Here is a 56,834-nt window from a genome sequence, read left to right on the forward strand (position 1 = left end):
GCCCGTCTCGAAAGAGCGAATCGACGCCCTGCCCGGCACCGTTCGTTCTATGGTCTTGAGAGACTTCAAGGGGGTAGGTGCGCGTGGCTGTGGCGAAGTTCAACATCGAAGCCATGGAACAGTGCCGCACGACCGTGAGCAGCCAAGCCGGACAATTCGGCGCGATCGGTGACGGCTTTTCCAACCAGTACGGCAATCCGGACATCTTCGGGAAACTCGGATCTTCCGGGGCACTGTCCAGCGCGGTGACGGCAATGGACCAGGCGGGCTCGCAGGAGTTCGAGGCGGCCGAGAAGGTGCTGCGCAAGGTCGAAGGCACGATCGACGTGATCCAGACCAATGTGGACGACGTCGAGGAAGCCAACAAGAACTCGTTCAGGGCGGTGTGACGTGAGCGCGATGGACGAGGTCTCCGCACTGCCCGGCGGCGCGGAACTGGCCGCGCTCGCCGACAAGGTCGAGACCGCACAACCCCAGGCCGTGCGCGACATCGCGAACCGCTGGAAGCAGGCAGCGGGCAAGTGCGGTGACCAGACGAACGTCCTGCAGAAGTCCGTCACGCAGCTCGACGGAGCCTGGGAGGGCAAGTCCGCGGACGGCTTCGTCGCCTACATGGGCACCGTGACGAAGTGCGGCACCTCGATGGCCGACGCGCTCAACGGCGCCGCGACCGACCTGGAGGCGGCCGCGAACGCGTTGGAGACGGCCAAGTCCTCGATGAGCCGCATCTGCGAGAACCTCCTGAGCCGCGCCCGCCAGACGCGCCAGCAGCTCCACAACCAGCCGCAGGAGGACGTCGACAGCGTCATCCGCAGCTACGTGGCCGAAGCCGTCGCCGACGCGAACCCCGTTGTCTCGCAAGCAGAATCGGCCCTGAACGCCGCCGCAGGCACTTTGAAGGGCCGCCCAGCCGCGCTGGCGCCGAAGTTCTCGACCCTCGAAGACCCGAACACGCAGTCCTTCACCCCGGCGCCCGGCAAGCCGATCGAGTGGGCCCCGACCCCGCCGCCCGACGACTCGACCAAGCAGTCCACCGCCGCGGACACCCAGCCCAAGCCTTCCGTCACCCCGGCTGAACACGGTGGCGGCGGCGGTGGTGGTGGCGGCAGCGCTTCTGGAGGCGGAGGCGGTGGGGGTGGTGGCGGCGGAGGCATGGGTGGCCTCGGTGCCAGCGGCGGCCCGCCGTCGGGAAGCCCGCCGCCCGGCAACGTCGAGGAGTGGATCCGCGAGGCCATCAAGATCCTCCAAGCCAACGGCATCCCGGTCACCGACGAGAACATCGACGAGATCTGGAAGATCATCGAGAAGGAGTCGAGCGGCAACCCGCACGCCATCAACCTCTGGGACTCGAACGCCCAGCAGGGCACGCCCTCCAAGGGCCTGATGCAATGCATCGACTCGACGTTCAACGCCCACAAGCTGCCAGGCCACGACGACATCTGGAACCCGGTCGACAACATCATCGCCGGTGTCCGCTACACGTTCTCGCGCTACGGCGGCTTCGAAGGCCACCCAGGCCTCAAGGCGATGTCCCAGGGCGGCGGCTACCAAGGGTATTGATATCGCACGATCGGGTGAGCTTTGTCCGGAACCCGGCCTTTCTCCGTCTGGTATCTCGTGACGGAAATGGGCCGGGTTTCGCTTATCCACACCCACACGGGTACTGAATGTCCCATAACACTGTTGCAGTTTCTCCCGCATAGGTGGAAGCGCGGGGGGCGGACGGAGATGACGGGCGAAACGGACCGGAGAGGGTGGGGGGTCGTGGATGGCGAACGAGCCGCCGCGCCAACCGGCCGACCCGCGCTTCGCCGGGGCACGACCGGGCGCACGCGCGTGGGGTTTATTGCGGGAGAAATGGCCTCCGCCCGCGGTGCCGGGAGGTTGGCTTGGGAAGAGGTGTGCGATGCCGGGAGGTTGGCTTGGGAAGAGGTGTGCGGTGCCAGGCGTTGCGCCGGGCTGCAGCGGGGTGGTCGGCGCCGGCCGGACGGGTCGAGGGTGAGTTCGGGGTGAGATGGGCGGCCTGACCCGAGCCGCCTGCGCGGGTTCTGCGTCGAGGGGAAGCGCGGATGTGTTCCGGGTTGTCCCGCGGGTAGGCGTGAGCGGGCTGACGGGGGCCGGTGATCAGACCCGGCGAAGCCGCCTTGGCAAGCGGGGCCTGGCCAGGGCTGGATGTGGGCAGACCGGCAAGTGCAGGCCCGGCAAGCATGGGGACTGGCGATGCCAGGTGTGAGCAGACCGGCAAGGCGCGGCCCGGAAAGCGCGGCCTCGGCGACACGGCGGCGAGTTAGCCTGGCGGCATGCTGACCGTGGCTGCCCGTGCCGACGTCCCGCCCTTCCACGTCATGGACGTGCTGTCCGCCGCCGCGCGCAGGCAGCGGACTCACGGCGACGTGATCTCCCTGGCCGCCGGCCAGCCGTCCAGCCCCGCGCCGCGGCCCGTGCGGGAGGCGGCGGTCCGGGCCCTGGGCGAGCAGGCGTTGGGGTACACCGAGCAACTGGGGATTCCTGAGTTGCGCGGGGCCATCGCCGGTCACTACGAGCGGCAGTACGGGCTGAAGGTCGACGCGGACGACGTGGTGGTGACCACCGGGTCGTCTGGGGCGTTCACGTTGGCGTTCCTGGCGGCGTTCGACGCCGGGGATCGGGTGGCGTTGGCGCGGCCTGGATATCCGGCCTACCGGAACATCCTGAAGGCGTTGGGGTGTGAGGTCGTCGAGTTGCCCTGCGGGCCCGATACGAGGTTCCAGCCCACGGTCGAGATGCTCGATCCCGGGCTCAAGGGTGTGATCGTGGCCAGTCCGGCCAACCCCACCGGGACCGTGGCCCACGTCGAGCCCATCGCGCGGTGGTGTGAGGACAACGGGGTTCAGCTGATCAGCGATGAGATCTACCACGGGATCAGCTACGGCGAGCCTCTCACTTGTGCGTGGGAGACCTCGCGGGAGGCGATCGTCGTCAACTCGTTCTCCAAGGCGTTCGCCATGACCGGGTGGCGGCTGGGGTGGATGCTTCTGCCCGAGAGGCTTCGGAGGGCTGTGGACTGCCTGACGGGCAACTTCACGTTGTGTCCGCCGGCGCTTGCGCAGTACGCCGCGGTGGAGGCGTTCCACGAGGACTCGTACGCGGAGACGGCCGAGCACCTCAAGCGGTACAAGGTGAACCGGGATCTCCTGACGGCCGGGCTGGTGGACCTCGGCATCGACAAGCTCGCGCCGGCGGACGGGGCGTTCTACGTGTACGCGGACGTCCGGCACCTCACGGACGACTCCATGGCGTTCTGCCGCAAGCTGCTCGACGACACCGGTGTGGCGATCGTGCCCGGCATCGACTTCGACCCCGTGGACGGGCACCACTTCGTGCGCATGTCGTTCGCGGGGTCCACTCAGGACGTCGAGGAAGCCCTCCGCCGCCTCAAAGCGTGGCTCTGAGCAACAAGCAACAAGCAACTAGCAACAAAACGCGGACTCGGGACGTTCACGAGGTGGAGAGGGAGGGACCCATGTGGGCGATCATCGGGTGGCTGGTGGCGATCTGGATCGTGCTGGCCGTTGTCGGGGCCGTGGTGAAAGGGCTTTTCTGGCTCGCTGTGATTGGGGTACTACTCCTCGCAGGCACCGCGGCTTACGGGGCGATCAAATCCAGGCGATGACCCTGGATTAATGCGACGACAACGCTCACCATGAGGCGGTGTCGACAGCCGGCGAAGCCCGCCTCGCGCGGTGGGAGCGGAAGGTCGAGTGGCCGTTGACGGTCCTCGCCGTGCTGTTCCTCGCCGCCTACGCGTGGCAGGTGCTGGACGACCACGCGGCGGCGCATCTCCCGTTGGAGATCGTGTTGTGGCTGGTCTGGGCCGTGTTCGCGGCGGACTACGTCATCAGGTTCGCGTTCGCGGTCGACAAGTTCCGGTTTCTCAGGACGCACTTGTTCGAGCTCGCCGCTGTCGTCCTGCCGATGGTGCGGCAGCTGAGGGTGTTGCGGTTGATCACCGTCATCACGTTGCTCAACAAGAAGTTCCAGCACAAGATCAGGCAACGCGTCAGCATTTACGTCGCGGGCGTGACGTTGATCTTCGGATTTTGTGCGAGCCTCGCCGTTCTCGATGCGGAAAGGCACGCGGAGAACGCCAGCATCACCACGTTCGGCGATGCGTTGTGGTGGACGATGACGACCATGTCGACGGTCGGGTACGGCGATCGTTATCCCGTCACGGGCGAGGGGCGGCTCGTCGCGGCGTTGCTCATGGTCGGGGGCATCGCGCTGCTCGGTGTCATCACCGGCACGATCGCCAGCTGGCTCGTGGAGAAGCTGCGCGGTGTCGAGGAAGCGGAGCTCGAGACCGCGCAGGAGCTCCGGAACCTACGGGCCGAGATCGCTGAACTCCGTGCGGAGCTCGGTGCGCGCCGCACGGGCTGACGTCCACAGGCGGGCGTCCCAGCCCGCCGTCAGCGCCGCGTCCACGTTGGACTGGCGGTCGTCGAAGAAGATCACGTCCGACGAGCCGATCACGGACTCCACGTGCTCCCAGATCGCCGCGTCGGGCTTCGCGTAGCCGAGGTCGCCGGAGAACACCAGGTGGCGCAAGTGCCGCGCCCACGGCATCTTCTCGGCCAGCCGCGCGAACGTCGACGGCGCGTTGGACAGCAGTGCGAGCGGCACCCCGGCGGCGTCCAGGTCCTCGATCAGCGCGACCGTCTCCAGCACCGGGTCGTCGAGCCAGCCCGCGTTGTCCATCGCGGTGAGCTCGCGGACCAGGGCGTCGTCCAAGCTCACGCCCAGCGAGGCGCCGATCCGGCCCCAGTACTCGGCGTCGGAACAGCCGCGGTCGTAGGCGTCGCGGTCCCAGTAGGCGGTCTCGAAGACCTCCAGCGTCACCCCGAGCTTCGCCGCCATCGCGGGGCGGGCGGGGTTCCGCTGGCTGATCACCTCGCCGAAGTCGAACACGATCCAGCGCATCTCAGACGTCCTCTCGTAGGCGGCGCAGCACCTCGGCGACGTCGGACGAGCCCACGTCGCCGTGCGTCACGAACCGCACCTTGCCGGACATCGGACTGGCGGCGATCCCGACCTCGCGCAAGGACAACAGCGTCTTCTCCAGGTCCGGCACGCGTGCCAGCACGATGTTCGTGGCGGGCTCGTCCACCTCCCAGCCCAGCGCCCGCAACCCGGAAGCCAATTCATAGGCATTCGAATGATCGTCGGCCAGCCGGTCGATCCGGTCGAGCGCCACTAGACCCGCGGCGGCGAGCACCCCGCCCTGCCGCACCCCTCCGCCGAGCATCTTCCGCACGCGGCGGGCCTCGGCGACGAACGACGCCGACCCGGCGACCACGGACCCGACCGGCGCCCCGAGCCCCTTCGACAGGCACACCTGCACGGTGTCCGCACCCAGGGCCAGTTCGGCGGGCGACACCCCCAGAGCCACCGACGCGTTCCACAGCCGGGCGCCGTCGAGGTGCACCGCCAGTCCGGCCGACCGGGCGGCGGCCACCAGCGCGGCGTGCTCGTCGGCCGTGGTCACGGTGCCGCCGGACGAGTTGTGCGTGTTCTCCAGGCACAACAACGTCGTCCGCAGCCCGTAGTAAGGCGACTCACCACCGCCGGCGGCGACCACGGCCGACGGGGACATGACGGGAAGCGCGTGCGGCATGCCACCGGCCAGCCACGCGGCGGTCCCCAGTTCGGCATCCAGCACGTGCGCACCCAACGGTGCGAGGAACCGGTCACCGCGGTCCAGGTGCAGGAACAGGGCGATCAGGTTGCCCATCGACCCCGAGGGCACCCACAGCGCGGCCTCGACGCCGAGCACCCCGGCGACGCGCTCCTCGAGGGCGGCCATCGTGGGGTCGTGGTCCAGCACGTCGTCGCCCACTTCGGCCGCCGCCATGGCGCGGCGCATCTCCTCGTCGGGGCGGGTCACGGTGTCGGAACGCAGGTCGATCGGGGTCACGACGGCGATCACATCACATCCGGTGAACGACCGAGGGGGTGATGTAGCTCTCCCCGCAGGTTCGTGCAACCGTTGTCGCCTCAGGTTCCGTCCAGTCAGTGCAACTCGAGGAACGAGCGGAGAGCAGTCCGCGTGGATCAGCGCGACGAGCAGGAGTTCGCGGAGTACTTCGTGGCTCGCCGTGAGGCCGTGCGCCGAACGGCATACCTGCTGTGCGGCGACTGGCACCGCGCTGACGACTTCGCGCAGACGGCCTTCGTGGCGGTGCACAGGAGGTGGCGGAAGATCCGGGACAAGCAGGCTCTCGACGCCTACGTCCGCCGCACCGTGGTGCGCGCGGTGATCGACGAGTCGCGCCGCCCCTGGCGGCGGGAGAAGTTCACCGACGAGCTGCCCGAGTCGCCGACGGCGGACAACGAGATCGGCGACACCGTGGCGACGCGCGAGGCGTTGATGAAGGGCCTGCGCAGGGTTCCGCCCCGGCAACGGGCGGTGCTCGTGCTGAGGTTCCTCGAGGGCCTCGACGTGACGGCCACGGCCGAGACGCTGAAGTGCTCGGAAGGAACTGTGAAAAGTCAGACCGCCCGAGGGCTGGCCGCGTTGCGGGAAGCTCTGGGTGACGCCATCGACGACCTGCGACCGGCATCGTGACCAGCGAGAGGAGGACGTAGATGGACGAGCAGAAGCTCGCGGACCTGTTCCGCGACGCCGCGCACGACGCGCCACCGGCGTCCTTCGACGAGGGCGACGTCCGCACGGCCTCGCGCCGCGCCACGCTGCGCAGGCGCAACTCGATCGCCGCCGGCACCACTCTGGTCGTCGTTCTGGGTTTCGGCGGCGTCCTCGCTGCGAACTCCTGGTACGGCCAGGACGAGACGGCGTCGACCAGCGCGTCGCCTGGGCAGCAGAAGGACAACGCGGCAGAATCCCCGATGACGTTGCTGGAAGCGCAGCCTTCCACGAAGAACAAGGACTTCCCTGGCGACGCCCCGTCCACGCAGGGGGACGCGTCGACGCCGGGAAGCACCGGTTTCTCGACCGGTGCACGCGCAGTGCAGGGCTGCGCGGCGGTGGACCGGGAGCTCGCAGACGCCCTCGCCGGCGAGCTTTCGGTCTCACCGGACTTCGCGGAACCGCCGCCGGTGACGTGCTCGCCCGCCTCGCGCTCCGCCGCGTTCACGATCGACGGCCTCACGATCACCGCGATCGTCACGCCGGACGAGTTCCTGCCGCCCGCGGGCGCCGAGAAGGTGAAGACCGTCCAGGGGCAGGACCTCTACGTGTTCACGCAGGGCGACGGCGAGCTGAAAGGCCAGGCCAAGCGGTTCGCCGACGCACTGGCCCCCCGGTTCTGACCCGGCGCGCAGTACCCTGGCTCGACTATGACGGCAGCAACCCCGAAGGGTGAGCGCAGGCGGCAGGCGCTCGTCGAGGCCGCGTCCGCACTGCTCGTGGAGGGCGGGTTCGACGCGGTCAGGCACCGCGCGGTCGCCGAACGCGCAGGTCTGCCGCTCGCGTCGACCACCTACTACTTCGACTCGCTGGACGAGCTCGTCACCGCCGCGGTCGAGCTCCACGGCCGCGGCGAGCTGGAGAGCTGCCGGCACCGCCTGGCCGCGACGCCGTCGGAACAGCTCTCCGACGACGACGTGCTGATCGAGTTCATCCTCGACCTGCTGGTCGGCGAGGCCGTCACGGACACCGAGACGATGCTGCTGCGCTACGAACGCCTCGTCGCGACCGGCCGCCGTCCCTACCTGCGGCCGTTGATGCGCGTGATGTCGAAGGAGCTGCACGAGCTGATCGCCGAGATCTTCGCGCGCTCGGGCCGTGACATCACGCGCGACCGCGTCGAGGAGCTGATCGCGCTCGTGGACGGGTCGGTCGTCAACTCGTTCATCGAGCTCAAGTCGGATCCGCGCGGAGTGGCGGCCAGGATGCTCCGTTCGGCCCTTTCGCGTCACGGGTGATGCAACCCCGCGCCCACCCGGCGCGTTCCCCTGGGTGAGGACGCGAGAGGGGATCGCATGCGCAAGGCCGATGAGCAGGGCTTTCGCGAGTTCGCGGCAGCCAATGCCGCGTCTTTGCGACGCACTGCCTATCTGTTCTGTGGCGACTGGCACACGGCTGAAGACCTGATGCAGTCGAGCCTCATGAAGATGTACGTGGCGTGGAAGCGCATCAAGGACCTCGACAACCTCATCGCGTACGCCCGCAAGGTGCTGCTGCGCACGTGGCTGGACGAGAAGCGCAGGCCGTGGCGCAGAGCGGAGCAGCGCGACGGGGAGCTGCCCGACGCCGCCGACGCCACCGTGGACCCGGACACCACCAGCGCGAAGCTGTGGGCACGTGAGCTCGTGCACACCGCGTTGCTGCAGGTGCCTCCGAGGCAACGAGCGGTGCTCGTGCTGCGTTATTTCGAGGACCTGCCGGTCGCCGAGGTGGCGGTGGCCATGGGGTGCACCGAGGGAACGGTCAAAAGCCAGACGGCGCGCGGTCTCGCGACACTGCGCACCATCGTGGAGAAGCTCGACAACAGTTCGGGGAGGGTCGCGTCGTGAGTGAGCAGGAGATCCGCGAGGGAATGCTGCTGGCCGTCTGGGACGAGCCGCCGCTCGACTTCGACCCGGACAAGTTGATCAGGCGGGTCGAGCAGAAAAAAAGTCGCCGCCGAGCGCTGGTCGCTGTGGGAGTGGCTACGGCGGTGATCGCCGTGGCGTCGCTCTCGCTGCCGGGGCTGCTGCCGCGCGACCGGGACGAGCAGTTCGCCTCCGAGGGCCAGGTCACCACGACCGCTCCGCCGAGCGAGCCGGCCGAGAGGCGGGTCCGGCGCATCGGTGACGCGATCGCGGCCAGGCTCGACCAGGTGACGGGCGACGTCAAGGACATCTACGGCGACCTCCGCGTCGGCCAGTACCCGTACGCGGGCTACCCGTCGACGCCCGTGACCACCAGCGTCCCGAAGAAGCCGGGCGGCGTGGAGATGTCGGGTTTCATCCTGTTCACCGACCTCATCGGACCGACGGCGCTGCGCGTGGAGGCGGGCAACTCCGGGTTCTCGAAGAGCAGCTTCTGCGCCGGCGCGACCACGTGCCGCGAGGTGCCGCAGGACGACGGGACGGTCGTCCACGAGGCCGTGTTCAACGATGGCGGTCCGGACGTCTCACGGGCGCAGGTCGCCCGCGTGTTCCGCAGCGGGTACGTCGTGCGGATCTCCAGCCACAACTACAACCCGGCGTCGGGCGCCGGTCTGCGGCAGACGGTGCCGCTGCCCGTGGGTGTGCTCACATCGCTCGTCATGGATCCCTTCGTCCCCTGGCAGTGAGATCGGCGTGCACTAGCCTGGCGGCGTGAGCAAGCCGCGCATCGCCAACGTCCTCGCAGGTCGCTACGCCTCCACGTCACTCGCGACGCTCTGGTCGGCCGAGCACAAGATCGTGCTGGAGCGCCAGCTCTGGCTCGCGGTGCTGCGCGCTCAGGCCGCCGCCGGCATCGACGTGCCGGAGACCGCGGTCGCCGACTACGAACGCGTGCTGGAGCAGGTCGACCTGGAGTCGATCGCCGCCCGTGAGCGCGTGACGCGGCACGACGTGAAGGCGCGCATCGAGGAGTTCAACGCTCTCGCTGGCCACGAGCAGGTCCACAAGGGGATGACCTCGCGCGACCTGACCGAGAACGTCGAGCAGCTGCAGGTGCTGCGGTCGCTGGAGCTGGTCCGGTCCAAGGTCGCGGCCGTGCTGGGCCGTCTCGCGCGTCTCGCAGCCGAGCACTCCGACCTCGTGATGGCCGGACGTTCGCACAACGTGGCCGCGCAGGCGACGACGCTGGGCAAGCGGTTCGCGACCGGCGCCGACGAGCTGCTGGTGGCGTTCTCCCGGCTCGACGAGCTGATCTCCCGGTACCCGTCGCGCGGCATCAAGGGCCCGGTCGGCACCGCCCAGGACATGCTCGACCTGCTCGGCACGCCCGAGAAGCTCGACGAGCTGGAGCGCACGGTCGCAGGCCACCTCGGCTTCGAGCGCGTGCTCACCTCCGTCGGCCAGGTGTACCCGCGCTCGCTCGACTTCGACGTCGTCTCGACGCTCGTGCAGCTCGCCGCCGCGCCGTCGTCGGTGGCGAAGACCATCCGGCTGATGGCGGGCCACGAGCTCGTGACCGAGGGCTTCAAGCCCGGCCAGGTCGGCTCCAGCGCCATGCCGCACAAGATGAACACCCGTTCGTGCGAGCGCGTGAACGGCTTCGCGGTGATCCTGCGCGGCTACCTGTCCATGGTCGGCGAGCTCGCGGGCGACCAGTGGAACGAGGGCGACGTGTCGTGCTCGGTGGTCCGCCGGGTCGCGCTGCCCGACGCGTTCTTCGCGTTCGACGGCCTGCTGGAGACGTTCCTGACGGTGCTGGACGAGTTCGGCGCGTACCCGGCCGTGGTCGCGCGGGAGCTGGACCGCTACCTGCCGTTCCTCGGCACGACGAAGGTGCTGATGGCGGCCGTGCGCGCCGGTGTCGGCCGTGAGACCGCGCACGAGGCCATCAAGGAGAACGCGGTGGCCGTGGCGCTCGCGATGCGCGAGCAGGGCCTCGCGGAGAACGACCTGCTGGACCGGCTCGCCGCGGACTCCAGGCTGCCGCTCGACCGCGCCGCGCTCGACGCGCTGCTGGCCGACCGCCTGTCGTTCACCGGCGTGGCGTCGGCACAGGTCGCGTCCGTGGTGGAGCAGGTCGCCGCGGTCGTCGACAAGTACCCGGCCTACGAGCCGGAGCCGATCCTGTGATCGTGTCCGGTCTGCACGTCTACCCGGTCAAGGGGTGCGCCGGGTTCTCCGTCACGTCCACGGCCGTCGACCTCACGGGTCTGCGGGACGACCGGATGCTGATGCTGGTCGACGACGAGGGCGTGTTCCTGTCGCAGCGCAAGATGCCGGCGATGGCCGCGCTGCGACCGTCCCTCGTGGACTCGTCGCTGGTGATCGGCGGCGAGTCGTTCCCGGTTCTCACCGACGGGCCGCGGGTTCCGGTCGTCGTGCACAAGTGGCAGGGAACCGGAATCGACCAGGGTGACGTGGCCGCGGCGTACTTCTCCGACGCGCTGGGGAAGCCGGTGCGGCTCGTGCGGACCCCGCCCGACCTGCGCCGCGAGTCCGGCGGCCTGACCGAAGGCGTGATCGGGTACGCGGACGCGCACCCGTTGCTGGTGATCTCGCTGTCCTCGTTGGACGGACTGAACGAGCGGATCCTCGAACGCGGCGGGAAGCCGGTGCCGATGAACCGGTTCCGCCCCAACGTCGTCGTGTCCGGCTGGCCGGAACCGCACACCGAGGACCAGGTGCGGCGCGCGGTGATCGGCGACGTGGAACTGGGCTACGCCAAGGACTGCGTGCGGTGCGCCGTGCCGATGGTGGACCAGGAGACGGGACAGCGGGACGGCCCGGAGCCGACCAGGACGCTGGCGACCTACCGGCGCGACCCGGACGGCGGCGTGACCTTCGGGATGAAGGCGGCGGTCGTCAGCGGCGGCACGATCGCGGTCGGCGACAAGATCGACGTGCTGGAGTGGGCCTAGGCCTTCTGCCAGCGCAGGCGGTCGCCGCGCTGCGGGTCCTTGCGGCAGACCAGCGGCTCGTTGAGCAGGCCGGCCCCGCGCGCGCCCTCGGGATCGCACAGCGCGCCCTCGTTGACGAGCAGCCCTCGTTGCGGCGACTCCGTCGTCGTCGGGGGCTGCTGCACGGGCGGGGCGCTCTGGACGGGCGGCGGCTTCGGCTGAGTGGTCCGCGTGGTGGTCGTCGTCGTGGTCGAGGTCGTCGTCTTGACCGTGATCTCGGCGAGGTCCGGGGTGGGCACGATGCTGACCGGCTGGGTGCTGCTCGTGTTCTGCGAGCCCGACGGAGGCGTGGAGGAGACGGGACTGGAGTCGATGCTCCACCCCGCGATGCCCAGCACGACGAGCAATCCCGCACTGATGAGCATCGGGATCCACAGCGACTTTCGGGTGAACACGGGTGCACCTTAAGCGTCTTCGCGCGCGATCTGTAGTAGTGCGGGGTGTGCATCGGTGGCCGGTGCATCTGCACGTAGGCTGACCAGCGTGCCCACGCTCGCTGACTACCAGCACGTCGCCCGCGGCAAGGTTCGCGATCTGTACGACGTCGACGACGAGCTGCTGCTGTTCGTCGCGTCCGACCGCATCTCGGCCTACGACCACGTCCTGAGCACCGAGATCCCGGACAAGGGCCGCGTGCTCACGGCGATGAGCGTGTTCTGGTTCGAGCGGCTCACCCCGAACCACCTGGTCGCGTTCGACGACCCGCGCATCCCCGCCGAGGTCCGCGGCCGGGCGTTGCTGGTGCGCAGGCTGCGGATGGTCGACGTCGAGTGCGTGGCGCGCGGGTACCTGACGGGTTCGGGCATGGCCGACTACACGGCGACCGGCGCGGTGTGCGGGATCGAGCTGCCGGCCGGGCTGGTCGAGGCGTCCGAACTGGACCCGCCGATCTTCACGCCCGCGTCGAAGGCCGAGATCGGCGCGCACGACGAGAACGTGTCGTTCGAGGTCATCGCCGAGAAGCACGGCGTGGAGCTGGCGTCGAAGCTGCGCGACCGCACGATCGAGCTGTACAGCGAGGCGCGCGCGTACGCGTTGACGCGCGGCCTGATCCTGGCGGACACGAAGTTCGAGTTCGGGCTCTCCAACGACGGCGAGCTGATCCTCGCGGACGAGGTGTTCACGCCGGACTCGTCGCGCTACTGGCCGGCCGAGGGCTACGAGCCCGGTCGCGTGCAGCCGTCGTTCGACAAGCAGTACGTGCGCGACTGGCTGACGTCGGACGCCTCCGGCTGGGACCGCAAGAGCGACACCCCGCCGCCTCCGCTGCCCGCGGACGTCGTCGAGGCCACCCGTGCGCGCTACGTCGAGGCGTACGAGAAGCTCACCGGCCGGGCTTTCGCTGACTGGCTCGCCTGAGTTGGCCCTGGTTTCACGCGGATGTCACCACGGCGTGGCGCACTCAGTGGGTGCACTCACAGCTCGTGGTCTCCCTGTCCGGCATCGGTCCGCAGACACTCGACCGATGCGCTGAACTCTCCGCGGCCCTGGGCCCGCGGAAGGTGCCGTTGTCGCTGCTCGTGATCCCCCGCGAGCTCGGCAGGGCGCAGGACTGGGTGCGGCACCGCGCCGCACTCGGTGACGCCGTCGTGCTGCACGGTCTCGGCCAACGGCGGTTGCCCGCCTACGAAGCCGGGCTGCTGCTCACGGGCGCGCGTGTGCAGATGGAAGCTATCGGGCTCAACGTCGACACGTTCGCGCCACGGCGTTGCGTGGCGTCGCCCGGCACGTTGATCGCGCTGGCCAAGCACAGGTTCAGCCGGTGCGCCGACGCGCTGGCCGTCCGCGAGGTCGGCAGCGGTCTGGCGACGCTGGGGCGCCTGCACGCGCTCACCGAACGCAGCAGCTTCGGCGAGCTGCGGTCGTTGGCGCTGGTCTACGCGACGGCCAGGTCCGCGCGCCGCGGCGGGCTGACCCGGATCACCGTGGACGCGCGCGACCTGCACCGGCCCGGTGCGCGGCAGGCCGTGCTCGACGCCGTGGACATCGCGCTGGCCCACGACGCCGCGCCGACCACCTACGTCAGACTGCCGTCTCCTCGCCTGGCGTCAGCAGCCTGACCTCGGTGCCCTCCGGCTTGAGCAGGTCGAAGAACCGGACGGCCATCTGCGGGCTCGCGAGCGTCTTCTCGTGGATCGGCACGGCGACACGCGGCTCCACGGCACGCATGAAGTCGACGGCCTCGCCGGTGCGCAGCCACGGCGCGCCCGCGGGCAGTCCGAGCACGTCGATGTCCTCGTCCGGCACGAACAGCGAGTCGCCGGGGTGGTAGAAGGCGCCGTCGCCGATCACGTAGCCGGTGTTCGGGACGATCGGGATGTCCTCGTGGATCACCGCGTGCTGCCCGCCGACGACCTTGACCGACAGGTCGCCGACCTTCAGCACGTCACCCGGCCGGGCGACGGTCGCGTTCCCGACGCTGGGGGCCGTGCCCTCGTCGACGACCAGCTGCGCACGGGGGTTGGCCTTGAGCAGTGCGGGCAGCCTCCCGGCGTCGACGTGGTCGAAGTGCTGGTGCGTGATCAGCACCGCGTCGAGGTCCGTGAGCTCCTCGAACCCCGCCGAGAACGTGCCGGGGTCGATCAGGACCCGCGTCGAACCCGAGTCGAGCAGCACGCAGGCATGACCGAAATGGACAAGTTGCACAGATTCCTCCATTACCGACTTTTGGCGGGCTGACACGGTCAGGTGACGTCGGAAGTATCAAAGAGCATGAGGAAAACCCTGCAACTCCTCACGGCACTGGCACTCGCCCTGCCGATGACGACCTTCGTCCCTGCTACCACCACCTCTACACCTGCGCAGGCCTCGTCGCCGCAGTCGCAGGAAATCGGAACCGAGGAATCGGCCTCGGTCCGCGTGGGTGGCTCGAATCGTTCGACGACCGTCGAACGACCGGGGTCCGGTTATGTGAAGCTGCATTTCACCGATTTGCGAATTCTGCCCGGTGACGTGCTCACGGTGTCGAACCCCGATGGCACCGAGAAGTACACGTACACGCGTGACCTGCGTTCTTCCCTGACGGCCACGCCCGACGCCACCGGCTTCTGGGCCATGTCGATCACGGGAGACCGCGCCCTGGTCTCGGTGACGAACCCGCTGTCGCGCGTCCGGATCGACAAGCTCACCCGCGGCTACACCGAGGCCGAGATGTCCTCGCAGCCGTCCGTGCGGAGCATCTGCGGCACGAACGACTACAAGGACGCGGTCTGCTACCAGTCGAGCAACCCGACCGAGTTCGGCAAGACGGCGTCCGTCGCGAAGCTGCTGCGCAACGGCAGCTCGCTCTGCACGGCGTGGCGCGTCGGCCCGAACAACCGCATGCTGACCAACAACCACTGCTTCACCAGCGTCAGCGGCATCGAGGTCTGGTTCAACTACCAGTGCCCGACCTGCGGCGGCACGGCCTCGGCCACCGTCACCAAGGTGCTGGCGGCCCAGGTCCTGAAGACCGACGCACCGCTCGACTACACCCTCTTCACCGTGAACAACTTCGCGGCCATCAGCTCGTTCGGCTACCTCGAGCTGGACGCGCGCGTTCCGGCCGTGGGTGAAGAGATGTACGTCATCGGCCACCCGGCCGGAAAGCTCAAGAAGCTGTCGCTGCGCGACACCAACAACGGCAGCGGCTACTGCATCGTGCGAGCGGTGCGCGTCAACGGCAACGTCTCGCAGTCCGACATCAGCTACATGTGCGACACCGAAGGCGGCTCGTCCGGCTCACCGGTCCTGTCGAGGCGCACGCACAAGGTGATCGGGCTCCACCACTTCGGCGGCTGCCCGAACCAGGGCGTGCGCATCGACCTGGTCGCGGCGCAGATCAGCTCGCTGCTGTAAGGATCTCCTGCTCCTCCTCCGGCGTGAGCCCCGCCTTCCGGGGCCGGTCCAGCCCGAGGCCGCGCTCGTACTCCAGCGAGTCGAGCGCGGTCTCGGCCAGCGGCCTCGGCCTGAGCCCGGCGGCGAGTGCCTGGCTGACATCGCGTCCGACCATCCCGGCCCACTCCAGCGGCAGCCACAGCGGCAACGACCGCGGCCCGGCCCACGGGTTGATCTCCAGCTCCTTCAGCACCTCTTCCCTGACCGGAACGAGCTGCGTCCCCGGCGGCGCCGTGGCCCCCGCGATCTCGCCGATGGCCATCTGGAACGGCATGACGGGCCCGGTCGAGTCGTACGTGCCCGTGACGCGCTCCTCGGCGGCGAACACGATCCACTGGGCCAGGTCGCGCACGTCGATGTGCTGGAACCCCAGGTCAGGACTGTCCGGCACGACGACCCTGCCACCCCTGCTGAGCCGAGCCGGCCAGTACCCGAACCGGTCGCTCGGGTCGCCGGGCCCGGTGATGAGCCCGGCGCGGACGATGAACTCCTTGCCCCCGACGGCCTCGCGGACCGCGTTCTCGCTGGCCACCTTGACGCTGCCGTACCGCTCGGCCGTGAACTCCTCGGCCGGGTCGTCCTCGAGCGGCGGCAGCAGCTCGTTGGTCCCGTGGTCCGCGTAGACCGAGATGCTGGACACGAACGTCCAATGCGGTGTCGTCCGCCCGAACGCCTCCAGCGCGTCGCGCACCCAGTTCACCGAGTACTTGGACACGTCGATGACGGCGTCGAACTGCTCACCGGCGAGCTGGTCGAAGGCGCCGGACTTGTTCCGGTCGACGGCGATCAGTCGCGCGCCTTCCGGGACGCCGCCGGACGCGCCTCTGGCCGCGCAGACCACGTCGTGGCCCCGGCGGACGGCCTCCGCCGTGATGGCCTTGCTGAGGAACACGGTTCCGCCGAGCACCAGGATCTTCATGATCCCCAGCATCCGTCCGATCCCGGCCCGGTGCCACCGGTCTCGCTTTCGGCGAAATAGCTGGTTTTGACACGCCCTGGAAAAGCGCGGAGCACGGCCGACGAGCTTCTACGGATCGCGGACGTCGGGTCTGGTGCCGCGGATCCGCGAAGATCGGCGTCGTTGAAGCGTTCGTCGACTCGAATTGCCCCGAACAGCGCAGTACCCAGCCGCCGACCGTCCGGACGTTGGCTGGGCACACTTCCTCGGCCTACGGGGCCTCGGCGAACTCAACTGTATCAACGGTACAGCCAGGACAAGCTGGTTCACCCGATGGTGAAACCGGGTGAAGATGTGCCCCCGCACACCTGTCGAGTTGATGAACACCCAGGTCAGGTAGGCTCTCCGGGTACCGCCAGCCCCCTCCAAACCCGGGAGCAGTCTGTCGTGGCCCGAGTCGTCGTCGACGTCATGCCGAAGCCCGAAATTCTCGACCCGCAAGGCCAGGCGGTGGCGAACGCGCTGCCGCGCCTCGGTTTCGACGGCATCACCGCCGTCCGCCAGGGCAAGCACTTCGAGCTGGAGGTCGCCGACGACGTCGACGACGCCACGCTCGCCAAGATCGCTGAGACCTTCCTCGCCAATCCCGTCATCGAGGACTGGACCGTGCGCAGGGTCGAGGCATGAGGGTCGGTGTCATCACCTTCCCCGGCACGCTCGACGACGTGGACGCACAGCGCGCCGTCCGGTATGCCGACGGGGAGGCCGTGCCGCTCTGGCACGGCGACCACGACCTGAAGGGCGTTGACGCGGTCATCGTTCCCGGTGGGTTCTCCTACGGCGACTACCTGCGCTGTGGTGCCATCGCCCGGTTCGCGCCGGTCATGCAGGAGGTGATCGAGGCCGCGAACAAGGGGATGCCCGTGCTGGGCATCTGCAACGGCTTCCAGATCCTCGCCGAGGCCCACCTGCTGCCCGGTGCGCTCGTCCGCAACCACAAGCTGCACTTCGTGTGCCGCGACCAGTGGCTCAAGGTCGAGAACAACAGCACCGCCTGGACCACCCGCTACGACCTCGGCGCCGAGATCCTCGTGCCGCTGAAGTCCGGCGAGGGCGGTTACCAGGCCAACGAGGAGACCCTGAAGGAGCTCGAGGGCGAGGGCAGGGTCGTCTTCCGGTACGTCGGCGAGAACCCCAACGGCAGCCGCGACAACATCGCGGGCATCACCAACGCCAGGGGCAACGTCGTCGGCCTCATGCCGCACCCGGAGCACGCGATCGACGCGCTCACGGGTCCGACGGACGACGGCCTCGGGATGTTCCTGTCCCTGCTCGACTCGGTGGTGAAGGCATGACAGTGGACACCGTCAAGAACGCCGAGAGCACGCCCGACCAGGAGCAGCCCTACAAGGAGCTGGGCCTGAAGGACGACGAGTACGCGCGCATCAAGGAGATCCTCGGCCGCAGGCCGACGGACGCCGAGCTCGCCATGTACTCGGTCATGTGGAGCGAGCACTGCTCCTACAAGTCGTCCAAGGTGCACCTCAAGTACTTCGGCGAGACCACGACCGACGAGATGCGCTCCAAGATGCTCGCGGGCATCGGCGAGAACGCGGGCGTCGTCGACATCGGTGACGGCTGGGCCGTCACGTTCAAGGTCGAGAGCCACAACCACCCGTCGTACGTCGAGCCCTACCAGGGTGCGGCGACGGGTGTCGGCGGCATCGTGCGCGACATCCTCGCGATGGGTGCGCGGCCGCTCGCCGTCATGGACCCGCTGCGCTTCGGCAAGCCGGACGCGCCGGACACGCGCAGGGTCCTCCCCGGCATCGTCGCGGGTGTCGGCGGCTACGGGAACTGCCTTGGCCTGCCGAACATCGGCGGCGAGGTTGTGTTCGACGAGTCGTACCAGGGCAACCCGCTGGTCAACGCGCTGTGCGTCGGCGCGATGAAGGTCGAGGACCTGCACCTCGCGCACGCGTCGGGTGCCGGAAACAAGGTCATCCTCTACGGCGCGCGCACCGGCCTCGACGGCATCGGTGGCGTCAGCGTGCTGGCGAGCGAGACGTTCGACGACTCCGCGGGCAAGCGAAAGAAGCTGCCCTCGGTGCAGGTCGGCGACCCGTTCACCGAGAAGGTGCTGATCGAGTGCTCGCTCGAGCTCTTCGAGAAGGGCATCGTCGTCGGCATCCAGGACCTCGGCGGCGCGGGCCTGTCCTGCGCGACGAGCGAGCTGGCGTCCGCGGGTGACGGCGGCATGCACGTCTGGCTCGAGCGGGTGCCGCTGCGGGCCACGGGCATGACCCCGGCGGAGATCCTCTCCAGCGAGTCCCAGGAACGCATGTGCGCGGTGGTCGAGCCGGCCAACGTCGACGCGTTCATGGAGGTCTGCCGGAAGTGGGACGTCATCGCCACCGAGATCGGTGAGGTGACGGAAGGCGACCGCCTGGTCATCACCTACCACGACGAGGTCGTCGTCGACGTGCCGCCGCGCACCGTCGCCCACGAGGGCCCCGTCTACAACCGGCCGATCCAGCGTCCCGCCGACCAGGACGAGCTGCAGGCGAACACGCCGGACAGCCTGCGGAAGCCGGGCCGCGACGAGCTGCTCGAGCTGATCAAGTCCCAGGCGGCCAGTCCCAACCTGGCCTCCAAGCGGTGGGTCACCCAGCAGTACGACCGCTACGTCCGCGGTGGCACGGTCCTCGCTCAGCCCAGCGACTCCGGCATGATCCGGATCGGCGACGAGACGCACCGCGGTGTCGCTCTCTCGACGGACTGCAACGGCCGTTACACCAAGCTCGACCCGTACGAGGGCGCGAAGCTGGCGCTGGCCGAGGCCTACCGCAACGTGAGCGCCACCGGTGCCACGCCGGTCGCCGTCACGAACTGCCTCAACTTCGGCTCGCCGGAGGACCCGGCGGTCATGTGGCAGTTCGAGCAGGCCGTGAAGGGCCTCGCGGACGGCTGCGCGGAGCTCGGCATCCCGGTGACGGGCGGCAACGTCAGCTTCTACAACCAGACCGGTTCCACGGCGATCCTGCCGACGCCGGTCGTGGGCGTGCTGGGCGTGATCGACGACGTGCGGCGCCGCATCCCCACCGGGATCGGGGCCGAGGCCGGCGAGACGCTGCTGCTGCTCGGTGAGACGCGCGACGAGTTCGGCGGGTCGGAGTGGGCGCACGTCGTCCACGGCCACCTCGGCGGTCTGCCGCCGAAGGCCGACCTGCAGCGCGAGAAACTGCTCGGCGAGGTCCTCGTCGCGGGGTCCCGCGACGGCATGGTCTCCGCCGCGCACGACCTCGCCGAGGGCGGCCTGGCCCAGGCGCTGGTCGAGACGTGCCTGATCGGTGAGACGGGTGCGCGGGTCTTCCTCGACGGCGACCTGTTCACCGAGCTGTTCAGCGAGTCCGCCGGTCGCGTGCTGGTCGCCGTGCCGCGGACCGAGGAGCAGCGCTTCACCGACATGTGCACCGCGCGCGCACTGCCGTGGCGCAAGGTCGGCGTCGTCGACCCGGAGTCGAACGCCCTGGAGATCCAGGACCTCGGTCAGCTCCCGCTCGACGAGCTCCGCGAAGCCTGGGAGGGCACCCTCCCGGCGCTCTTCGACTGAGCACGAACGACACGAGAAGGGCCTCGTCGCGCGCCGGCGGGGCCCTTCTCAGCTCGCGGCGATGCGCCGGAGCTGGTCGAAGCCGCCGTTGAACAGGTTCTGGTCACCGGGGAAGTGCCCGGCCGCCCGCCACTGCCAGATGGTGTGGAAGTCGAACCCGACCGGCAACGGCCCGAGCTTCGACGAGTAGTGCGCGATCCACAGTGGATTGTTGACGCCGAACTCCACCGAGCCGCCGACGCACTTGTTCCACCAGTTCGTGGACGTGTAGATGACGGGATGGCGCTTCGTGCGTGCGAAAACCGTGTCGCTGAACGACTTCACCCACGCGGTCATCGCCGCCTGGTCCATGTCGTAGCAGATTTCGCCGTACGGGTTGTACTCCACGTCCAGCGCGGGCGGCAGCGTCCAGCCGTCGGGCGTCCAGCCGCCACCGTTGTCGACGAAGAAGTTCGCCTGCGCCGCACCGGTCGCGCGGTCGGGCAGCGCGAAGTGGTACGCGCCGCGGATCATGCCGACGGTGCGGGAGCCGTCGTACTGCTGCGAGTACTTCGGGTTCCGGTAGTGCGTGCCCTCGGTGGCCTTCACGTAGGCGAACCTCGCGCCCTTGTCCCAGGCCGACTTCCAGTCGACGTCGCCCTGGTGGCTGCTGACGTCCATCCCGGGCACCTTGCCGTCTGTGGGCGGTGAGTCCTCTGCTGTTCGAAGACCACCTGTGCCCTCGTGCTCGCGGATCTGAGAACCCGCCGTGTGGTCCGCGGAGCCCTCGGGTGAGGGCTCCGCGGACGCGGGTGCCGGTGTCAGGCCGGTGACGATCACGACAATGCTGATCAAGGTCCGCATGGACTAGATCGTGCGACCATTCGTCGCAATCCGCCACCGAGGTCACCCGTCCAGGCGGGCCAGCTCCTCGGCGGTCAACTCCACGTGGGTGGCGGTGGCGGAATCCGTGATGCTGGCCGGCCGGGAAGCACCCGGAATGGGTACCACCACCTCGGACTTCGCGAGCATCCACGCGAGGCAGACCTGGTGGGCGCTCACGCCGTGCGCGTCACCGACCTCCTTGAACGGACCGGCCAGCGAGCCCGCCTTGCCGATGCCGCCGAACGGGCTCCACGGCAGGAACGCGACGCCGAGCTTGTCGCACAGCTCCAGCTCGGGCTCGCTCGACCGGAACGACGGCGAGAACTGGTTCTGCACGGCCGAGAGCCGTCCACCGAGGATCTCGTTGGCCTGCACGATCTCCTCGGGGTTGAAGTTCGAGACGCCGGCGTAGCGGATCTTGCCGCTGTCCAGCAGCTCGGCCAGCACCCCGACCGACTCGGCGATCGGCGTCTTCGGGTCCGGCCGGTGGAACTGGTACAGGAAGATCTGGTCGACGCCGAGCCGGCGCAACGACCCGTCGACGGCCTTGCGCAGGTACTCCGGCCGTCCGTTCAGGCTCCAGCCGCCGTCCGGCTCGCGGGTGTGACCGCCCTTGGTCGCGACGAACACCTCTTCCGGACGGCCCTTCAGCCCCTCGGCGATCAGCTCCTCGTTGTGGCCGAAGTCGCTGTCGTCGAGCGAGTAGGCGTCGGCGGTGTCGATGAACGTCACGCCCGCGTCCAGCGCGGCGTGGATGGTCTCGATCGCCCGCGCGCGGTCCGGCCTCCCCTGCACGGACATGGGCATGCCGCCCAGGCCGATGGCGCTGACTTCCGTTTCTCCGATGCGGCGCTTCTGCATGACCACCACTCTGGTCCCTCCTGATTAAGCTGTCCAACGCAAGGATGTGATCCCATTCAGCAGCTCGGGTGATGAATCGTGGAGTTCAGACAGCTCGAGTACTTCCTCGCGGTCGCCGAGGAATGCCACTTCACCAGGGCGGCGAAACGCGTGCACGTCGCCCAGTCGGGCCTGTCGGCGTCGATCCGCGCGTTGGAGGTGGAGCTCGGCGCGCCGCTGTTCCTGCGCACCACCCGCCAGGTCGAGCTGACCGAGGCCGGACGGGCGCTGTTACCGGAAGCGCGCAGGGCGTTGAACAGCGTCGAGTCCGCCAAGGACGCGGTCGCCGCGGTGCAGGGGCTGCTGCGCGGCACGTTGTCCGTCGGCAGCCTGCAGTGCCTGCACGTGGTGCACCTGCCCGCGGTGCTGGCGCGGTTCCACGAGATCCACCCCGGTGTAGAACTGCGGATGCGCCAGTCCGGCAACGCCGAACTGGTCGAGGACGTCCGCGCGGGCCGGCTCGACCTCGCGTTCGTCACGCGTCAGCCGAAGATCGCGGACGACCTGCGGGTGTCCACCGTGGCCGGTGAGCCGCTCGTGCTCGCGTGCGCGCCGGGAAGTCCCTTCGCGTCAAGGGAGTCCGTTGCGCTGACCGAGCTGGCCGGCCAGTCGTTCGTCGACTTCAACCCCGACTGGGGCACGCGCGACGAAGCAGACCGCGCCCTCGCCACCGCCGGTGTCGAACGCCGGGTCGCCGTCGAGGTCAACGACGTGCACTCACTTCTTGACTTCGTGGCCTTCGGGCTCGGAGTCGCCCTCGTCCCGCAGTCGTTCCAGCTCAAGTCCGACCGGGTCCGCTTCCGTGCTTTGCGGTGCGACGTAGACGTCCCCGTCGCGGAAACGGTCGTCGTCACCGGGAACACCGTCGGGGCGGCCGCCGGCGTCCTTCTCGACCTGGTCTTCGAGGCGCGGGCGGGGCGGCTCCGGGGCGCCGACTAGCGCCCAGCCCTCGTGCGCGGTGCGCATGGCCGTGCCGGGCAGCAGCTCCGGCGCACCGATCTGCTTCGGCGGCGGTGGGTCGGTGAGCGCCAGGAACGTGCCGACGGTCGCGCTGCGGAAGTCGACTTCGCGCTGGAAGGTGACCTCGGAGAACGCGAGCCCGCCGTCGAACCTCGCCTCCGCGAGGGTCAGCCTGCCGTGGAAGGTCCCGCCGGAGAACAACGCGGGCTTGCGGACGTGCAGCCCGCGGAACTGGGTGATGCCGTAGAACTGGGCGCGGCGGGCGGTGAACCTGTTGACCCGCCTGCCGTCGAGCTGGAAGTACTCGAGCGCGGCGCCGGTCAGGTCGAGGTCGAAGTACTCCTTCTTCCCCTTGTCACCCCACGAGAGCAGGTCGCGGATCAGCCGTTGCGCGGTGCGCCGGACCTGCTGCTCGCGCTGGTCGTCCTGGGGCGCCTCGTCGAGCACCACCGTGTCCGGGTCGGCGCCGTTCTTGTCCCAGGACAGGTGGTGGAACGGCCGGCGCAGGTAGGCGCACAGGACGTCCAGCACGGTCTGCCGGTAGCGCGGAGTGGAGGTCGCCAGCCACACCAGCGAGTGCATCGCACCCACGCGCACCTGGTCGGCCTCGTTGCCCAGCATCTCGACCGAGCGCGCGAACCGTTCGTCGGCGACCTTCTGGCTCTCCAGGACGTGCTTGCGGTCGTTGAGCCACAACGCGTACACCGCCACCACGGCGCCGCCCGCGACACCGGCGGTCTTCACGATCTCCACCGCCGGGGCCTTGAGCACCCACAGCGCGACCCCGGTCCCCGCGGTGACCACCATGGCGGAGAGCACCGCCAAGAACCAGCGCACGTCAGTTCCTCCACGCTTCCGGAAGATCGGCTTCCACCGCGAACGCACAGCCGTCCGCCTTCACCTCGGCCCACTCCGAGCCGGTGAACTTGGTCTCGCCCCCGAACTTCGTCTCCGTGAACACGGCGACCCCGCGCGAGCGGAACCGGCTGAACCACGCCCTGCCGCGGATCTCCGTGTGGTGCAGGTGGAAACGGCCGTTGGCCTCGGCCTCGGTGACGTAGAAGTGGCCGTGGACCACCATGTGGTGGAAGGAGTTCGAGTCCTCGAAGCGCGCGACCCGCATGTAGAGGTCGCCGACCTGCCGGTACGACAGGTCCATGAACTCCAGGTGCGCCTTGGTCAGGTTGAGGTCGTAGAGGGGCGGGTCCTTCTCGTCGAGGCGCGGCAGCAGGTCCTCGACCAGCCGCTGCGCGGTGAGCCGGACCTCCAGCTCGATCTCCGTCGCGTCCACGTCCTGCTGCGACTTCTTGAACGGGCGGCGCAGGTAGGCGCAGAGGATGTCGAGGACGGTCTGCGTGTACTCGACCCGCGACTTCGCCAGGCCGGCCAGCGCGTGCATCGCGCCCACCCGCACCTGGGCCGTCTCGTGCCCCAGCAGCTCCACGGCACGCGCGAACCGCTCGTCGGCGACGCGGGACCTGTCGTGGTCGATGCGCTGGCTCTCGAGTTCCTGGCGGGCCTCCTCGACCTTGCGCCGCCGGTCGTTCAGCCACAACGCGTACAGCGCGACGACCGCACCGCCCGCGAGGCCCCCGGTCTTGATCGCCTCGTGCTTCGGCGCGCCGGGGTCGACCAGCAGCAACACGCCGCCGACCAGCACGAACACGCCGATCGAGGCGAGGATGGTCGACAGCAGCAAACTTTTCCTCACGAGGTCGGCATTCTGCCAAGTGGCGGGTGCATGATGGGCCGGAACGGTCCGAACGCGGGTGGGGTGAGCGGGTGGAGCGGCCGAACTGGGCGCCGGGTGACATCGACCTGGAGCGGCCCAGCGTCGCGCGGGTCTACGACTGCTGGCTGGGTGGCGCGCACAACTTCGCCGCCGACCGGGCGGCCGCCCAGAAGACCCTGGAGGCCATGCCCGAGCTGCGCGGCGTGGTCCTGAACCACCGCGCGCTCCTGCGCAGGGCCGTCTGGTACCTGCTCGGCCAGGGCGTCCGGCAGTTCCTCGACCTGGGCTCCGGCATCCCGACCGTCGGGAACGTGCACGAGATCGCGCAGTCCGCGGACGCCGGGGCGAGGGTCGTCTACGTCGACATCGACCCGGTCGCCGTCGCGCACAGCCGGTCGCTGCTGAACGGCAACGGGCGGGTCAGCGTGCTGCAGGCCGACGTCCGCGACTTCGAGGGCGTGCTGACCTCGCAGGAGGTCGGCGCGCAGCTCGACTTCGACGAGCCGATCGCCGTCCTGATGATCGCGCTGCTGCACTTCGTGCCGGACGAGGAGGACCCGCGGGGCATCATCGCCGGCTACCGCGACCGGCTCGCCCCCGGCAGCTTCCTGGCCATCTCCCACGCCGGCTACGAGGCAGGCGAGGAGCCGCCCGCCTCGCGCGAGGCCAGGAAGATCTACGACTCGAGCGTCACGCCGATAACCCTGCGCGACAAGACGCAGCTCACCGGCCTGCTCGAGGGGTTCTCGCTGGTCGAACCGGGTGTCGTGCGGGTGCCCGCGTGGCGGCCGGAGTCGCCGGACGACGTGGAGGGATCGGGCAAACGTTTTCCCGGCTTCGCCGCGATAGGCCGGAAGGCGTGAAGATGACTCCGCACCGCGACCGACCGTATGCTGCGCGTTCGTGGCGTTAGGGCCGAGACGATGACCGAACGGGTTGACCAGCGAGTGCGTGAGGACCGCCCTCCATTGGAGCCGGCCGTGCTGGCCGGTGCCGAGGCGTTCGCGCGCAGCTGGGCGACCGCCGTCATCGGGTCCAGCTACGTCCCGATGACCAGGGCCGAGGTCGCGCAGCACCTCCAGGACCTCACCGAGCTGCTCGTCGAGGCGCTCTTCGCGAGCCCGTTCCGCACCGCTCCCGGTCACGAGATCGGCTCCAAGCTGGTCGACGCGCACTTCACCGGCACCGACACGCTGGGCCGCACCGTCCAGCTGCTCGGCGACGACCTGCTGTCCGAGCTGGGGGTCGCCGGCGACGAACGGCTGCGGTCCCGCCTGGCGGCCCTGCAGGGCTCGCTGGCCGCCGGGTACGCCCGCGCGCTGCGCGAACGCACGCTCGCCGAGCAGGAGGCCATCAGGGCGGCCGTACTGGACGCCCGCGACCAGGCGGAGGCGGCGCTGCGGGCCTCGGAGGCCCGGTTCCGCGCGATGTTCACCGAGGCCGCGATCGGCATCGGCATCGCGGCCATCGACGGCCGGATCCTCGACGTCAACCAGGCCCTGCAGGACATGCTCGGGTTCAGCGTCGAGGAGATGCGCCAGTACAACGTGCGCGACCTCATGCACCCCGAGGACGCGGGCAGCGTCTGGCGGCTCTACGACCAGCTCATCGCGGGCGAGTGCGACCACTACCGCGCCGAGAAGCGCTTCCACCGCGCCGACGGCGAGCAGGTGTGGACGCACCTGACGTTGTCGCTGGTGCGCGACGACCACGGCGAGCCGCAGTACCAGGTCGCGATGATCGAGGACGTCACCGACCGCCACCTGCTGCAGAACCGCCTGCGCTACCAGGCGCTGCACGACCCGCTGACCGGCCTGCCGAACCGCGCGCTGTTCCTCGAACGGCTCGGGCGCGTGTTCAACAACCGCGGCAAGCACCAGCGGGCCGGCCTCTGCTACCTCGACCTCGACGGCTTCAAGGTCATCAACGACTCGCTCGGCCACGACACGGGCGACCAGCTGCTCGTCGAGGTCGGCCGGCGGCTCGACCACTCCGTGTCGGGAGAGGGCAAGCTGGTCGCGCGCATGGGCGGCGACGAGTTCGTCATCCTGGTCGAGGGCTCGTCGGGCGAGCAGGACATCGTCGACGTGGCGGACCGGGTGCTGACCGAGCTGGAGGCGCCGATCCGCATCGCCGGGCACGAGCTGTCGGTGTCGGCGTCGATCGGCATCGTCGAACGGCAGCTGTCCGGCACCACGTCGGCGGACCTCATGCGCGACGCGGACATCACGCTGTACTGGGCGAAGGCGGACGGCAAGGCGCGCTGGGCGTTGTACGACCCCGACCGCAACGCCAAGGAGGTCGCGCGGTTCACGTTGTCCGCCACCATGCCGAGGGCGCTGGAACGCGGTGAGTTCTACGTCGAGTACCAGCCGCTGGTGAGGCTGGAGGACTCGACGGTCACCGGCGTCGAGGCCCTCGTCCGCTGGCAGCACCCGGAGTTCGGGCGGCTCGCGCCGGACCGGTTCATCGAGCTCGCCGAGGAGACCGGCCTGATCGTGCCGCTGGGGCGGTGGGTGCTGCGCAAGGCGTGCGAGGAGGCGCGGCGCTGGCTGGAGGAGTTCGGCGACGCGGCGCCGTTCGTGTCGGTGAACCTCGCCGTGCGGCAGTCCCGCGACCCCGAGCTGGTCCGCGACGTCAAGCGGATCCTCGACGAGTGCGCGCTGCCGCCGCACCACCTGCAGCTGGAGCTGACCGAGTCGGCGATCATGGGTACCGCCGACGAGCCGCTAGAGGCGCTGCGGGCGTTGTGCGACATGGGTGTGCGCATCGCGATCGACGACTTCGGCACGGGCTACTCGAACCTGGCCTACCTCAAGCACCTGCCCGTGCACGAGCTCAAGATCGCGGGCTCGTTCATGGAGGGGCTGCGGGCCGAGAACGAGGAGGACCCGGTCGACTCGCAGATCGTCGCGACGCTGGTGCAGCTCGCGCACGCGCTGTCGTTGGGCGTCACGGCCGAAGGCGTGGAAACGCCTGCTCAGGCAGCCCGGCTGCTGCGGCTGGGCTGCGACACGGGCCAGGGCTGGTTCTTCGCGCGGCCCGGTCCGCCGGAGAACATCGACAGCCTGCTGCGCGGAGACCTGTAACTGCCTCGCGTGGTGATCTCCTGCCCGGGGAACACCCAGGACATGAAGCCACTGGCCTTGGTCGTGCTCCTTCTCCTCATGTCGGCCCCGGTCGCCCACGCGGCCGAAGTCGTTCCCCTGCCCGCGGACAAACAGGCGTTCGGCACAGCCAGGTCCGCGGAGAGCCCGGTGTGGTTCACCCTGGGACACCAGGGGCTCTCCGAGATCTTCTTCCCGGACCTCAGCACGCCCGCGACCCGCGAGACCCGGTTGCTGGTCGACGGAAAACCGGGTCAGGCCCACACCGAACCCGCCGACACCCGGTCGCTGACGTTCCGGCAGCGCCTGCGCGGCGACGGGTGGCACGCCGAGATCACCTACGTCACCGACCCCCGGCGGGCCGCCGTGCTGGCCGAGGTGGAGATCACCGCCCAGCGGCCCGTCCGCCTGTCGATCGACCACGTGCCGATGAAGGGCGGCGGCGAGATCGCCAGCACGTTGCCGACGGGCCCGGTGCGCCACGCCCACGGCACCTTCGCCGTCGGGTTCGGCAAGGGCGTCGCGAAGACCGCGCTGGACCGCGGGTTCGGTGCGGTGGCACGGGAGTACGCCCAGGGCTGGCGCGCCTACCTCGACGGGCTGAAGCGGCCGAAGTCCGCTGACCGGCGGCTCTACGACATGTCCGTGATGGTGCTGGCCGCCACCGAGGACAAGACCCACCCCGGCGCGTCGATCGCGTCGCCGAGCTTCCCGTGGGCCTTCGGGTTCGACCGGTCGCTGGCGCCGGAGCTCGGCCCGTACGCGCTGGTCTGGCCGCGCGACCTCTACCACGTGTCCACGGCCATGATCGCCGCCGGAGACCGCGGGTTCGCCCAGCGGGCGCTGGACTTCATGCTGCACGAGCAACAACAGCCCGATGGCCACCTGCCGCAGAACACGCGGGTGGACGGCACCCCGGTGTGGACCAAGGTCCAGCTCGACCAGGTCGCGGCACCGCTGCTGCTCGCCTGGCAGCTGGACCGGCGCGATCAGTCCACAGTGGACCTGCTGCGTCGTTCGGCCGACTACCTGGTGGGCTACCCGAACGCGCCGTTCAGCGAGCAGGAGCGGTGGGAGAACCAGAACGGCTACTCGCCCGCCACGATCGCCTCGGCCGTCGCCGGGCTGGTGTGCTTCGCGGACCTGTTGCGGCGCAACGGGGAGAACGCCGACACCTACCTCGCCACCGCCGACGCCTGGCAGCGGCAGGTGGAGGGCTGGACGGCGACCAGGACCGGCCCGTACGAGCCCAAGCCGTACTACCTGCGGGTCACCAAGGACGGAAAGCCCGACCTGGGGACGAAGTACGACCTCGGTGACAACAACCCCACCGACGTCGACCAGCGCGCGGTCGTCGACCCGAGCTTCCTGGAGCTGGTCAGGCTGGGCGTGAAGCGGGCGGACGACCCCGTGATCGCGAACACCGTGCGGGTCGTGGACCGGCAGCTGAAGGAGCAGGGCTACTGGCACCGGTTCACGCAGGACGGTTACGGCGAGACGGCGGACGGCAGGCCGTGGAACATCACCTGGCCGACGCCGACCCGCACGTACGGGCGGCTGTGGCCGTTGCTGACCGGCGAACGCGGCGAGTACGAGCTGCTCCTCGGCGACAGGGCCACCGCGGCGAAGCGCCTGAGGGAGATCGAGGCCACCGCGAACAGCGGCCTCATGCTCCCCGAGCAGGTGTGGAACGGCCGGGGCACCACCTCGGCCACCCCGCTCGCCTGGACGCACGCGCAGTACGTGCGGCTGGCGTGGTCGCTCGACGCGGGCCGCCCCGTGGAACGGCCCGACGTCGTCGCGAACCGCTACGCGCGCTGACGACACGGCCTGGCCCGTCGCCGGGCCAGGTTGCTAGCGCTTCGACACGTTGTGACCGGACAGTTCGACCACCGGCTGCGCACCGCCGAGGTCGGACGTCCGGTACTCGGCCCGGATCGTCTCGGTCTCACCGGGGAACAACGTGACGTAGTTGTCGGTCCAGTCGACCGGCAGCACCTCGGCGCCGCCCTGGCCCTTGCGCAGCGACGCCCGCAGGAAGAAGGCCACGGACGTGCCGGTGTTCTTGATCGTCACGTGCGTGGCCTGCCTGCCGCCGGTGCCCGGAGTCGTCGTCGAGGACACCGACACCTGGCCGGCCTTCAGCGAGCTCAACGACTTGAGGTCGGTGTACTGGGCCTGCGGGGTGTACCACCAGTCGCCGCCGTTGTAGTCCAGCGTGTCGGCCTTCGTCGACAGCCAGTAGACGTTGCGGTCGACCACCTTGCCGCTCGCGTCCTTGAGCAGCAGCCGCACGAAGTACGCCGGGGACAGGCCGGACGGCTGCGGCAGGGTCCCCACCCGCGCGGACCCGTTGGCCTTGGCGGGGACCGGACGCGTCTCGTTCGCCTTCTGCGTGCCGTCAGAGTTGAAGACGGTCACCTGCACGCTGAGGCCCTGCTGCGCCCGCAGACCCATGTTCACGACGGCGAGTGACTTGTCGTCGTAGGAGTACTGCACGTGCAGCGCCCTGTTCGCCGTCTTGGCGCCGAAGTACGACCCCGCGGTCGCGAGGTTGTAGTTGTAGAGGTGCCAGTAGAGCTTGGGCCACGGATCGTTCTGCATCCAGTAGATGACGCCCTGCGCCTGGTTCGCGCCTGTGTCGGAGAAGTCGCGGCCGAACGCCTCGAACTGCGCGCGGTTCGTCTCGTACTGCTGCAGCTGGGCCTTCTTGACGAAGTCGTCCACGGTGGACGGCTTGCCGTACCGGTTGTCGAGCGCGGTGCCCCACAGGCCGATCTTGCTGAAGTTGCCCGACGGCGACAGGTGGTACTGCTGTGCGTTGTAGTCCGTCAGCTTGTTGATCTCGGACTGGCTGAGGAACTTCTTCAGCTCGTCCATCTCCGGGATCGCGAGGCCGGGACCGATCTCCGACGCGAAGCCCGCGCTACCGCCCTTCTGGTTGTCGTACCAGTAGACGGGCGGCTCCCACCAGTACGGGCCCTCCATCTTCATGCCGGAGTCACCGAGCTGCGGTGAGGTCCGGCGCGCGGCCGCGGTGATGATTGGCGTCTGCCAGTCGGCGCGCCTCAACGCGTCGAGGTAGATCGTCTCGACGTCGGCGACCGGGGCCTCGTCGGAGCCGATCAGGAACGTGAACACGCTGGGGTGGTTGCGGATCCGCTTCGCCTCGCCCTCGGCGGACGCGCCGGCGACCCTCTTGTCCTCCGCGGTGAAACCGCCGGTGTCCTGCCACTTCGAGCAGCACTCCCAGCCGGTCATGACGAGGATGCCCGCGCGGTCGGCCAGGTCGTAGAGCTCGTCGTTCTCGGGCTTGCCCTCGAGGCGGATCGTGTTGAGCCCCATGGACTTCGTCAGCGCCAGCTCGTCGGCGATCTTGCGCGGGTTCGTGCGCAGGAACAGGTCGGAGGCCCAGCCGCCGCCGCGGATCAGGATCGGCTTGCCGTTGATCTGGTACTGGACGTTGCCGCTGACCATCTTCGAGGTGACCTCGCGGATGCCGAACGTCGTGGCCTGCTCGTCGGTCTTCACGCCGGACACGGTCGAGGTCGCCGTGGCGTCGTACAGCGGCTGCGCGCCCATCTGGAACGGCCACCAGACCTGCGGGTTCGTGACGTTGAGCGTGAACGTGACGGTCTTCGTCTCGTTCGCGGCGAGGCTGACGTTCCGGCTGTAGCTCTGGCCCGCCGCGCTGCCGGCGACGGTCGTGGTGACCGCGCTGCCGGTGTTGTTGCGCGCGTCGACCTTCACGGTGACGGTGGCGCTGGTGAGGTTCGGCAGCGGCAGGTCGGTCAGCACGTGCAGGCCGCGCAGCGAGACGGCGCCGCTCTGCACCAGGTCGACGTCGCGGAACAGGCCCTGGTTGCGGTCGGGCGGGAGCTGCGACCAGTCGATGAAGTGGATCACCAGGTCCTTGGCCGGGTCGGCGGGCGACGCCTTGATCGCGAGCGCGTTGTCGCCCTTGCGCAGCAGGCCGGTGACGTTGAACTCGTGGGTCGGGTAGGCGCCGACGACGGTGTCCGTGCCGGCGACCCTGGTGCCGTTCAGCCAGATCTCGCCGCGGGAGATGACGCCGCCGTTGAGCTTGAGGAAGGTGTTGACGCCCGGCCGCGGGTCGGCCTGGAAGACCTTGCGGTACCACCACGGCACCTTGAAGTCGTTCGCGTCGACCTGCTTGAGGTTCTGCGAGTAGGTGACGTCGGGGTACCTGTTGTTCGCGATCAGGCCGGCCATCACGGTGGACCGGGCGGGAACGGTCATCCACCCGGAGTCCGGATAGGCCGGTCCCGAGATGACGTCACCGGCCTGCGTGGCCTTGGCGCTGCTCTGCAGTCGCCAGTCGGGGATCGTGGAGGTCGTTCCGGGGCTCGCGGCCACCGTGAACGCCGCTCCCGTGCCGGGCACGGGTCCCGCGGTGGCTGAGGTGCCTGGTACGAGCAAGGCCAGGCCCACCGCGGCCACGACCAGTGTCGGCAGTGGTCGGTTGCGCAGCATGTCGCTCCTCGACGCATCGGGGCGGCGGCGCTTCGGGGTACCGTAAAGAAGGTTTCCTTTTCTTGTCGCCACCGGCAATGCACCTTCCGGGTGACGCGGGACGCGCCCTTGGCGACCCTGCGTGTCCGGCGACCCGGTACGTTGACCCGCATGCGTCGACTTGCCGTCCCGTTTCTGCTGGCAGCGGTCCTGACCGGGTGCTCATCGACGGAACCCGGAGCGCCCACGACGGGCAACCCCGCCCCGGCGACCGGGACCTCCACCGGTTCCCGCGCCATGAACAGGCCCAAGGCGGTCGACCTCAAGACGCTCGACCCGTGCTCGCTCTACACGGACGAGGTGAAGACGGCGCTCGGCGTCCGCCTCGTGACGCCGCGCGACCCGCAGGCCGACTACGGCGAGGGCAGCAAGACGTGCGGCAACAACTACGAGGCCCCCGCGTACTCGTCGTCGATCTACACCTTGCTCAACGGCGGTGTCGACCGGCTCAAGCAGACGGTCGGCGAGGCCGAGCTCACCTCCGTGCGAGCGGCCGGTTACCCGGCGTACATCGACAAGCGCGAGAACGCGGCGGGACCGGCCTGTGATGTTTACGTCGATGCCAATGACGGGCAGTTGTTGCTGGTGAACGCCGTGGGCGGGTTCGGAGAGGACAAGACCACAGTGGACGGGGCGTGCGAACAGGCGACCAAGCTCGCGAACGCGGTCGGACCTGTTCTCGCGACCAAGTGATGTCGAGTAGAACTACGCGCCTTGTACGGGAACCGGTCACTCGCGTCACGCATCAGAGCTAAAGTCGTTTCATAAGCACACGCGGCCCAACTGGGGGGCCGTACTGAGGAGGGTGTGCCGTGCAACTCGCGGACGGAGGAGGCGGCCCGTCGCTGCCGCCGGAGTTCGGGCAGCGCAAGCTGAAGGTCGAGCCGCAGGCCATTCCGCAGGCTCGGGCCGCCTTCCAGCGCGCGCTCGACGAGTTCGACGCCAAGATCAAGCCGGCTGTCCACGACCTGCCCACGAAGCCCTGGGCGAACGACCCGATCAGCAGTGAGACGTCGAAGGCGTTCAACGAGCAGACCTCGGAGAAGGCGCTCGCGGCGCTGAAGTTCTACCGCGCGCAGCTCGTCGGCGTGATCGACCAGCTGACGATGATCGAGGAGCAGTACCGCCAGGTCGAGGGCGACAACACGGCCATGTGGGGCAAGCACCTGCGGGACAGGGACTGAGAGGAGGCCTGACCGATGACCGACCACCGCTTCCAGGGGTACGGACACCCCGAGCTGTACAAGATGATCAACTCCGGTCCCGGCGTCTCCGCCTCGATCCCCGTCGAGCAGGGCTGGAAGGCGATCGCCGCGACGCTCGCGCAGATCGACGGCGACCTGCACGCCGGTCTGGCGAAGATGGGCGCGGGCTGGGAGTCCGACGCCGCCGACGCCGCTCAGGGCGCGCTGTCGCCGCTCGCGGAGTGGGCCGGTTTCGCCGAGACCGGCGCGACCACGATGGAGAGCTCCGCGCGCCTGCAGGGCGAGTTCATCGCGGACGCGCGCAAGAAGATGCCCGAGGTCGTCCCGGTCACGACCGAGAAGCCCGGCCTGCTGGACATGGCGGCCGGCGCGCTGACCGGTCCCGTCGGCATGGCGCACGTCGTCGGCCAGCAGCTGGACCACGAACGGCAGGAAGCGGCGGCGGACAACGCCGCGGCCCAGGCCGTCAAGGTCATGGAGGACTACCAGTCCGACAGCCGCTGGAACTCCTCGACGCTCGGTGAGTTCCCGAACCCGCCGCAGGTCGTGATCGACACGCCGCCGCCCGCCGACACCGGCACCGGCAGCACGCGTGCGGGCTACAGCTCGCCCACCGGCTACGCGCCGACGGGCAGCCACACGGGCACGACCACCCCGTCCTGGACGACGCCTCCCACGACGACCGGCAACCCGGTCTCGACGTGGACGCCGCCGCCCACCGACACCACGCACACGTCGTGGACGCAGCCTCCGACGACGACGCCGCCGGTGAACACGCCGACGCCGCCTCCGCACCTGCCCACCCCGCCGTCGAACCCGACGCCTGCCCCGCCCGGTGGCCCGGTCTTCACCCGGCCCGGCACCGGTGGTCCCGGTGGCGGCTCCGGCAAGAGCGGTGGTCCCGGCGGTCCCGGTGGCGGCGGCAAGAGCGTCAGCGGCGTTCGCGGTGGCCAGCTCGGCTCCGGCAAGGCGTTCGGCCCGATGTCCGGGTCGCTCAACTCGTCCGGCCAGGGCTCGATGAAGCCCGGCGGCCTGTCGGGCATGGGCTCGGGCCTGGGTTCCGGTCCCGACGGGGTGCGCGGCGGTGCCGTGGGCTCCGGCGCGGGCGCCGCGGGCAAGGGTGGCGTCGCGGGTGCCGCGGGCAAGGGCGGTGCCATGGGCGCCGGCGGTGCCCACGGCCAGCGGGGCGAGGGCGAGGACGACATCGAGCACAAGGCGGCCGACTACCTGGTCGAGACCGGCGACGTGTTCGGCGACGATCGCATGGTCGCACCGCCGGTCATCGGTGGATTCTCCGAATGAGCAGGTAGATGTCTCTGTTCGGCGGTCCGGCGGAGAGGGAGCCGATCACTCTCTCCGCCGAGGAGTTCGACGTGGTGTGGGAACGGCTGGACGCCGGTCCCATGCCGCTCGTCCTCAAGGTTCCCTCTCCCGGCAAGACGCGGGACGAGCGCGTCCAGCTCGAGAACCGCGTCTACCAGCAGCTGGACCACCGCCGGCTGGGCAACTCGCGCGGCTTCGCCCCCGAGCTGGAGGGGCTGCTGCGCATGTTCGTGAAACCCGAGCGGGAGGCGGACGGCCGCCTCTGGCTCGGCAGGAGCCTGCGCGTCCTCGCCGTGGCGAACGGCGACTTCGGCGCGGTGGCGACATTGCGGGACGACCAGCTGACGTTCCAGCCGTGGGCGGGCTCCGGGCTCGCCTCGGCGGTGCTGTCCGTGCTGCCGCCGCACCCCGCCGGAACCGGTCTGTCGGTGACGCTGCCCAGCGCGGACATCGAGAAGGCCATTTCCCAGACCGACGGCACGCCGAAGTCGATGGAGGCCGCCTTCCGGGACATCGGCCTGCGCGAGGCCGACGCCAAGGCGCTCGTGACGATGTTCACCGGGCTCGTGCACACCGGCAACTTCGGTGCCGCCGCCCGCGACAAGTACGGCAAGCGCTGGCGTCCCGAGCGCGTGGTCGCGTTCTTCGACACCGAAGAGGGCCGTTACCTGCAGCAACGCCGTTCGTCGAACGGCCAGCCGCCGTGGAGCACGTTCACGCCGACCGACGCCCGCCGCATGATGCACCAGGTGGACGAGCTGATCGCCGAGGCGGTGCGTTCCGCGGGCGGCTGATCTCTGGTTTGATCTGACCACCGCCGCCGTGGCCAAGACCCCTTGGAGACGGCGAAATGAACATCGACAGACGGCGATTCCTGCTGGCTACAGGGGTCGCGCTGGTCGGGTCGCCAGTGGTGGCGGGGACTGCCTCGGCAGCGTCCCCCGCCTCGCTGTGGCAGGAGTTCGTGGCGAACCCGTACGACCACCCGCAGATCCCGAACATCGCCTACGCCGGCTACCGCACCGGTGAGAAGCCCCCTCGCCGTCCCGTTCTCGCGAACGTGCTGTTCTTCGGCGCGCGCCGCGACGGGTCGGCCGACGCGTCCGCGGCGATCAACAGGGCGATCGAGCTCGTCGGGAAACTGGGCGGTGGCACGGTCTTCGTCCCGGCCGGCCGGTACCGGATCGACGACGTCGTCCGCATCGGCTACGACAACGTGGTGCTGCGCGGGGCGGGCAGTTCCAGGACGACGTTCTACGCCACGCGGTCGCTGGAAGAGATCATCGGCATCAACCGCAGCCGTTATGGCTCGGAGAACTCGGCGTGGAGCTGGTCGGGCGGCCTGGTCTGGGTGTGCCACCGCGACCGCTACCAGCCGCTGGTCGACGCGATCAGGGCCCACCGGTGGCCGTTCGAGGGCTGGACGGGAAACGAGCTGGAGGCCGGCGAGACGCTGACCGCGGTGTCCGGTTCCGCGGCACGGGGTTCGTTCGTCCTGACCGTCGAGAACGGACGGTCGTTGCGGGCCGGTCAGCGCGTCCTGCTGCGGCTGGACGACTCCGAGTACTCGCTGCCCAGGCACATGTGCGGCGACGTGCCCGGCACCGCCTCCTACCGGTGGGACGACAAGGACAAGCTCCTGTCGTACTTCCCGTTCCTGTGGCCGGTGCGCGTGGAGTGGGTGCGCGGCACCAGGGTCAAGCTCGCGCAGCCGTTGCCGCTGGAGATCCGCCCGGAGTGGAGGGCGCGTCTCACGACGATGGCCCCCGTCGTCACGGGCGCGGGCGTGGAGGGCATCAAGATCGAGATGTTCAAGGTGCCGACGCCGAAGCACCTGCTGGACAAGGGGTACAACGGTCTCGCGTTCCAGTGCGCGTGGGACTGCTGGGCCGACGACGTGCACGTCCACGACGTCGACAACGGGTTCCTGCTGGTGTCCTCCAAGGGGATCTCGCTGCTGAACACGCGGGTCTCCGGCCGCGGCCACCACCACGCGTACGCGACGCGCGAGCAGTCGCACGACAACCTGACCGACGGGTTCGTGATCGAGGCGCCGTCCGAGCCGTCGCAGGCGGGCGCGGGCAACCACGGCCTGAACGTCGAAGGCCTGTCGTGCGGGAACGTCTGGACGCGCGGCCACATGGACCACGACGTCTTCGACACCCATCGCGGCCTGCCGTTCGCCAACGTCCGCACCGAGATCGCCATCAACAACGTCGGTGCGCACGGCGGCAGCGCGAACGCCGGTCCGTTGTACGGAGCCAGGTTCGCGCACTGGAACGTCACCGTCACGAACCAGCGCGCGGGCAACGTCCGCATCGACCAAGTCGCGCCGTGCAGCGCCACCGTCGCGATCTCCGAGGTCCGCGACTTCGGCCAGGTCGACAAGCCGGACTTCACCGGTGACCTGGACTCACGGCTGGAGCTCTACGGCACGACGGATGTCACGCCGCGCAACCTCTATGACGCACAACGGAAGTTGCGCCGGTCATGAGGTCGCGATCCGCACCTGCTGCTTGAGCTGGACGCACAGGCCCGTGCCCGGTCGGTCGGGGAGGTTCGCCTGACGGCGTTCGTCCACGGCCGACCAGGACGGGTCCGCGAGCTTCAGCTCGACGCCCCAGGCGAGGTCGTCCCTGATGAACTGCGGCACCTCCGCCCACGTCGAGGCGGTCACGACGACGTGCCGCTCTTCTGGACGGCCGTAGAGCGGGCCGTCCGCCAGGTGGAAACCGGTGGTGGAGCCGAAGGTCCTCGTGATCGACTCGGTCAGGGTCCGCATCGCCGTGGTGCGGCCGGAGCCCGGTTTGCCGACGATCGCGCCGTGCCCGCCCTGGCCGAAGGCGGCGTAGAACACCTCGACGCTGCGTTCGAAAGGGTTGTCGCGCAACCCGAGCGGGACGGCGTCGTGCCCCGGCGAGATGGTGCCGAGCTCGTCGAGCGTGAGCTTGGACCACTCGTGCAGCGGCGGCGGCAGGAGCGGGTCGAGGAGGGGTTCGACCTTCTGCATCGCGTGCGGGAGCGACCTGGTCAGCTCGTCGAGGTCCGGTGGCAGTTCGACGCGTTCCACGGACCTGCTGATGCGCCGGGTCCAGCCGTTGCCCGTCAGCTCGAAGCGATAGCCGAGGAAGCTCTGGAGGTCGCCGGCCGGCGTCGTGCCGGACAGCAGCAGGTGCTGGCCGTAGGTGCGGCCCAGCCGCCCGAACTCCTGGAAGACCTCGAGGTACGCGGGATGCGCCCGCAGCAGTTCCGCAGCGCCGTCGACGCAGATCAGGAGCTCCGGCAGCGGGTCGAACGGGGCGCCGCTGTCGCGGGCCGCGCGGTAGTCCCAGGTCGTCCTGTGCTCGGCGGCGACGAGGATTCCGGTGCGCCGTTCGTGCTCGCCCTTCAGCGCTTCGACGAGCCGGTCGGCGGTCGCGGGAGTCATGCCGCGGTAGTGCCCGTACACGTGCGGCGCCTTGTCGAGCCCGGCGAAGACGCCCGTGCCGGGGAAGTCGATCAGGACGAGCTGGAGGTCGTCCGGTGGGTGCCACAGCATCTGGCCGAGCAGCAGGGAGCGGAGGAGCCCCTGCCGGTTCCGGCCCACCACTTCGCCGTGCGGGCCCATTCCGTCCTGGAGGCTGGCGCTCTTGAGGTCGATCTCGACCGGCCGGCTGTGCTCGTCCGTGCCGATGATGACGCGGAACTGCTCGCCGGCCGGTCGCCGCCGCCAGGTCTTCTGCCGGTCGAAGCCGCCGGGGACCCCGTGCAGTGCGGCGAAGCCCGGCACGGGTTCCGCGTCACGCATCAGCTGTGGCAACGACCTCGCCATGTCGTCGAGGTTCTCGGGCACCGAGCACTCGGGGACCTGGTTCGGCGCGGTGTCGTGCGGGCTGTCGAGCAGCAGTTGCACGCCGGACTTGCCGACGTCCTGGGCGATGGTCGCGAGGGTGGCGGCGAAGCCGGGGTCCGCCGCGAGGATGTCCCGCAGTCCGCTGACGCACACCAGGAGCTGCGGGAGCACCTGGTAGAGGCCGCGGTGGTCGAAGATCGTCCAGGTGTTGCCGACGATCTCGAGCCGGCGTTCCGACTCGGCCAGCAGCATCGTGGTGACCGGCGCGGGATTCGCCGCCGCGTCCCGGAAGTGGCTGTGCACGTGCGGTGCCCTGGTGAGCCCGGCGAACACGTCCGTGTCGTGGGCGTCGATGAACATCGCCTGGAACAGCTTCGGCGAGTGCGTGGTCATCAGGCCCAGCACCAGGCTGCGCAGGGTTTCCGGTGTGGTCGCGTGGAGGTGCGATCCCGTTCGGTACTGACCTTCGTGGTGGACGAGGTCGACCACGACCGGGTCGCCGTTGTGGCCGACCGGTGTCCGTGACCAGTGGCCCTTCCACGCCTCGGCCTTGGTGAAGCCGCTCAGCCCGTGCAGCGCGAGGAAGTCCGTTCGCACCAACGACCTCAGGTGCTCGGGGACCTCGTTCGGCGCACCGGCGGTGATCACCACCCGGACGTCGCGGGCGGTCGCGGTGATCCACCTCAGCGACTCGGCGAGGCCGGGATCGCGTGCGGCGCAGAGTTTCCAGTTGTCGATCAGCAGTGTCGCGCCTGGTTCGCCGCCGCGTTCGAACCAGGCCAGGAGGTCCTGGCCGTGGTCGGAGGGGCCGATGCGGTAGACCTGCGGGCTCACAGGAGTGCGATCTGGACGGCGGTCCTGTCGCGCACGGAGAGCCCGAACCCCGGCAGGGCCGGCACGGTCGCGGCGCGGCGGGCGCCGACCAGCGACGTGGCCGGGTCGTCGAGGCGGAGCTCGATGCCGAGGGCGAGGCTGTCCCGGATGAACGACGGGACCTGGTCCCACGTGCGCGCGGTGACGACGATGTGCCGTTGCGGGTCGAGCGGTTCGCCGGGACCGTCGAGCAGCTGGTACGCGCTGAGGTCGCCGAGCACCGCGGCGAGCGTGCGCAGTGCCGTCGACTTGCCGGTGCCGGGCGCACCGACGATCGCGCCGTGGCGCAGTTCCTCGGTGAAGTGCGGCACAAGTACGTCCTGGCGGTGCTCGTACGGCTTGTCCACCACGCCGAGCGCACCGGGCGGAAGCATGTCGAGCGTCAGCGGCGTCCCGTCGTGGCCCAGCGGCGGGATCATGATCTCGTGCGCCGTCCCGGCACCGGGCGCGTGCGGCAGCAGTTCGAGCATCTCGACGAGGTCGTAGGTCGGCACGGCCAGCGGCCATTCCGGCAGCTCGTACGGCATCCGCGGGTCGCCGCCGGAGTACAGGACGTGCACGCCGAGCATGCGTCCGCCCCGCATGGCGACGAGCAGGATCTCGCGGAGCTGCGGCTCCCGGTGGAACAACGCCTCCGGTCCGTCGACGCAGATCAGCAGCTCGGGCAGGGTCTCGCCGCGCGTCTTGGCCTCCTGGCGCCGGCTGAGCTCGCCCGCCAGCGCGTCCACGAGCCGCGGGAGGGCCGCGTCGTCCGCCGGCGTGATCGTGTGCGCGACCTGGGACGCGAACGACAACGGCTCGAAGACCCCGCTGCCGTTGCCGTCGAGGAAGAGGTACTGCAGGCGGTCGGCGGAATGCGTGGCCATGAACCCGAGCAGCACGCTCTGCAGCTGGTCCAGCGTGCCGCGGTGCAGGGCGCTGCCGATCTCGATCCGCAGGTAGACCGGCCACCCGCGGTCGTCGACACCGGCCGCCGCCGTCAGGTCGTCGCGTTGCCACATGTCGCTGAGGTCGGCGTCGATGCCGTGCAGCGCGAGGAAGTCCGTCGGTTCGCCGTGGAGTTGTCCGCGCAGCCGGTGCGGCAGATCAGCCCATCTTTTCGCCGTGACCACGGTCTGCACGCCCTGCCGCGGCCCGAACGCCGCGATCCACTCGACGGTGCGGTCCAGCTGCGGGTCCTGCTCGAAGCACAACGCCCAGTCGTCGACCAGCAGCACGGCGCCCTTCGGCGCACCGCGCTCGAACCAGTCCAGCAGGCTCCGGCACCCCGCCTGGTCGGCCGGGTCGAACGTGGCCGAGACCGGTAACGGGTCGGCACCGCGCCCGATCCGGTAGACGGCCATGTCCGGCGCGGCCTGCAAAGCCGCCGTCAGCCGTTCCCTGGTCGCCTGCCCGGGACCGACGACGGCGAAGTTCCTGATCACAGCCCACATATACCAACAGCGCCAGGAGCGCCGCTGCCCCTTCGCTAATGTGGGCGCCGTGCCAGCCAGAGCCGTCGACCCCGCCGAGATGCGCGCCGCGGTGCAGGCCGTCCTCCCCTGGCTGCGAGGCGAGGCCGACCAGCCCGAACGCCCCGTGCTGGCCGCCGCGGTCCGCCTGAGCCTGCGCACCCTGGAACAGATCGCGCCGGGCCGCAGCGTCGAGGTCCGCGTCCCGCCGTTCGCCGCCGTGCAGTGCGTCGAGGGCCCGCGCCACACGCGGGGAACACCCCCGAACGTGGTGGAGACCGACCCCCGCACGTGGCTGGAACTGGCGATCGGCGCGCTGTCGTGGCCGGAAGCCCTGGACGGTGCTCGGGTCACCGCCTCCGGAACCCGAGCCGACCTGTCGTTCCTGCTGCCGGTCGTCCGCTTCTAGAACCACGAGCCGACGGTCTTGATCGCGCCGCCGACGCCGTCGACGACGTCGCGCCCGACCTCGATCACGTTGCCCACGGTGTCGACCACGACATCGCCCGCGTCGCCGGCGACCTCCTTGGTCGTGTCCCAGGCGTGCCCGGCCGCGTCACCCCAGTTGCCCCGCGAGACGTCGTCCACGACCTGACCGCCGCCGCGCCAGACGTCCTCGCCGATGTCGACGACCTCCTTGCCGGTGTTGACGCCCCAGTCGATGACGGGCCCGATCCCCGGCAGGTCCGACCCCGGCACCTCACGGGGTGTGGGCGCGTCCTGCCAGCGCTGCTCGGTGACGTCGCCGCCGTTGCCGTTGGCGATCCTGGCGATGTTCTCGAGCGACTCGGAGTCCTTGTCGTAGTACGACGAGTGCGCGTGCCCGATCCAGTCCTCGCCCGAGGTGCCGAAGGTCTTCGCCCCGAACGACGAGTCGTAGGGCCCTGTCGACGACCCGTCCTTGGTGAACCAGTCGCCACTCGTGGCCTGGATCACCGGGTCGTGCTCGGTGCCACCGACGTACACGTGCCCCGGACCGGCCGACAGCTGGTCCACGTTGGACGCGCCGACACCCGGCGAGCCGACGAACACGATGTCGTCCGCCTTGAGCCCGTTGTCCATCGCCGAGTACCCGACGACCGTGCTGCCGTAGCTGTGCCCGACGACCGTGACGTGCGCGTTGGGGTTGGCCGTCCGGTACCCCTCGACGTCCGCGGCCAGGATCGCCGCGCCCTCCCGCGCCTGGGCGGGGTCGTTCACCTGTCCCGGCAGGAACTCCGGCGCGTCGTAGCCGAGCCACTGGATGGCCGCGCCGTTCGGTCCCATCTCGGCGCTGAGGTTGGCCGCCTGGTCCAGGCCGAAGCTGCTGAGCTTGGACGTGGTGCCGGGCACGGTCACCGCGACGTTGTCGGCCGTGTCGGGGTTGCCGAAGGCCACGGCGATGGCGCCTTCCTTGGCCCCTGCCCCGTCCGGGCTCCACGCGAGCACGTACGACGACTTGCCGATGTCCCTCGCCTTGTCGTCCGCCTCCACCAGGGCGGCGGCCGCGTCGGTCGAGTTCTTCGCACGACGGGAAGCCTCGTCGTACTGCGACATCAGCTGGGAGCCCTGCGGGTCGTTGCGCAGCGCCCGCTGGCCCTCCGCCGACTTCGGGTCGACCCCGAGCTCGGCCGCGCGGTCGGCGAGCCGCTGCTCCAGCTCGGTCTTCTGCTGGGTGAACCGCGTCACGTCCTGCTTGATCCGCTCGCGGTTCGCCTGGTCCAGCACGGGGGCCGGCAGACCGCGGAGCTGGCCGAGCTCCTGGAACTTGGTCTTGAGAAGCGCGTCCTTCTCGGACTGGCTGAGCTTGTTCCACCACTCGGCGACCGCCTTCGGGTCGGTCCCCGGCGGCGGCACCGGAGGCAGCGCACCGCCGGCGAGCTGGGCGGCGCGGCTCCAGCCGCTGTCCGTCCGCGCGGACTCCTCGAAACCCGGCGGGATCTTGGTGAGCGCACCCGCGTACGAGCGCAGGACGTTCTCGTACCCCGACCTGACCCTGGTCAGCGCGTCGTTGACCTGGTTGGCGAGTGTGCGGGTCTGCGCCTCGTCCAAGCCCGGCGGACGGCTGCGCCACACACCGATCGCCTGGTCGGCGGCACCGCGCATCTGACCGTAGGCGCGCGAGGCGGCCTGGACGATGTCGACGCCGGCGCCGAGGCGCTGGCCCGCGGCCCTGGCGGCGTTCGCGGACAGCTCCGCGCGCGCCGTGAACTTCGAGGAGGCGTCACCGACCCAGTTGCTGACCGCCGTCCGGCCGCCCTGGGCGACGGACTCGCCGGCACGACCGACCGCGCTGATCGCACCGGTGATCGGGTCCGAGGCGGCCGCGATCCGGCCGGCGTCCCCCGCGGCGAGCTTGCCGTACAGGCTCTCCGGGTCCGTGTAGCTCACTTGCCGCCCCCAAGTCCCGAGAAGAGCTTCTTCAGCACGGCCTCGTGGTCCTCTTCCGTGCGCTGGTAAGCCTCGGCGTTCGACGTGAGGCCCTCCGCCGCGTCGGTGAGCCACGCGGAACCGCGCTGCAGGTCCTGGGAGTGCGTTCCGACGAACTTCGACAGCGCGTCAGCGAACTCGGCGGCGGCGTCGACCTCGCCGAGCGCCCCGGCGTCGAGCCTGAGCATCGAGATCATCTCCGCCGCCTCGCGCACCGCGTCGGAGCCGTTGCCGAACTCCTTGGACGCGTTGCGCAGCAGTTCGGGCTCAACGCCGAACATCGCCATCGCCACCCCCTGGTTGGTCTCTGATCCATGCGACGCAGAAGCATCATGGCCGGTTCCACACTCACGAGGTGACCGTTTCGGGCACGATGTCGTTCATGGTGCAGACGGGGTGGACGGCCCAGCGGTGGACCGCCGTGTTCATCGAACAGGCGGAGATGTTCCGCAAGGCGGTGGCGGACGCGGATCCGGCGGCCGAGGTGCCGACGCGTCCGGGGTGGACCGTCCAGGACCTGGTCGTCCACGTCGCGCGCTTCCTGCAGACCTCCACCGACTACCTGCGCACCGGCAGCCGCAACCAGGTCCGGCCGCCGCACCCGCCCGCGGGGCTGGCGCCTCTCGAGTACCTCGACCTGCAGCTGACCGCGGCCGCGGAGATCCTGACGGCGGTGCCGGGGAACCGCCCGGTGTGGACGTTCTCGCCCGCGGCTCCCGATCTCGCGTGGGTGTGGCACCGCCGCATCGCCCACGAGACGGTCCTGCGGCGCTTCGACGCGCAGACCGTCGTCCGCCAGGTCGTGGGCACCGATCCCGACCTCTGCGTCGACGGCATCGACGAGGTGCTGACCACGATCGTCGCCGCCAAGCTCCAGGGCGACGTGCCGAACATCGTGCCCGGCACCGCCGTCGTGCGCACGACCGACCTGCCCGAGTCGTGGCTGATCTCCCTGACCCCGGACGAGGCGCCCGAGATCCGCGCGGCGGCCCCCGGCGAGGAGGGCGACGCCCTGGTGACCGGTGAGGCCGAGCTCGTCTACTTCTGGCTCTGGAACCGGATGAACCTCAGCGAGATGACCGGCGACCAGCGGGTGCTGGACGTCCTGCGGGTCGGACGGGGGCACTGATGCGCGCGCTCACCGCGGTCCTGCTGGGCTGCCTGCTGGTGGCGGGCTGCGCCTCCGACTGGCAGGAGCAGGTCACCTACGAGGTCGTCGAGGTCTACGACTACAAGATGGCTCCGAGCTCCGAACCGGAGAAGCGGGTCCGGCTGAAGCTGTCGGGGGAGGCGCCGAGCGGCGTGCTGTCGAAGGACTCGCTGGCCTCGGCGGCGGTGGCGCTCGCGGACATCAGCGGTGGTGACGTCGTGGCCGGTGACTCGGTGACCTGCACGGCCAAGCAGCACACGTCCGGGGCCTCGCAGACCAACGGGATCAAAACCGAGCTGAGCGGGTGCCGCAAAGCCTGAAACGGCTCACTCGTGCGTCTGAACGCATGAGTTTGGTCACCCTGCCAGGGGTTCGAGGGGGGTCTACCACAGGGTGCTCCACATACACTCGGGTTGCAGCCAGCCCCACTCGTGAGGGAGCCAACTCGGTGGTCGTGGACCATTCCCAGCCCGAACAGGAACCCCGTGAGGAGTGCGGCGTCTTCGGCGTCTGGGCTCCCGGTGAAGACGTCTCGAAGCTGACCTACTACGGGCTCTACGCCCTGCAACACCGCGGCCAGGAGGCAGCGGGCATCTCCGTCGGTGACGGCGCGCAGGTCGTCGTGTTCAAGGACCTCGGGCTCGTCAGCCAGGTCTTCGACGAGCAGGTGCTCCAGAGCCTCAAGGGCCACGTGGCCGTCGGGCACTGCCGCTACTCCACCACCGGGTCGACGACCTGGGAGAACGCGCAGCCCACGTTCCGCACCACCGCCGCCGGCTCGGCGCTCAGCCTCGGGCACAACGGCAACCTGGTGAACACCGCCGAGCTGCTGGAGAAGGCCAAGGGCCTCGGCATCGTCGTGCGCAACGGCGCGACGACCGACTCGGACATCCTCTGCGGCCTGCTCGCCCACGCGGCGGCCGACAAGGGCATCGAGCAGGCCGCGCTGGAGCTGCTCCCGACCGTCAAGGGCGCGTACTGCCTGACGTTCTCCGATGAGAGCACCCTCTACGCCGCGCGCGACCCGCACGGGGTCCGTCCGCTGGTGCTGGGCCGTCTCGAACGGGGCTGGGTCGTCGCCAGCGAGACCGCGGCGCTCGACATCGTCGGCGCCAGCTTCGTGCGCGAGGTCGAGCCAGGTGAGCTCATCGCGATCGACGAGGACGGCCTGCGGTCGACCCGGTTCGCCACCCCCGAGCCCAAGGGCTGCATCTTCGAGTACGTCTACCTGGCGCGGCCGGACACGACGATCTCCGGGCGTGGCGTGCACGCCACGCGGGTCGAGATCGGGCGGCGGCTCGCCAAGGAGCACCCGGTCGAGGCCGACCTGGTGATCCCGGTGCCGGAGTCCGGCACGCCGGCCGCCATCGGGTACGCGCAGGCCAGCGGCATCCCGTACGGGTCCGGCCTGGTCAAGAACGCCTACGTCGGCCGGACGTTCATCCAGCCGTCGCAGACGATCCGCCAGCTGGGCATCCGGTTGAAGCTGAACCCGCTCAGGGACGTCATCCGCGGCAAGCGGCTGGTCGTCGTGGACGACTCGATCGTGCGCGGCAACACCCAGCGCGCGCTCGTGCGCATGCTGCGCGAGGCCGGGGCGCTCGAGGTGCACGTGCGGATCGCGTCGCCGCCCGTCAAGTGGCCGTGCTTCTACGGCATCGACTTCGCCTCGCGGGCAGAGCTCATCGCGAACGGCCTGGACGACGACGGCATCCGCCGGTCGGTCGGCGCCGACTCGCTGGGGTACGTGTCGTTGGAGCAGCTGATCGCGGCGACCGAGCAGCCCAAGACGCGGCTGTGCTCGGCCTGCTTCGACGGGGAGTACCCGATCGAGCTGCCGCAGGACGCGCTCATCGGCAAGCACCTGCTCGAGGGCCTGAAGGGTGTCTCGGGCTCGGCCGCTCCCGTTCTGCCGAACGGCTATGGTGCCGAAGACGCACTCCGACGTCCCTGATTTTGGGTACGTCCCTAGGCACCCGGATCCAAGTGGAAGAAGTTGACGTGACCGACAGCGCCAAGGCCACCTACGCCGCCGCCGGAGTCAGTATCGCCGCAGGTGACGAGGCGGTGGAGAAGCTCAAGCCGTGGGCGGCCAAGGCGCACAGGCCCGAGGTGCTCGGCGGGATCGGTGGCTTCGCGGGCCTCTTCCAGCTCAAGCTCGACCGCTGGAAGGAGCCGGTCCTCGCCTCCTCCACGGACGGCGTCGGCACGAAGATCGCCATCGCGCAGGCGCTGGACAAGCACGACACCATCGGCATCGACCTGGTCGCCATGATCGTGGACGACCTGGTCGTGTGCGGTGCCGAGCCGTTGTTCGTGCAGGACTACATCGCCGTCGGCAAGGTCGACCCGGACAAGATCGCGTCGCTGGTCAAGGGCATCGCCGAGGGCTGCGTCCAGGCCGGCTGCGCGCTGCTCGGCGGCGAGACGGCCGAGCACCCCGGCCTGATGGGCGACGACGACTACGACGTCTCCGGCACCGGCGTCGGCGTGGTCGAGCAGTCCAAGCTGCTCGGCCCCGACCGCGTCCGCGACGGTGACGTCGTGATCGCGATGGGCTCGTCGGGCCTGCACTCCAACGGCTACTCGCTGGCCCGGCACGTGCTGCTGGAGATCGCGCGGATGCCGCTGGAGGGCCACGTCGAGGAGTTCGGCCGCACCCTCGGCGAGGAGATGCTGGAGCCGACCAAGATCTACGCCAAGGACTGCCTCGCGCTGATCGCCGAGACGGAGGTCCGCGGGTTCTCGCACATCACCGGTGGTGGCCTCGCCGCGAACCTCGCCCGCGTCCTGCCGGCGGGTCTGCACGCCACGCTCGACCGCGGCACGTGGACGCCCGCGCCGGTCTTCCAGCTCATCGCCCAGCGCGGCCGCGTGGAGCGCGAGGAGATGGAGAAGGCGTTCAACATGGGTGTCGGCATGGTCGCCGTCGTCGCGCCCGAGGACGTGGACCGCGCACTGGCCGTGCTCACCGCCCGCCACGTCCCGGCGTGGGTGCTCGGTGAGATCACCCGGTCCGAGGAGGGCGGCGCCGCGCTCGTCGGCGACCACCCGCGTTTCTGAGGCAACTTCCCGGCCCGGTCGCCGCGTACTACCGGCGACCGAGGAGGGGCAGTTGGACCGGGACCGCGAGTTCGGGGAGTTCGTCGACGCACGCGCTTCCGTCATGCGCCGCACGGCATATCTGCTGTGCGGCGACTGGCACCGTGCCGAGGACATCGTCCAGAACGCGTTGATCAAGCTCTACGTGGCCTGGTCGCGCGTCCGCAAGGACAGCGTCGACGCCTACGCGCGCAAGGTGCTGGTGCGCACCGCCGCCGACGAGACCAGGCGCGGCTTCTTCCAGCGCGAACGCATCGTCGACGCCGTGCCCGAGAGCGCCGTGGCGGACGCGGCTTCCGACCTGGACCTGCGTCAGGCGCTCGACGCGTTGCCTCCTGGCCAGCGCGCTGTCGTCGTGCTGCGGTACTGGGAGGACCTCAGCATCACCGAGACCGCCCGCATCCTCGGCAGGACGGAGGGCACGGTGAAGAGCCAGGCCGCCAAGGGCCTCGCCGCGTTGCGCGACCTGCTGGAGGACGAGCCGGCGTCCCGGATCCACACCTCCGAGGTCATCCGCAAGGGCAGGACGCGGCTGGCGCGCAGGCGCACGGCGATCGCGGGAGCCCTGGTGTTCGCGCTGCTGGCCGGGATCGGCCTGACCGGATACCTGGCGAGTCCGCGGCAGGCCCCGGACAGCGGGGGCGCCGCGCTGTCCGAGGCCACCGACCGCAACGCGGTGCTCACCGAGCTGTTCCGGTCCTCGTACCGGCTGCCGCCCGGCGTGACCGCCGAGGACGTGCCGGAGATCAGGGCCGGGGCGTTCGTGTTCTTCACGCGGGACACCAACACCCCCGACGGCCTGCGGCGAGCGGTGGCCAGGCTGCGGGACGCGCGGGGCGTCGGCGGCGTCACCATCGCGATCGGGCGCGCCGCGAGCACGGACCTGGGCGCCTGCGACGACGCCACGTGCCGGATCGAGGAACGCGACGGCGTCAAGATCCGGACCATCCAGATCCCGGTGCCCGGCCGGCCCGACGCGCAGGTCCTGTCGGCCAACGCCCTCCGCCCCGACGGCACGACCATCTCGATCACCAGCGACAACCTCGGCAGGTTCAGCGACGTCGTGCGGGGCCAGCCCGACGTGAGCGGCGCGCCTCAGCGCCCGGCGCCGCTGCTGGACCGCGAGGAGCTGGCGAAGATCGCGACACTTCCGGGCCTCACCTTCTGAGGCAACCTCCTGAGGCGGTCGCCTCGTACTAAGCGGCGACCGAGGAGGGGACTTGGACCGCGACACCGAGTTCGGGGAGTTCGTCGACGCACGCGCTCTCGTCATGCGCCGCACGGCATATCTGCTGTGCGGCGACTGGCACCGCGCGGAAGACATCGTCCAGAACGCGCTGATCAAGCTCTACGTGGCCTGGTTACGCGTGCACAAGGGCAGTGTCGACGCTTACGCCCGCAAGGTGCTGGTGCGCACCGCCATCGACGAGGGCCGCCGCGGGTTCTTCCGGCGTGAACAGTCCGTCGACGCCGTGCCCGAACACCCGGTGACCGACGACTCGGCGGACTTCGACCTGCGGCTGGCACTCGACGCGTTGCCTCCGGGCCAGCGCGCTGTCGTCGTGCTGCGGTACTGGGAGGACCTGAGCGTCACCGAGACCGCCCGCGTCCTCGGCAGGACGGAGGGCACGGTGAAGAGCCAGGCGGCCAAGGGGCTGGCGGCGTTGCGCGACCTGCTGGAGGACGAGCCCGAGCTGCGGATCCACCGTTCCGAGGTCATCCGCAAGGGGAAGACGAAGCTCGCCCGCAGGCGGGCCGCCATCGCGACGTCGGTGGCCTTCGTGGTGCTGGCGGGGCTGGGCACGGCCGGATACCTGGCACTGCCGCGGGAGTTGTCCGGGGCGACCCCGACTCCCGGGGAGGTGGTCGTCGACCGCAACGGTCAGCTCACCGCGATCCTGCGCGACGCCGACGTGATCCCGGCCGGAGTCACCGTGCAGGACGCCCAGGGCGTCCCGGCAGGCGCGCTGCGGTTCTTCGACACCGGAGACGTCCGTCGCGCCGTGGCACTGCTGAAGGACGCCCAGGGCACCAGTGCGGTGACCGTCGAGCTCCACCGCGGCAACGCCGGCGAAGACCTCACCACGTGCTTCGAGCCCGAGGTCGCGCCGTGCGAGCTTCGCGAGGCCGACGGCGTCAAGATCCGGTCCAGCATCTCGGGCAGGCAGGACAGCGTCCACATCTACCAGGTGGAGGCGCTTCGACCAGACGGTGCGTACGTCAAGGTCAGCAGCGTCAACGTGGGGGAGTTCCGCACCAACGTGGCCGGCATGCCGAAGCTGGACGGCCAGAAGACCCGGCCGGCACCGGTGCTCGACCGCGAGACGCTGATAAAGATCGCGACACTTCCGGGTCTGACCTTCTAACCTGGGAGCATGAACGACGTGACCGTGACTCGGACGCTGGTGATCCCGGCGTCCGAGTTGCGCGAACGTTTTTCCAGGTCAGGTGGGCCGGGTGGGCAGGGGGTGAACACGGCGGACAGCCGTGTGGAGCTCTCCTTCGACCTGGCTGCCTCGCCGTCGGTGCCCGAACACCTCAAGCGCCGGATGCTCGACCGCCTGGAGGGCAGGCTCGTCGACGGCGTGCTGACGATCGCCGCGTCCGAGCACCGCGCGCAGCTGCAGAACCGCGCCGCCGCCAGGGAACGCCTCGCCGCGATCCTGCGCGGTGCCGCCGCTCCGCCACCGCCGGTGCGCAGGCCGACGAAGCCCACGAGGGGATCGCAGGAACGCCGCATCGCCTCGAAGAAGCGCCGTGCGGACACCAAGCGCGGCCGTGGCCGTTCAGGCTCCTGGGACTAGCGCGTAGATCCGTTCCGGGCGACCGGTTCCGCCGTACCGCAGGCGGACTTCCGCGCGTCCGGTGGACACGAAGTGCTCCAGGTACCGCCGCGCGCTCACGCGGGCGACGCCCATCGACGACGCGCACTCCGATGCCGAGAGCCCGTCCGGGTGCGACCGCAGCGCGTTCTCCACGAGCCGCGCGGTCTCGGGTGTCAACCCCTTGGGCAGCAACGGTTTCGAGGTGGGCCGGGCGCCGAACACCTGGTCCACGTCCGCCTGCCCGGCCGAGGCCAGCCCGTGCAGCTTCTCCCGCAACGACGCGAAGTGCGCCAGCTGGTCGCGCAGAGCCGAGTAGTCGAACGGCTTGATCAGGTAGTGCAGCACGCCGCCGCGCATCGCACCGCGCACGGTGTCGACGTCGGTCGCCGCGGTGATCACTATGACGTCCACGTCCTCGTTGGCCCGCAACGACTTCAGCACCTCCAGTCCACTTTGGTCCGGAAGGTAGACGTCGAGCAGCACGAGATCGGGTTTCAACGAGGCGACCAACCGCAACGCGTCGCCGCCGGTGTGCGCGACCCCGACGACCTCGAAACCGTCCGTGCGCGCGACATATCCGCTGTGGACCTTCGCCACCATGAAGTCGTCGTCGACGACGAGCACCCGGATCACCAGGGCAGCCTTGCCGTGAAGACCGACCCCGACACGCTGACCGAACCCCCGCGCCGCAGGCACGCCCGCCTGATCAGCGCGAGCCCGATGCCGCGTTCGCCGTGCGATGCCGCCTTGGTCGTGAACCCGTGCCGGAACACCTCCTCGGCGAGCTCCGGTGCCACACCGGGACCGGAGTCGCGCACCACCACCTGGACCTCGTCGTCCACCTGCACCACACCCACCTCGATCCACTTCTGAGCGCCGTTCGTGCCCAGCGAGCCCAACGCGTCCAGCGCGTTGTCGACGAGGTTCCCCAGCACCATCACCAGGTCCGCCGACAGCGCGTCGTCGACGCGGCCCAGCACGCTGTCGGGCGCCATCCGCAGCTCCGTGCCGCGTTCGGCCGCGAGCGACGCCTTGGCGATCAGCAGCGCGGCCACCGCGGGGTCGCCGATCGACGAGCTGACCTCGGTCCGCCACTGGTCCTGCGCCGAGCTGATCTGGTGAATGTAGTGGGTGACCTCGTCGTACTCCTTCAGCGCGATCAGCCCGGCGATCGTGTGCAGCCGGTTGGCGAACTCGTGCGCCTGCGCGCGGAGCGTGTCCGTCGCGTGCTGCGAGGCGTCGAGCTCGTGTTGCAGCTCAAGGAGTTCCGTGCGGTCCCGCAACGTCACGACGGCGCCTTCGCCGCCGTCGATCGGCATCCGGTTCAACGTCAGCACGACGCCCTGCCGCAGCACCAGCTGGTCGACGCCGGTCGCGCGGCCGGTCAGCACGTCGCGCAGCCGGTCGTTGAGCTCCAGCTCCTCGACCGAGCGGCCGACCGCGTCCTCCGGCAGCACCAGCAGGTCGCTCGCGTGGTCGTTGACCAGCGTGATCCGGTTCTGGCCGTCGAGGCCGACGACGCCCTCGCGGATGCCGTGCAGCAACGCCTCGCGGTTCTCGACCAGCGCGGTGATCTCGTGCGGCTCCAGCCCGAGCGTCTGGTTCTTCACCCGCCGGGCCAGCAACAACGACCCGGTGACGCCGATCAGCAACGCGATCGCGAGGTAGCGCAGCACGTCGACGGGCTGCTCCAGCGCGCCGGCGAAGATCCCGGGGTCCTCCGCGCCCGCGATCACCATGCCGTTCACGCGACGGCTGACCGGGTCGAACACCGGCACGTGCGCTTCGAGCGAGTCGCCGGCCGTCCCCGTCCACGAACGGCCTTCGAGCGCGGTGGTCCTGGTGTCCAGTGTGGACCCGATCTGCGACGGGTCCGGTGAGGCGATGACGAGCCGCTTGGCGTCGAGGATCAGCACGTAGGAGGCGCCGGAGAGGCTGCGGGCCGTCTCGGCGGGCGCGGACAGCAGGCGCCAGTTGCCCATCTGCTCCCCGACCAGCGAGTTCGCCGCCACCGTCTCCGCGACGGACAGCATCCGGCGTTCCTCGTTGGAGCGAAAGTTGCTGCCCGTCTGGACGACCGTCAGCGCGCCCACCGCGACCAGCAGCAGCGTGACGACTACGAGTTGCCAGGCGAGGAGCTGGCTGGCCAGGGAACGGCGGCGACGCATGTGACCTCCCCACGGGATCGAACTCTGACCAGAAAGACCGAAAGAAACCTTGAGAGCGCAAGAGCGACATCAAGGTTTACACGAGTGCAACATGTCCAACCACGCGGACGAGAGGCGGGGATCACAGTGTCGGTGAAGGTGTGGGTGTCGGTGGCGACGGCGTTGCTCGCCGTCCTGCTGGTGCCGCCGCTGCTGTCACCGGGTGCGGACGGCGGTGAGGGCGGCCAGGTGCGGTCGCTGCGCGTGCTGGTGCCGAACTCGCCCGGTGGCGGGTACGACATCACCGCCCGCACGGCGGCCAAGGCCATGGAGGACGCAGACCTGCTGCGCAACGCCGAGGTGTTCAACCTCCCCGGCGCAGGCGGCACGGTCGGGCTCGGGCGCACGGTCGGCGAGCGCGGCAACGGCAAGCTGATCATGTCGATGGGCCTGGGCGTCGTGGGCGCGGTGTACACGAACAAGTCGCCGAACTCGCTGCTCGACACCACCCCGATCGCGAAGCTGATCGAGGAACCGGACATCGTCGTGGTCGCGAAGGACTCGCCGTACACGTCGATGCGACAACTGGTCGACGCCTGGAAGGCCAGCCCCGGCACCGTGACCGTCGGCGGCGGCTCGGCTCCCGGCGGCCCCGACCACCTGGCGCCGATGCTGATCGCCAAGGCCGTGGGCCTGCCGCCCAAGACCGTCAACTACATCCCGTTCGACGGCGGTGGCGAGCTGCTGGCGTCGGTGCTCGGCGGCAAGGTCGCGTTCGGCGTCTCCGGTGTCGGCGAGTACCGCGACCAGATCCAGGCCGGCACGTTGAGGGTGCTCGCGGTGACGAGCAAGGACCGCATCCAGGGCATCGACGCGCCGACGCTCAAGCAGGCCGGTGTGGACGTCGAGTTCACCAACTGGCGCGGCATCGTCGCACCGCCGGGCATCTCGCCCACCGACCGCGCCAAGCTCGTCGAGGTGTTCACGCGGCTGCAGAAGACGCCGCAGTGGGCGGAAGCGTTGCAGCGCAACGGCTGGACCGACGCCTTCGCACCGGGAGACGAGTTCGGGACCTTCCTGGACGACGAGAACAAGCGGGTGGCAACGGTGCTGAAGGACTTGGGGCTCGCATGACGACCGTGACGAAGACGGAGCGGAAGAACTGGCTCCGCGACCACTCCGAGCTGGGCATCTGCGCCCTGCTCGTCGTGCTCGGCGTGCTGGTGCTGACCGACGCGCTGCGCATCCCCACCGACTTCGCCCAGCGCGGTCCCGTGGGCCCGAAGGCCGTGCCGATCCTGGTCGGCTCGCTGCTGCTGCTCGTCGCCGCGCTGCTGGCCCGCGACGTGCTGCGCGGCGGCCGCGGCGAGGCGGAGGGCGGCGAGGACGTCGACCTCACCGCACCGGCCGACTGGCGCACGGTCCTGCTGCTGTGCGGCGCCTTCCTCGCGAACGCCGCGCTGATCGGCGTGGTCGGGTTCCCGATCTCCGGCGCGATCCTGTTCTGGGGCGCGGCCTACGCGCTCGGCAGCAGGGCCTACGTCCGCGACCCGCTCATCGCGGCCGGCCTGTCGATCCTCACCTTCGCGGTGTTCAACAACCTGCTCGGCGTCCCGCTCCCCGGTGGCCCGTTGATGGAGGTGTTCTAGGTGGAACAACTGCTCGACGGCTTCGCCACGGCGCTGACGCCGACACATCTGCTGTTCGCGGCGATCGGCGTGCTGCTCGGCACCGCGATCGGCGTCCTGCCGGGCATCGGCCCGGCCATGGCGGTGGCACTGCTGCTACCCGTCACCTACGGCATGGAGCCGACCGGCGCGTTCATCATGTTCGCGGGCATCTACTACGGCGGCATGTTCGGCGGCTCGACCACGTCGATCCTGCTGAACACACCGGGCGAGAGCGCGGCCGTCGTCACCGCGTTCGAAGGCAATCCGATGGCCAGGGCGGGACGGGGTGCGCAAGCGCTTGCCGCCGCTGCCATCGGCCACTTCACCGGCGGCATCATCGGCACGATCCTGATCGTCCTGCTCGCCCCGTTCGTGGCCAGGCACGCCGTGGACATCGGTGCGCCGGACCTGTTCGCGATCATGGTGCTGGCGTTCATCGCCGTCACCTCCGTGCTGGGCGCCTCCCGGATCCGCGGCGTCGCGTCGCTGCTCATCGGCCTGACCCTGGGCCTGGTCGGCCTCGACGAGATGACCGGCCAGCAGCGCCTGACGTTCGGCTCCCTGCACCTCGCCGACGGCATCGACGTGATCGTCGTCGCGGTGGCGCTCTTCGCGGTCGGCGAGGCCCTGTGGGTGGCGGCCCACCTGCGCCGCAAGCCGTTCGTCCCGATCCCGGTCGGCCGCCCGTGGCTGTCGAGGGCGGACCTGAAGCGCACCTGGAAGCCCTGGCTGCGCGGCCCGGTGATCGGCTTCCCGTTCGGCGCGATCCCGGCCGGCGGCGCGGAGATCCCGACGTTCCTGTCGTACGTGACGGAGAAGCGGCTCTCCAAGCACAAGGACGAGTTCGGCAAAGGCGCCATCGAAGGCGTCGCGGGTCCCGAGTCCACCGCCTCCGCGTCCGCCGCGGGCACGTTGGTCACGATGCTGACCCTGGGCCTGCCGACCACCGCGGTCGCCGCCGTGATGCTCGCGGCGTTCCAGACCTACGGCATCCAGCCGGGCCCGCTGCTGTTCCAGCGCGAAGCGGGCCTGGTGTGGGCGCTGATCGCGTCGCTGTTCATCGGCCTGACCCTGCTGCTGGTGCTGAACCTGCCGTTGGCACCGCTGTGGGCGAAGCTGCTGCGCATCCCGCGGCCGTACCTGTACGCGGGCATCCTGTTCTTCGCCTCGGTGGGCGCCTACGCGGTGAACGCGGACATCTTCGACCTGCTGCTGATGTTCGTGATCGGCCTGCTGGGCTTCGGCATGCGCCGCTACGGCCTGCCGGTGCTGCCCGCGATCATCGGCGTGATCCTCGGCCCGGCCGCGGAACAGCAGATGCGCCGCTCGCTGCAACTGTCAGACGGCTCGCTGACCGGCCTGGTCAACAGCCCGATGGCGGTCGTCGTCTACGTCGTGATCCTGCTGATCCTGTTCTTCCCGCTGATCAGGAGGTTCCTGCCGAAGCCGCCGGCCGCCTCCTCCGAACCGGAACGCGAGAAGGTCGACGCCTGACCCCGTTGGCCGGAGACCCCCGCTCGGAAACGAGCGGGGGTCTCCTCACGCGCCGCTGACCGCGATCTCCGCCCGCTGCCGCAACGTCGCCCACAGCTCCATCACGCGAGCAACCTGAGGTTCGGTGAGTCCGCAGATCGTCACGAACGTTCTCACCTGCTGGGGCTTCGTGGGCAGCTTCCCGCGCTTGAGCAGCGAGTAGGCCTGGCTGCGCGGCAGCACCCGGCCGGCCCGGCGGGAGATCTCCGGCAGGCTCAGCCCCGACCGCACGTAAACCGTCCGCAGCAGTTCGACGAACTCGGCCTCCGTCGCGGCCCGCAGCTCGGCGGCCGACGTCTCGGCCACCGGCCTGTGGTCGAGGCCGAGCTCCGCCTCGAGGAGGGCGTTCACCTCGCGGTACGCCGCGAGCGCCTCCGCCCGCGGTCCCGACAGCCCCGACACGAGCCGCGACCAGAGCCGGTTCAGGCGCTCGAGCGGATCGCCGTTCCCGTGGGTCATCGCCGCTCGTCCTCCCAGACCACCGCCGAGCCCGTCAGCGGCAGCGGACCGAACCTGGCGCTGAACGGCCGGCTGCGGCCCAGCGTGGTGATGACGGCCAAGAGGGCGCTCGCGGTGGCCACCGCGGTGACCGGCGGGTGGCCGTACGCCATCATCCCTCCGGCGAAGGCGAACGTGAGCGCCGCCAGCAGGACGACGCCGGTGCCGGAACCGGAACACCGCCGGCGCGGGTGGAGAGCCCCGTTGTAGGGCGTGGTGGTCATGGATGCTCCTGGGTGGATCAGCTGGAATGCGGAACGGTGAAAGGCCGGAAAGCGCGGAAAGCGTCGGCGCGGGTTATTGCGGGACTCTGCGGCGCAGCGGCTCGGCCACGATTCTGTCACTCACACGGGTGACCGCCAACTGATTCATCGTCCAGGTTTTCCTGTGGCCGGACGAAGGTGTGTCCCCACGTCCAATGCGGTCCAATTGGCTGCTTTGTGTCAATCATTTCGCGTTGGGTGACCGGCGGGAGGTCGTCACGCGCTCCGCCGGCCGGGACCGCCGTCCTGCGGCTGGCCGAACCGCAGCCGCTGCCACTGCTCCACCCAGTTCTCGAGCACCCCGGCAGGCACCTCGCAGGCGGTCAGAAACGTCCGCAGCTGGTCTTCGCGCTTCGGGAACCGGATCCTGCACAGCGCGTGGGCTGTGCTCTTGGGCAGGGCCAGGCCGCCCACGTTGAGCGAGACCTGCTGGTACGACAGCTCCTTCGACAGCCGCAGCTGGTTGAGCGCGCAGATGAACTCGGCGCGGGTGGCGGCGCGGCATGCCGCCGCGAACGGACTGT

At 69.9% G+C, this 56,834-nt stretch carries 54 protein-coding genes and 3 pseudogenes (1 of these 57 running past the window's edge); 38 read left to right on the forward strand and 19 right to left on the reverse strand.

The annotated features are described in order from the left end of the window. The first annotated feature begins 89 nt into the window (after positions 1-89). The 5 genes from VM306_RS25220 (at position 90) to VM306_RS25240 (ending at position 4,416) form a co-directional block, all read left to right on the forward strand. Positions 90-389, forward strand: coding sequence for a hypothetical protein (locus VM306_RS25220; protein ID WP_325519318.1), 300 nt, complete (start codon positions 90-92; stop codon positions 387-389). 10 nt (positions 390-399) lie between these two features. Then, on the forward strand, positions 400-1,560 hold the full coding sequence (locus VM306_RS25225; RefSeq protein WP_325519471.1) for a transglycosylase SLT domain-containing protein: 1,161 nt from the start codon (positions 400-402) through the stop codon (positions 1,558-1,560). Positions 1,561-2,300: 740 nt separating this feature from the next. After that, on the forward strand, positions 2,301-3,431 hold the full coding sequence (locus VM306_RS25230) for a pyridoxal phosphate-dependent aminotransferase (protein WP_325519320.1): 1,131 nt from the start codon (positions 2,301-2,303) through the stop codon (positions 3,429-3,431). Between the two features lie 71 nt (positions 3,432-3,502). Next, the gene (locus VM306_RS25235) at positions 3,503-3,652 is read left to right on the forward strand and encodes a hypothetical protein (RefSeq protein WP_325519322.1); all 150 of its coding nucleotides are present in this window, start codon (positions 3,503-3,505) and stop codon (positions 3,650-3,652) included. A 38-nt stretch (positions 3,653-3,690) separates the two neighbouring features. Then, complete coding sequence (locus tag VM306_RS25240; RefSeq protein ID WP_325519324.1) at positions 3,691-4,416, forward strand: potassium channel family protein; 726 nt, start codon at positions 3,691-3,693, stop codon at positions 4,414-4,416. Here VM306_RS25240 and VM306_RS25245 read toward each other — a convergent pair. Both VM306_RS25245 and VM306_RS25250 read right to left on the reverse strand, forming a co-directional pair. Further along, positions 4,360-4,956, reverse strand: coding sequence for an HAD-IA family hydrolase (locus tag VM306_RS25245; protein ID WP_325519326.1), 597 nt, complete (start codon positions 4,954-4,956; stop codon positions 4,360-4,362). The two genes, VM306_RS25240 and VM306_RS25245, sit on opposite strands and share 57 nt — an antisense overlap. 1 nt (position 4,957) lies before the next feature. Next, entirely contained in the window at positions 4,958-5,899 is a 942-nt protein-coding gene (locus VM306_RS25250; RefSeq protein WP_414672450.1) for a threonine aldolase family protein, read from the reverse strand. A 183-nt stretch (positions 5,900-6,082) separates the two neighbouring features. On the opposite strand from VM306_RS25250, the gene VM306_RS25255 reads away from it, so the two are divergent. The 7 genes from VM306_RS25255 to VM306_RS25285 are packed head-to-tail and all read left to right on the forward strand — an operon-like array spanning position 6,083 to position 11,507. Beyond that, positions 6,083-6,601, forward strand: a complete 519-nt coding sequence (locus tag VM306_RS25255) for a SigE family RNA polymerase sigma factor (RefSeq protein ID WP_325519328.1) — start codon at positions 6,083-6,085, stop codon at positions 6,599-6,601. 20 nt (positions 6,602-6,621) lie between these two features. Beyond that, positions 6,622-7,305: a hypothetical protein gene (locus VM306_RS25260; RefSeq protein ID WP_325519330.1), complete on the forward strand. Its 684-nt coding sequence runs from the start codon at positions 6,622-6,624 to the stop codon at positions 7,303-7,305. Between the two features lie 27 nt (positions 7,306-7,332). Then, a complete protein-coding gene (locus VM306_RS25265; RefSeq protein WP_325519332.1) occupies positions 7,333-7,920 on the forward strand; it encodes a TetR/AcrR family transcriptional regulator in 588 nt (195 codons plus the stop codon). A 57-nt stretch (positions 7,921-7,977) separates the two neighbouring features. Further along, positions 7,978-8,511 (forward strand): SigE family RNA polymerase sigma factor, encoded by a 534-nt coding sequence (locus VM306_RS25270; protein WP_319976610.1) that lies wholly within the window; start codon positions 7,978-7,980, stop codon positions 8,509-8,511. Then, positions 8,508-9,275: a hypothetical protein gene (locus VM306_RS25275; RefSeq protein WP_325519336.1), complete on the forward strand. Its 768-nt coding sequence runs from the start codon at positions 8,508-8,510 to the stop codon at positions 9,273-9,275. Before VM306_RS25270 ends, VM306_RS25275 begins: the two co-directional genes overlap by 4 nt. A gap of 25 nt (positions 9,276-9,300) precedes the next feature. Continuing rightward, a complete protein-coding gene (gene purB, locus VM306_RS25280) occupies positions 9,301-10,719 on the forward strand; it encodes an adenylosuccinate lyase (protein WP_325519338.1) in 1,419 nt (472 codons plus the stop codon). Positions 10,720-10,721: 2 nt separating this feature from the next. Next, positions 10,722-11,507 carry an MOSC domain-containing protein gene (locus VM306_RS25285; RefSeq protein WP_325519340.1) on the forward strand — a complete coding sequence of 262 codons (786 nt, stop codon included), beginning with the start codon at positions 10,722-10,724 and terminating at the stop codon, positions 11,505-11,507. On the opposite strand, the gene VM306_RS25290 is transcribed toward VM306_RS25285, so the two are convergent. Continuing rightward, on the reverse strand, positions 11,504-11,941 hold the full coding sequence (locus VM306_RS25290) for a hypothetical protein (RefSeq protein WP_325519342.1): 438 nt from the start codon (positions 11,939-11,941) through the stop codon (positions 11,504-11,506). The two genes, VM306_RS25285 and VM306_RS25290, sit on opposite strands and share 4 nt — an antisense overlap. Before the next feature lie 88 nt (positions 11,942-12,029). Here VM306_RS25290 and VM306_RS25295 point away from each other — a divergent pair, with 88 nt between their 5' ends. Both VM306_RS25295 and VM306_RS25300 read left to right on the forward strand, forming a co-directional pair. Further along, positions 12,030-12,905: a phosphoribosylaminoimidazolesuccinocarboxamide synthase gene (locus tag VM306_RS25295; RefSeq protein WP_325519344.1), complete on the forward strand. Its 876-nt coding sequence runs from the start codon at positions 12,030-12,032 to the stop codon at positions 12,903-12,905. A 50-nt stretch (positions 12,906-12,955) separates the two neighbouring features. Continuing rightward, the gene (locus tag VM306_RS25300; protein ID WP_325519346.1) at positions 12,956-13,606 is read left to right on the forward strand and encodes a DUF2334 domain-containing protein; all 651 of its coding nucleotides are present in this window, start codon (positions 12,956-12,958) and stop codon (positions 13,604-13,606) included. Here VM306_RS25300 and VM306_RS25305 read toward each other — a convergent pair. Beyond that, on the reverse strand, positions 13,569-14,192 hold the full coding sequence (locus VM306_RS25305) for an MBL fold metallo-hydrolase (protein WP_325519348.1): 624 nt from the start codon (positions 14,190-14,192) through the stop codon (positions 13,569-13,571). The genes VM306_RS25300 and VM306_RS25305 overlap by 38 nt on opposite strands. A gap of 264 nt (positions 14,193-14,456) precedes the next feature. Here VM306_RS25305 and VM306_RS25310 point away from each other — a divergent pair, with 264 nt between their 5' ends. Beyond that, positions 14,457-15,383: a serine protease gene (locus tag VM306_RS25310; RefSeq protein ID WP_325519350.1), complete on the forward strand. Its 927-nt coding sequence runs from the start codon at positions 14,457-14,459 to the stop codon at positions 15,381-15,383. On the opposite strand, the gene VM306_RS25315 is transcribed toward VM306_RS25310, so the two are convergent. After that, entirely contained in the window at positions 15,367-16,341 is a 975-nt protein-coding gene (locus VM306_RS25315) for an NAD-dependent epimerase/dehydratase family protein (protein ID WP_325519352.1), read from the reverse strand. The two genes, VM306_RS25310 and VM306_RS25315, sit on opposite strands and share 17 nt — an antisense overlap. A 426-nt stretch (positions 16,342-16,767) precedes the next feature. On the opposite strand from VM306_RS25315, the gene purS reads away from it, so the two are divergent. The 3 genes from purS to purL are packed head-to-tail and all read left to right on the forward strand — an operon-like array spanning position 16,768 to position 19,933. Continuing rightward, positions 16,768-17,007, forward strand: coding sequence for a phosphoribosylformylglycinamidine synthase subunit PurS (gene purS / locus VM306_RS25320; protein WP_030465889.1), 240 nt, complete (start codon positions 16,768-16,770; stop codon positions 17,005-17,007). After that, complete coding sequence (purQ, locus tag VM306_RS25325) at positions 17,004-17,675, forward strand: phosphoribosylformylglycinamidine synthase subunit PurQ (protein WP_325519354.1); 672 nt, start codon at positions 17,004-17,006, stop codon at positions 17,673-17,675. The genes purS and purQ overlap by 4 nt, the downstream gene beginning before the upstream one ends. Next, on the forward strand, positions 17,672-19,933 hold the full coding sequence (gene purL, locus VM306_RS25330) for a phosphoribosylformylglycinamidine synthase subunit PurL (protein WP_325519357.1): 2,262 nt from the start codon (positions 17,672-17,674) through the stop codon (positions 19,931-19,933). Before purQ ends, purL begins: the two co-directional genes overlap by 4 nt. Positions 19,934-19,981: 48 nt before the next feature. On the opposite strand, the gene VM306_RS25335 is transcribed toward purL, so the two are convergent. After that, positions 19,982-20,776, reverse strand: a complete 795-nt coding sequence (locus tag VM306_RS25335; protein WP_325519359.1) for a lysozyme — start codon at positions 20,774-20,776, stop codon at positions 19,982-19,984. Positions 20,777-20,818: 42 nt separating this feature from the next. Next, on the reverse strand, positions 20,819-21,658 hold the full coding sequence (locus tag VM306_RS25340; protein WP_325519361.1) for an aldo/keto reductase: 840 nt from the start codon (positions 21,656-21,658) through the stop codon (positions 20,819-20,821). Positions 21,659-21,736: 78 nt separating this feature from the next. Here VM306_RS25340 and VM306_RS25345 point away from each other — a divergent pair, with 78 nt between their 5' ends. Further along, positions 21,737-22,636, forward strand: coding sequence for a LysR family transcriptional regulator (locus VM306_RS25345; protein ID WP_414672447.1), 900 nt, complete (start codon positions 21,737-21,739; stop codon positions 22,634-22,636). A gap of 150 nt (positions 22,637-22,786) precedes the next feature. On the opposite strand, the pseudogene VM306_RS41440 reads toward VM306_RS25345, so the two are convergent. Next, positions 22,787-23,464 (reverse strand): annotated as a pseudogene (locus VM306_RS41440) (pentapeptide repeat-containing protein); the annotation flags it as partial. 31 nt (positions 23,465-23,495) lie between these two features. Beyond that, the gene (locus tag VM306_RS25355; RefSeq protein ID WP_325519365.1) at positions 23,496-24,368 is read right to left on the reverse strand and encodes a pentapeptide repeat-containing protein; all 873 of its coding nucleotides are present in this window, start codon (positions 24,366-24,368) and stop codon (positions 23,496-23,498) included. 71 nt (positions 24,369-24,439) lie between these two features. Between VM306_RS25355 and VM306_RS25360 the strand changes: the two genes are divergently transcribed. Genes VM306_RS25360 through VM306_RS25370 form a run of 3 tightly spaced genes read left to right on the forward strand, consistent with a single transcriptional unit; the run spans position 24,440 to position 29,317 of the window. Then, complete coding sequence (locus VM306_RS25360) at positions 24,440-25,252, forward strand: SAM-dependent methyltransferase (protein ID WP_325519367.1); 813 nt, start codon at positions 24,440-24,442, stop codon at positions 25,250-25,252. Between the two features lie 60 nt (positions 25,253-25,312). Continuing rightward, positions 25,313-27,478 carry a putative bifunctional diguanylate cyclase/phosphodiesterase gene (locus VM306_RS25365; protein WP_325519369.1) on the forward strand — a complete coding sequence of 722 codons (2,166 nt, stop codon included), beginning with the start codon at positions 25,313-25,315 and terminating at the stop codon, positions 27,476-27,478. Positions 27,479-27,520: 42 nt separating this feature from the next. Continuing rightward, entirely contained in the window at positions 27,521-29,317 is a 1,797-nt protein-coding gene (locus VM306_RS25370; protein WP_325519371.1) for a glycoside hydrolase family 15 protein, read from the forward strand. Between the two features lie 33 nt (positions 29,318-29,350). Here the strand turns inward: VM306_RS25370 and VM306_RS25375 are convergent, their stop codons facing one another. After that, complete coding sequence (locus VM306_RS25375) at positions 29,351-31,990, reverse strand: glycosyl hydrolase 2 galactose-binding domain-containing protein (RefSeq protein WP_325519373.1); 2,640 nt, start codon at positions 31,988-31,990, stop codon at positions 29,351-29,353. 150 nt (positions 31,991-32,140) lie between these two features. Here VM306_RS25375 and VM306_RS25380 point away from each other — a divergent pair, with 150 nt between their 5' ends. The 5 genes from VM306_RS25380 (at position 32,141) to VM306_RS25400 (ending at position 37,051) form a co-directional block, all read left to right on the forward strand. Next, on the forward strand, positions 32,141-32,722 hold the full coding sequence (locus VM306_RS25380) for a DUF3558 domain-containing protein (protein WP_325519375.1): 582 nt from the start codon (positions 32,141-32,143) through the stop codon (positions 32,720-32,722). A gap of 119 nt (positions 32,723-32,841) precedes the next feature. Further along, positions 32,842-33,213: a transcriptional regulator gene (locus VM306_RS25385; protein ID WP_325519377.1), complete on the forward strand. Its 372-nt coding sequence runs from the start codon at positions 32,842-32,844 to the stop codon at positions 33,211-33,213. Positions 33,214-33,228: 15 nt separating this feature from the next. Further along, complete coding sequence (locus VM306_RS25390) at positions 33,229-34,536, forward strand: PPE domain-containing protein (protein ID WP_325519379.1); 1,308 nt, start codon at positions 33,229-33,231, stop codon at positions 34,534-34,536. A gap of 8 nt (positions 34,537-34,544) precedes the next feature. Next, entirely contained in the window at positions 34,545-35,351 is an 807-nt protein-coding gene (locus VM306_RS25395) for an ESX secretion-associated protein EspG (RefSeq protein ID WP_325519381.1), read from the forward strand. 56 nt (positions 35,352-35,407) lie between these two features. Then, positions 35,408-37,051 carry a glycosyl hydrolase family 28-related protein gene (locus VM306_RS25400; RefSeq protein ID WP_325519383.1) on the forward strand — a complete coding sequence of 548 codons (1,644 nt, stop codon included), beginning with the start codon at positions 35,408-35,410 and terminating at the stop codon, positions 37,049-37,051. On the opposite strand, the gene VM306_RS25405 is transcribed toward VM306_RS25400, so the two are convergent. Together VM306_RS25405 and VM306_RS25410 are read right to left on the reverse strand one after the other, a co-directional pair. Next, entirely contained in the window at positions 37,046-39,223 is a 2,178-nt protein-coding gene (locus tag VM306_RS25405; RefSeq protein ID WP_325519385.1) for an FtsK/SpoIIIE domain-containing protein, read from the reverse strand. The two genes, VM306_RS25400 and VM306_RS25405, sit on opposite strands and share 6 nt — an antisense overlap. Then, entirely contained in the window at positions 39,220-40,686 is a 1,467-nt protein-coding gene (locus tag VM306_RS25410) for a hypothetical protein (protein WP_325519387.1), read from the reverse strand. Before VM306_RS25410 ends, VM306_RS25405 begins: the two co-directional genes overlap by 4 nt. A gap of 88 nt (positions 40,687-40,774) precedes the next feature. On the opposite strand from VM306_RS25410, the gene VM306_RS25415 reads away from it, so the two are divergent. Then, on the forward strand, positions 40,775-41,122 hold the full coding sequence (locus VM306_RS25415) for a sterol carrier family protein (protein ID WP_414672451.1): 348 nt from the start codon (positions 40,775-40,777) through the stop codon (positions 41,120-41,122). Here VM306_RS25415 and VM306_RS25420 read toward each other — a convergent pair. Both VM306_RS25420 and VM306_RS25425 read right to left on the reverse strand, forming a co-directional pair. Continuing rightward, on the reverse strand, positions 41,119-43,083 hold the full coding sequence (locus tag VM306_RS25420) for an alpha/beta hydrolase (RefSeq protein WP_325519392.1): 1,965 nt from the start codon (positions 43,081-43,083) through the stop codon (positions 41,119-41,121). The two genes, VM306_RS25415 and VM306_RS25420, sit on opposite strands and share 4 nt — an antisense overlap. After that, on the reverse strand, positions 43,080-43,403 hold the full coding sequence (locus VM306_RS25425; RefSeq protein ID WP_325519394.1) for a type VII secretion target: 324 nt from the start codon (positions 43,401-43,403) through the stop codon (positions 43,080-43,082). The genes VM306_RS25420 and VM306_RS25425 overlap by 4 nt, the downstream gene beginning before the upstream one ends. A 74-nt stretch (positions 43,404-43,477) precedes the next feature. On the opposite strand from VM306_RS25425, the gene VM306_RS25430 reads away from it, so the two are divergent. From VM306_RS25430 to arfB, 7 genes and pseudogenes are all read left to right on the forward strand, one after another. Next, positions 43,478-44,251, forward strand: a complete 774-nt coding sequence (locus VM306_RS25430) for a maleylpyruvate isomerase N-terminal domain-containing protein (protein ID WP_325519396.1) — start codon at positions 43,478-43,480, stop codon at positions 44,249-44,251. After that, positions 44,251-44,592 carry a hypothetical protein gene (locus VM306_RS25435; protein WP_325519398.1) on the forward strand — a complete coding sequence of 114 codons (342 nt, stop codon included), beginning with the start codon at positions 44,251-44,253 and terminating at the stop codon, positions 44,590-44,592. Before VM306_RS25430 ends, VM306_RS25435 begins: the two co-directional genes overlap by 1 nt. A 128-nt stretch (positions 44,593-44,720) precedes the next feature. Next, positions 44,721-46,226: an amidophosphoribosyltransferase gene (gene purF / locus VM306_RS25440; protein ID WP_325519400.1), complete on the forward strand. Its 1,506-nt coding sequence runs from the start codon at positions 44,721-44,723 to the stop codon at positions 46,224-46,226. A gap of 47 nt (positions 46,227-46,273) precedes the next feature. Continuing rightward, entirely contained in the window at positions 46,274-47,335 is a 1,062-nt protein-coding gene (gene purM / locus VM306_RS25445; RefSeq protein WP_325519402.1) for a phosphoribosylformylglycinamidine cyclo-ligase, read from the forward strand. Positions 47,336-47,387: 52 nt separating this feature from the next. Next, a pseudogene (locus VM306_RS25450) lies at positions 47,388-47,846 on the forward strand (SigE family RNA polymerase sigma factor); the annotation flags it as partial. 748 nt (positions 47,847-48,594) lie between these two features. After that, positions 48,595-49,053 (forward strand): annotated as a pseudogene (locus VM306_RS41445) (SigE family RNA polymerase sigma factor); the annotation flags it as partial. A 696-nt stretch (positions 49,054-49,749) separates the two neighbouring features. After that, positions 49,750-50,178 carry an alternative ribosome rescue aminoacyl-tRNA hydrolase ArfB gene (gene arfB, locus VM306_RS25460; RefSeq protein WP_325519406.1) on the forward strand — a complete coding sequence of 143 codons (429 nt, stop codon included), beginning with the start codon at positions 49,750-49,752 and terminating at the stop codon, positions 50,176-50,178. On the opposite strand, the gene VM306_RS25465 is transcribed toward arfB, so the two are convergent. Further along, complete coding sequence (locus VM306_RS25465; RefSeq protein WP_325519408.1) at positions 50,161-50,832, reverse strand: response regulator; 672 nt, start codon at positions 50,830-50,832, stop codon at positions 50,161-50,163. The genes arfB and VM306_RS25465 overlap by 18 nt on opposite strands. Beyond that, positions 50,829-52,367 (reverse strand): sensor histidine kinase, encoded by a 1,539-nt coding sequence (locus VM306_RS25470; RefSeq protein ID WP_325519410.1) that lies wholly within the window; start codon positions 52,365-52,367, stop codon positions 50,829-50,831. Before VM306_RS25470 ends, VM306_RS25465 begins: the two co-directional genes overlap by 4 nt. 144 nt (positions 52,368-52,511) lie before the next feature. Between VM306_RS25470 and VM306_RS25475 the strand changes: the two genes are divergently transcribed. From VM306_RS25475 to VM306_RS25485, 3 genes are read left to right on the forward strand one after another with little or no spacing between them, the layout of a single operon-like run. Beyond that, positions 52,512-53,480, forward strand: coding sequence for a Bug family tripartite tricarboxylate transporter substrate binding protein (locus VM306_RS25475; RefSeq protein WP_325519476.1), 969 nt, complete (start codon positions 52,512-52,514; stop codon positions 53,478-53,480). Next, on the forward strand, positions 53,477-53,995 hold the full coding sequence (locus VM306_RS25480) for a tripartite tricarboxylate transporter TctB family protein (RefSeq protein ID WP_325519412.1): 519 nt from the start codon (positions 53,477-53,479) through the stop codon (positions 53,993-53,995). The genes VM306_RS25475 and VM306_RS25480 overlap by 4 nt, the downstream gene beginning before the upstream one ends. Then, a complete protein-coding gene (locus VM306_RS25485) occupies positions 53,996-55,510 on the forward strand; it encodes a tripartite tricarboxylate transporter permease (protein ID WP_325519414.1) in 1,515 nt (504 codons plus the stop codon). 45 nt (positions 55,511-55,555) lie between these two features. Here VM306_RS25485 and VM306_RS25490 read toward each other — a convergent pair whose 3' ends face one another. The 3 genes from VM306_RS25490 to VM306_RS25500 all read right to left on the reverse strand — a co-directional run. Beyond that, positions 55,556-56,008: a hypothetical protein gene (locus VM306_RS25490; RefSeq protein WP_325519416.1), complete on the reverse strand. Its 453-nt coding sequence runs from the start codon at positions 56,006-56,008 to the stop codon at positions 55,556-55,558. Continuing rightward, on the reverse strand, positions 56,005-56,271 hold the full coding sequence (locus tag VM306_RS25495) for a hypothetical protein (RefSeq protein ID WP_325519418.1): 267 nt from the start codon (positions 56,269-56,271) through the stop codon (positions 56,005-56,007). Before VM306_RS25495 ends, VM306_RS25490 begins: the two co-directional genes overlap by 4 nt. 255 nt (positions 56,272-56,526) lie before the next feature. Next, positions 56,527-56,834: the 3' portion of a hypothetical protein gene (locus VM306_RS25500; RefSeq protein ID WP_325519420.1), read on the reverse strand. It continues 19 nt past the right edge of the window; 308 of the gene's 327 nt are visible here — the last part of the coding sequence; the start codon falls outside the window, past its right edge; its stop codon occupies positions 56,527-56,529.

This window comes from Lentzea sp. (genome assembly GCF_035525475.1).
Classification (GTDB): domain Bacteria; phylum Actinomycetota; class Actinomycetes; order Mycobacteriales; family Pseudonocardiaceae; genus Lentzea.

What these genes read in the sequence shown, in the direction of transcription:
- VM306_RS25225 (WP_325519471.1), top strand. Translation starts at nt 400, where the DNA reads ATGGACGAGGTCTCCGCACTGCCCGGCGGCGCGGAACTGGCCGCGCTC.
- VM306_RS25230 (WP_325519320.1), top strand. Translation starts at nt 2,301, where the DNA reads ATGCTGACCGTGGCTGCCCGTGCCGACGTCCCGCCCTTCCACGTCATG.
- VM306_RS25235 (WP_325519322.1), top strand. Translation starts at nt 3,503, where the DNA reads ATGTGGGCGATCATCGGGTGGCTGGTGGCGATCTGGATCGTGCTGGCC.
- VM306_RS25245 (WP_325519326.1), bottom strand. Translation starts at nt 4,956, where the DNA reads ATGCGCTGGATCGTGTTCGACTTCGGCGAGGTGATCAGCCAGCGGAAC.
- VM306_RS25250 (WP_414672450.1), bottom strand. Translation starts at nt 5,899, where the DNA reads ATGCGCCGCGCCATGGCGGCGGCCGAAGTGGGCGACGACGTGCTGGAC.
- VM306_RS25260 (WP_325519330.1), top strand. Translation starts at nt 6,622, where the DNA reads ATGGACGAGCAGAAGCTCGCGGACCTGTTCCGCGACGCCGCGCACGAC.
- VM306_RS25265 (WP_325519332.1), top strand. Translation starts at nt 7,333, where the DNA reads ATGACGGCAGCAACCCCGAAGGGTGAGCGCAGGCGGCAGGCGCTCGTC.
- VM306_RS25270 (WP_319976610.1), top strand. Translation starts at nt 7,978, where the DNA reads ATGCGCAAGGCCGATGAGCAGGGCTTTCGCGAGTTCGCGGCAGCCAAT.
- VM306_RS25315 (WP_325519352.1), bottom strand. Translation starts at nt 16,341, where the DNA reads ATGAAGATCCTGGTGCTCGGCGGAACCGTGTTCCTCAGCAAGGCCATC.
- purQ (WP_325519354.1), top strand. Translation starts at nt 17,004, where the DNA reads ATGAGGGTCGGTGTCATCACCTTCCCCGGCACGCTCGACGACGTGGAC.
- purL (WP_325519357.1), top strand. Translation starts at nt 17,672, where the DNA reads ATGACAGTGGACACCGTCAAGAACGCCGAGAGCACGCCCGACCAGGAG.
- VM306_RS25335 (WP_325519359.1), bottom strand. Translation starts at nt 20,776, where the DNA reads ATGCGGACCTTGATCAGCATTGTCGTGATCGTCACCGGCCTGACACCG.
- VM306_RS25340 (WP_325519361.1), bottom strand. Translation starts at nt 21,658, where the DNA reads ATGCAGAAGCGCCGCATCGGAGAAACGGAAGTCAGCGCCATCGGCCTG.
- VM306_RS25365 (WP_325519369.1), top strand. Translation starts at nt 25,313, where the DNA reads ATGACCGAACGGGTTGACCAGCGAGTGCGTGAGGACCGCCCTCCATTG.
- VM306_RS25370 (WP_325519371.1), top strand. Translation starts at nt 27,521, where the DNA reads ATGAAGCCACTGGCCTTGGTCGTGCTCCTTCTCCTCATGTCGGCCCCG.
- VM306_RS25375 (WP_325519373.1), bottom strand. Translation starts at nt 31,990, where the DNA reads ATGCTGCGCAACCGACCACTGCCGACACTGGTCGTGGCCGCGGTGGGC.
- VM306_RS25380 (WP_325519375.1), top strand. Translation starts at nt 32,141, where the DNA reads ATGCGTCGACTTGCCGTCCCGTTTCTGCTGGCAGCGGTCCTGACCGGG.
- VM306_RS25390 (WP_325519379.1), top strand. Translation starts at nt 33,229, where the DNA reads ATGACCGACCACCGCTTCCAGGGGTACGGACACCCCGAGCTGTACAAG.
- VM306_RS25395 (WP_325519381.1), top strand. Translation starts at nt 34,545, where the DNA reads ATGTCTCTGTTCGGCGGTCCGGCGGAGAGGGAGCCGATCACTCTCTCC.
- VM306_RS25400 (WP_325519383.1), top strand. Translation starts at nt 35,408, where the DNA reads ATGAACATCGACAGACGGCGATTCCTGCTGGCTACAGGGGTCGCGCTG.
- VM306_RS25415 (WP_414672451.1), top strand. Translation starts at nt 40,775, where the DNA reads ATGCGCGCCGCGGTGCAGGCCGTCCTCCCCTGGCTGCGAGGCGAGGCC.
- VM306_RS25425 (WP_325519394.1), bottom strand. Translation starts at nt 43,403, where the DNA reads ATGTTCGGCGTTGAGCCCGAACTGCTGCGCAACGCGTCCAAGGAGTTC.
- VM306_RS25435 (WP_325519398.1), top strand. Translation starts at nt 44,251, where the DNA reads ATGCGCGCGCTCACCGCGGTCCTGCTGGGCTGCCTGCTGGTGGCGGGC.
- arfB (WP_325519406.1), top strand. Translation starts at nt 49,750, where the DNA reads ATGAACGACGTGACCGTGACTCGGACGCTGGTGATCCCGGCGTCCGAG.
- VM306_RS25470 (WP_325519410.1), bottom strand. Translation starts at nt 52,367, where the DNA reads ATGCGTCGCCGCCGTTCCCTGGCCAGCCAGCTCCTCGCCTGGCAACTC.
- VM306_RS25480 (WP_325519412.1), top strand. Translation starts at nt 53,477, where the DNA reads ATGACGACCGTGACGAAGACGGAGCGGAAGAACTGGCTCCGCGACCAC.
- VM306_RS25490 (WP_325519416.1), bottom strand. Translation starts at nt 56,008, where the DNA reads ATGACCCACGGGAACGGCGATCCGCTCGAGCGCCTGAACCGGCTCTGG.
- VM306_RS25495 (WP_325519418.1), bottom strand. Translation starts at nt 56,271, where the DNA reads ATGACCACCACGCCCTACAACGGGGCTCTCCACCCGCGCCGGCGGTGT.